Source organism: Cellvibrio sp. ATLC23 (assembly GCF_057196725.1).
In genome coordinates this window covers 1-57,671 of record NZ_JBXUOS010000015.1, presented here as the reverse complement: position 1 = coordinate 57,671, position 57,671 = coordinate 1, and the positions used below count along the sequence as shown (strand labels likewise).

The window sequence follows — 57,671 nt, the reverse complement described above, 5'->3', positions numbered from 1 at the left end:
GTGAGCTTCCGTAAGTGATCGACATTGGCTTCAATTTCCTGTGGTGGAGTGAGGTCATCCCACAGGCTGTCGATTTTATTGAGCAGGGCAATCACGGCGGTGCAGTTGTTATCGCGCAGCACTTGAATATGTTCGCGCCAGATATCCATATCGCTTGCGGTGACACCGGCATCGGCGCTGAGCAAAAACAAAATTGCCTGGGCATCGGGTAGAGTTTTGAGGGTAAGTTCGGGCTCATTACCGAGTGCGTTTAAACCGGGGGTATCAACAATACGTAAGCCTTGGCGCAAGAGTGGATGATCCAAACTAATCAGCGCATGGCGCCAGGCGGGGATAGTGACCATGCCATTTTCATCGCGCTCGCCTAACTCATCCTGTGCAAAACCGAGTTTGATTGCATCGGCTACTGTGACTTGTTTGCTGGCAGACACTTGATTGATCGCCGCGCGGGTCTGCTCGTGGTCTTGCGCATCAAAGTGAATCGCCACCCAGTTTTGCGGGATGCGTTTAAAACTCTGCAAACTGGTATTGGTGCGACGGGTTTCGATGGGCAGCAAACGCACGCAGTTGGCGGGCTGATGGCTATCCCAATAGATTTCGGTAGGGCACATAGTGGTGCGCCCGGGTTGCGATGGCAGCAAACGCCGACCACCGCCGGTGTACAACAGCGCATTGATTAATTCGGTTTTACCGCGCGAGAACTCACCCACACAGGCGATGGTAAAACTCTCGCCGCGCAATAGCTGGCGTGCACGCTGCAGGGTTTTACCCATATTCGCGCCGGACATATCATGCTGCTGACTCCAAAGTTCAAAGCGCTGCAAACGCTCATCTAACTGGCGCTTCCAACGAGTGTAATGGGTCATTTGGCGATGCAGGGCACGTACGTCCATAGCTGTGTTCTCAATATCGATTAGGGCGTTATTTGTACTGTTTAATAACTGACCGAAATAACCAGCATAAGGTTACATAATAATTTTTATGCAGACATTAAAGCGGAAAACTACGCCAGTGACTAGATCTTGAGCAGTGAGTGGTCACTTCAGATGGCTAAAAGGTGGGAGATTGCTACTTTGTGAAACATTTGGCGCCAGTGCATACCACCTGGTAGTGCCAATTTGCACACCGGGTGGTATCTATTTAGTGACCAGGGAGGGAAAGATCCTTGATCAGAACGCGACTTGCAAATTGAATCGCACACTGCGCGGTTCTACCGGATGGAAGTGCAAATCTTCGACGCCCTCGCTCGCTTCGCCAGGCAAGCGGGAGGAATAAAAATAATCTATATCGTGGTCGGTGCTATCGAACAGGTTGAGAATATCGAGCCCCACAGACCACTGCTGCCAGCGATAACCCAAACCGAGATTCACCACTTGGGTCGCCCCGGATGGTTGCTGGTCAAAACTGTCCAGCACTCGCGCGGCAAAATGGCGATAGCGCAGCGCGCCGTGAAAACCGGTTGCAGCGGGCGCATAGCTAATCCCGGCACTGGCAACAAACGGCAGGGAGCCATCTACATATTTTCCCTCCTCCAATTCATTGCCGATAAACCGCGAGCGAGTCCAAGCCAGTTCGGTATCGATACTCCAGCCCTGCGCAAACCAAAAATAACTCGCGACTTCAATCCCGGAACGCTCAGACGCGCGGCTCGCTTCGGTATTACCTGCATCCCCCACAAACAATAATTCTGAGTCCAATTGCAACACCCAGAGCGACGCCGAAATACTGTAGCGATTGTCATCAAATAATTTTGCGCCAACTTCAGCACCTTGCGAGCGGGATAACAGATCCACTGGCTCACTCAACTCACCGGTTACTGGATCTACCACAATGGTTGCACCGCGCGCATCATTTGAATGAAAACCTTGGCCGAAATTGACATAGGTTTCCAGCTGGTCGTTGATGCTGTAACTCAAGCCACCTTTAACATTGGTCATCCCATCCGAAGCATCACCCGAATTTCGCATAAAATCACTTTGCACATCGACAGTGAGATAATCATGGCGTACACCTAAATGCGCGCGCAATTTTTCGCTCAGTGTAATTTCACTTTGCGCAAACAGCGCGAGCGAGGTTTCATCAATAGCATCAACCCGTGTTGCCGACAAACGTTCACGCGCGCGGGTTTTGTATAAACCCACTGCATCAATTTTATCGTGACGAATTTGTATGCCCACTTTATTGGTGATTGCGTAGCCCGCTAGATTGGCTTGCCAATTACGTACGATTTCGCCACCCATTAATTGGCGATCATCCACTTGTTCAAACTCATCGCCATTGACGGGATCATCCAGAAAATAGGTAAAGTTGGAAAATAAATTTAAATTCGAATCGACTAGATAGCCGCTAATCGCCCACTGCTGATTTATCCATTGGCTCGATACACTGTAGCGGCTGGAATCACCACCTACATCCGTATCCAGCGAACCCAACGCATCAATCACACCTTGGCCTACTGCGCGCTGCGGAATTTGATCCGCGGAATTCCAGCGATTGCGATAGCCCATCGCAGTCAATGAAAAGTCGCCACCGCCAAACCGCGATGAATAACGCAGCAGCAAATTAGTTTTGTGTACGTCCTCGTCGATATCAGCCCAAGGGCCAGAGTAAGTTTGCGCCTCTGCGCCCAACACTAACTGCCCTACCGCGAAATCAATTTGAGAGGCCGTATAAAAACGCTGATAAGCGTTCTCGCCCGCAGTGATGCTCAGGGTATTTTTATCGAGTGTATTTTTTAACGAAAACTGCGCTGCGCCCGCACCGGAAAAATCCCCGACCTCGGCATAATATGGGCCTTTGCGATAGGCAATATCCTGAATCAATTCCGGAATAATAAAATTTAAATCAGTGTAACCCTGCCCGTGCCCGTGGCTGCGCATATTGACTGGCATGGCATCCACCGAGGTTGCAAAATCAGTGCCGTGATCCAGATTAAACCCGCGCAAAAAATATTGATTGGCTTTGCCGGAACCGCTGTGTTGTGTCACTACCATGCCCGGAACAAACTCCAGAATTTCACCAGTGCGGGATACCGGGCGATTTTCAATATCAGCGCTGCCGATCATACCTTCTGCTGCCGAAATACTGGAGCCCAATAGATCCATGCGACGGCCATATACACTGACCGTTTCCACCATGGCTATTTCGTTTTTGGGATACACAACAGTATTAGCATTTGTGTAAGGGACCAGCAATGGCACAATACTGAATAAAATTAAACTTGCACTGATACTGCGCATAATTTTTTCCTTAACTGAAAATTCGTTCAACAACCCATTGCATGGCGACTAAAGCAATCACAATCGATGTACCCGTTAGCGCATAGCGTGCGTACCAGATTTGTTTGCGCAACAAAATAAGCACCGGTAACAACAGTAAAACGATGGCCATTTGCCCTATCTCCACACCCAGATTAAATGCCAACACACTCAATATCTGTTGGTCGGCGGGCAAACCTAATTCGCCCAACACACCCGCAAAACCCATACCGTGCAATAAGCCAAAGGCGAAGGTAAGCCAGCCAAGGCGCACAACCACCGGGAAAACATTATTGAGCGTTACCAGCAATACCGACACCGCAATGCTAACTTCCACCCAGCGGCTGGAAAAATGTAAGAAACCTAATGCAGTAGCACTCAGGGTGATGGAATGGGCGAGCGTAAATGCAGTCACCATCCAAGTGGTATTGATAACAATGCGTTTTACATTCGCTTGCGCAAACCATTGATGGCCACGGCGAACCAACACGCAGGTCAACAAGAGAGAGAGTAAAAATAAAATATGATCCAGCCCGATCCAGATGTGCACCATGCCTTGGTAGACAAATTCCGTAAATGTTGTCCATGCATTACCTGCAGCTGTATCCCATTGAATCTTACGCTGGTTGTCGCTCAACACACGGCTGCTAGAGGCAGATTTACTGTGCAAATTAAGTAGCAATTTATGTTCAGCATCTTCTTTGAAAAATGCACTGTACGTCACTTCAATTTCACCACTCAATGCACACTGAGCCCGAATTGGAATCATCAAATAGGATTCATTAAAATGCGAATCAATTTTCCACTCTTTACTTAACACCTGTGTGCATTTACTGGCGCCGCGACTAAACAATAATTGACTGGAGAGATATTGATTCACCACACCTGCGCGAGCTTGCAATTCCTGCCAGCGTAATTTTCCATCGCCATCAACATCGACACCTATGGCTTGTTCCAAATCATAGAGACGCACTTGCCATCCTCCAGTTAGCAGACCTTTTTCATTTAGGTTCAGTGTGGCGTAAGCAGTGCTTAGTTGGTGTGCCGATGCAGATACTGCAGACAAAAGAGTAAAGACGTTGAATATTATTAAGACGAGCATACGCATAATTATGCTCCCGCCTTTTCGACAGCGGTTGTTACAGCAGCCGCCTGCTGCGCACGCAGCAATAATTGTCTATCGCTGGCTTCGCGCGCCTGCTGCCAATTGCGTTCTGCCCAATGCAAGGCTTTTTGAGTATCAGGCGCGACATCCAAATAATAGATAGTGAGGTCGGCCGCATGTGCTTGGTCATCGCGCAGTTCACGCAACTCTATACGCTCGCGCACTTGCGCTTGCCACTCGTCTCCACTTGCAAGATTTTTTTCCGCGATGGCAAGACGCACTAGTAGAGCATCATCTGCTACGGTAGTGGTATTAATCAACGACGATACTTCATCCATCACCTGCTGATAATTTTTTAACGCGAGGTGGGCATCTGCCCATTGCACCCACACGCTGAGCGAATTTTTGGTTTTTATTGGAGTTAAATAATTCAGTGCCGCTTGAGGATTCTCTAAGCGCAACGCCATATCAGCAAGTATTTGTGATATCCATACACCGCGCTCGTCCGACGGTAAACCTTGGCTGTTAACAATTTGTTGCAACTGCTCGTAACTTTCACTCAATTCTTTCGCACCGGCAGTACTGGCAGTACCGACACCACCATGAGCACCACGCGCTTCCAACGTACAAGCACTTAGCGTTAACAGATCAGCGTGACCCAATAAACGCATACAAATCGCTTGTGCGGCGATGGCGTCACCTTGAATTAACTGCAAGCGCACCGCGAGCAAATTTGCGGTGAGGTTATCCGGCTGCTGCGCGAGTATTTTTTGCAACACGTCTAGTGCAACACCAAATCTATGTTGATGTTGTTGCACTTGCGCCCAGGCGAGTAACAGTGAAGAATCCTGTGTATTTTTTTCAATGAAGGGTTTTAGCAAAGCTTCAACTACACCATATAGACGCGACTGACCTGGCTGCGCAGCCTGAATCAAATATTGATTTGCCAAACTCACTACGCTGGTAGGATCTTGCGGTTGCAAGCGCTGTTGTGTTTGCACAGAACTGGGGGAAGTCGGCGTAGCAATAGTCCACTGCGCAATAATCTGTTGCGGATCTGTGGGTGTATAAGCTTCTGCGAATACACAGTGACTGAGAATAGGCCCGACGCATGCGCCAGCCCACAGAAATACATTTTGTAATGGTTTTTTCATTTTTTTACACCCGCTGCAATATCAGCTATTCAAAAAGTTGTCGTTAACGATTTAAATCGTTTTTTAATTAATCGCAGCATTGCCAGCCGCTGATTTTTTATTTTTCGTGGGGAAAAAGCCCACCATCCGTTGCGGGCGTTAAGCGTAAACCGCGTGTGCTTATTGCATTAACAGATCATCAAATGCAGTTTCATCGGTGACATCCTGCGTCACTGTGCGACTGTTGAGCGATAGTGGTGTATCACTCTGCATTTGATTAAACGCTTTACGTGTATAAGCACTCATATCAACGGCTAATAAATCAATCGTGATATTGACCGTTGCAGCGGGAGACGTTGCCTTGCCATCGGAAACAATAAAGCTGAATTGATCCGTTCCAACCACATCAGTATTCGGTGTGTAGGTGTAAGATCCATCGGCTTGCACCATCAGCATGCCCTGTGTGGGCTGTGCAGATACGATGTAAGTCAACATGTCTTGATCAGCATCGCTGCCCATTAATTTTCCGGTTAGCGGTGTATCAGCTTGAGTCATGACACTCACGCTCATCGCTATGGGCGACGTGTTCAGTTTTGGCGGTGGCGTTTTCTTTTTGTCGCTACCGCCGCATGCACTAACCAATACCGCAATGCTTAAAGAAATTGCCAGAGTTTGAAGTTTCATACAGGCCTCCTTAATTTGAACCAGAAATCGGGTCAGCCAAATAAGGGAACATGTTTTTCATCATGCTGGCGTTAAGTGGTGCACCATCAGTGAAGGGAACATTGCCTACATTGGCATCTTCGGGCTTACACAAACCCAAATCTGTATCCACACCGCCGACGGAAATTGGATAACACAAACGGCCCATCACCACGCGCAATGCAATATCCACCACATCATCACCAGGGCGGCGACCATTGGGGAAACCGGCAAGGTCATTACCGGCAACACCAAATGCGCTTTGGTCCATTTGCGCAGTGGCAGCAATGCCAGTATTCAAACGCAACATTTCAGACGGAGTAACGGTCTTTAATTGATTTACGCCAGGGAAACCAGTGAGGAATGCGGTCACTAAATCCATACGTGGGAAATTAGTGGGTGCAAGCGTAGGAAGATTGGCGCCGAGTGTGGTGTTCACTGCATCTTTAAATAAAATATTTAATAATTCCGGCAGCGATGGGTGAGTTACATAATCGGCAAACTGACCATCGCTTTTTGGTTCCGCAGACGAGAAGCGATCTTTATCTTTTAAACCGATGACCAATTCATTCACTAACGGAGTACCCAAACGCGAAACCTGGGTGAGCGCGCCACCATTCACTTCGGTTTTATTAAACGAGGCTTGCGGATTTAAAATGCGCGCTTGTGGCAAGCTCGCCGTTGTCCAGCTACCGATCACACCATTACCGCTGCCAACCAAACAGGCTTTCGGAATTTCTAGCGCAATTGCGGTGACATTTTTATCGACCAGATTATCGTTCATTGCCGATTGCGTAATACCGCCGGGGAAACCACCGCCGTCACCAGCACCGGGCGCGCTATCGCCTTCAACGGGAACATAATTGACCAAGTCAAATGTTTTGCCGAGGTTCACTACGAAGGGGTCTTTACGTTGGCCAACAAATACGCGGCCATTGGTGTTACAACCGGGAATTGCAATTTCGTACACAAAACTATTGGCATAGCTTGCGTAACCAGCGGGTGAGGTGAAGGTTTTATTGCCGATATAATCGAGCGGCTTTTTAAACGTGGTGCCCATGCCCGACGCCATGGCAACATCCATACGGGTGCCAGTTTTGCGATCGCCACTACGCACTTTAATGTTGTAGCTCTCGCTAAAATTTACGGCGGACATATCGCTTGCGCTGATACCGCCCACATTTTTCAACGGCACTGCGACAGCGCGGCTATTACCTTCCGGGCCTACCGTCAATTTCACGCCTTCACCGCCAGCAAGTGCCTGACTAAAACGAAATTCAAACGTCAGATCTTCTACTGCATCACCGGTGTTATCCACATGAATGCTGTAAACCGCGTGAGGATCCATCGCGAAATAATTGGGGCCGCCGTAAGCATCTTGCAGCGGAATATAGTTGGCGATCAAAGTGACAAAATCAGCACGGCCTGGCTCATAACTATTGAACGCATAAAAGTCCGTTGAATCGAGAGCGGGTGAGCGGGTGATATTCGGTGCTTCGCGGTGACTGGATGCAAAACAGCCGGTAGCGAGCAAGCTCGCGCAGAGGGTACCGATTACAGCTGATAAGTATTTATGTTTCATCGTTGACTCCATGGGTTTAGGTGACTTACATCAACCAAACGGCTCAACTGGAGTTTTGGATTCAACTTTTTGTGATTATTTTGATATTTAGTAAATATATTTTTTATGGGGATAAAAAACCCCGCGTGATGCGGGGTTGAGGGAATTTAGAAACTACTCTTCAGTCGGTTTGGATTCTAGTGTCTTGATAGCGGGAGGTAAAAAATTAGTCTCCGTAATAACCGACTTTCCGGTTTTTCGCTCCAAAGATTTGCGCGCCTGTTTAGCAATACCGCCGCCCTGGGTTGCGGCAACTTTGTTTTCATCAATACCCGTTGCGTCTTCTGCTTCCGCAATTTGCCTCGTAGATAATTCCGCAAGTGCGGTAAAAATCAATTCCGCTTCGCTCATATGATCGCGCAGATTTTGGTATTCAAGGCCTTTTAACACCTTATGCTCTTTGATATTTACCTCGGCCCACTCGCGATGAATGATATTGGTCAAAATAGCAAATTCGTCGCCTTTATTAATGCCATGAGTTGCCCAGTAATCAGTTAGCTTGTTCCGCGTCTCTTGACCGGTCATACGTTGCTGAATCCATTTCTCGCTGCGCCCCTGCTGCTGCCAAGTTTCACGGGCACGATTCAGCGATAAGCTTGGATCGGACATTTCTTGCATCCGCTCATACCCTACTTTTGCCAACCATAGTTTGATGGGCTCAGCTTTGGGGCTGGGGATAGATTGCACTAAACGCAGTAAAGTTTGAGCGGTAGCAACATCCGTCAGGTACTTTTTACCATCTGCAGCGGGTAATTTCAGTCGGTGACAATTTGTCACCGACTGACTGCTCTCTTTGTTAAGCCGCTCTTTTAGCTTGTTCCAATATTTGCGCGCGGTTTGATAATCGGCCTGCTGGGTCAGCACCTGGACCACATCAATCACCGAAAACCACCAAGTTTCGGTTGCTTCGTCATAAACGCGACGAATTGGTTTTCCATCAAATTCAGTCGGTAAAATTTTCATCTATTAACATCCTGTAACCTGTTAGCTCATCTAAAAATTGCCCGGCAGATGGTATTTGGTCACTTGCCGGGCAATAGGGAAGTCTAACTTTTTTGTCCCTTTAAAAACACTTAGATCGCCACCAGTTCCGCCGTATACAACACCGTCGTCGGCTGGCCATTCGGCGATCCGCCCAGCGGTTCCAAACTCACCGCGAGCGCGGCGACTTGCAGCTGATCAAACAGCACTGAGCGCGGCAAACTCAGCTTGCCCTGTTTGGGTAACAAACCCAGTGAAATAGGCGGGCGACCATCGGCGGCGACCATCCACAATTCGTAGTCCTGATTATCCAGCGCTTTGAACTTATCGGTTGCGGTGACGAGCAATTGATCGTCGCGCAGTTCAATCAACCACAGTGCCTGAGCCTTTTCACTTTGCACTACGGCAATTTGCCCCGGCATTACTGGATCAACGGGCTGTAGATTCACCAGCAGCACCGCCATAAGGATTGCAGCGGCAGCGGATAAGCCTGCCAACCATTGCAACCCGCGCGGTTTGCGCTGCGGCAAACTCACGACATTGGTGCCGGCGGTGGGAGCGATAAATCCTAACCGCATCTGGATTCGCTCCCATACCTCTGGCGCTGGCTGTACCTCTGGCAGCGCACCGCCCAGCTCGTTTAAGCGACTCTCCCAATGCCAGAGCGTGCGCCGCAGGCTGTTATGTTGCATCAGTAAGCGCTGGAAACGCACCCGTGCTGAACCATGCAAACTGCCTAATACATACTCGGACGAAAGCGCGTGTTGTCGTTCATCAGTTAAATAGTTCATGCTTCGATACACCTCTTTAAACGTTCCAGACCACGACGAATCCAGGTTTTAATGGTGCCCAGTGGCGTCGCCATTTGATCGCAAACCTCCATATGGGTGAGGCCGCGAAAGTAAGCCAGTTCAATTGCCTGACGCTGACTTCCCTCAAGGCCATCCATGCAGTGGTCGATTTTTACTCTGTCGCGCTGCTCATATAGCTCCTGTTCCGGGGTTTGATCGTGGCTGGCTTCCTCTAGCTGGTCATCGCTGGTTTCGCGGCGGCTTTTGGTGGCGCGCAGCATATCCAACGCACGATAGCGCACTATGCTAATCATCCAGGTTAACACCGTGCCCTTTTCCTGCTGGTAATCGCCGGCGTTGTGCCAGATTCGCACAAAGGCTTCTTGCACAGCCTCTTCCGCCAAATCGCGCCGCCGCAACATCTGCAAACTCACGGCATATAACTTGGCAGAGGATTGTCGATACAAATCGGCAAACGCCAACTTATCGCCCTGCGCGGTGGCGCTGAGCAAGTAGATAAAATCATCATGTTCCATAGGTATGCTCGTTGTTATGGTTTCTTTTAAGCCCCTGTACTCCGACAGAATAGGGCGCGTACAACTGCTCTACGGTTCAAGATAGATTTTGGATTCATTATTTTGATAAATAGGCAGCCAAGGTTAACTGAGCCTAGACGCCAAGGAAGAACAAAGAAAGGCAACGATAGCTATCCCGCAAGGGGGAAATTGTAAGTGCGTAACACCTCAACCACTTCTACTTTATACGATTTATACCAGCGCGCCCTTCCCTGCTGTTGCGCTTGCAGATGGGCGGCATTTTGCTGCCAGTATTTGATGTGGTCGAGACTCGGCCAATAGGATATTGCTATTTCACGACTACCTTCGCTAGTGGCGACAAAATCAAGGCAGCCATACTGCGTCATCGCCAACTCGCGCAGCTGTTTAGCCGCCGCAAAATACTCCTCATCAAGCTGTGCAACTTCAGCGTGAAAAATGACTGCATACATACTGATTCCTTTTGAAAAAAACCTCAGCGGTTGTAATTTTTTCAACACTATACCATTTAAAAAATAATTAAATTCTTTTTAAAAACAACAACATAAATATTGGCATCTTGCTTGCAATCTTCAACTTACCACCGGATGTTCAGTGACTTTTATTAACAGCAACTGAGTTGTTGGAAATAAACAGTATGGTGAACGCAATCGATAGGGACATTCATCAACATGCCAATATTTTTAACCTGACTATTGAGGAATTTTTTATGAACAGTGACATAGTAGAAGGAAAATGGAAGCAGATGAAAGGCTCTATTCAAAAAAAATGGGGCGACATTACAGATGATGATTTTGATCGTATTAATGGTAGTCGCGAACGCTTTGTTGGCGTACTGCAAGAGAAGTACGGCAAGACCAAAGATGAAGCCAAAAAAGAAATTGATGCCTATTTGGACGCGCGCCACTAACACAACAATTTTACTTGGAGCTGTTACCGCTCACGGATGAGCACCACTCAATTAACTATGAGGGACAACCAATGAATCCAGCAACATCAAAAGCAAAACTTAAAAAACAAGGCTTGCCTAAAGGCTTCAGCACTGGCCGCGATGACCAAGATGATTTTTTATTTCATCATGAACACCTCAGTCGCCCAAAAGAAAAACAGGGTAAACGCCGCTTTAAAATTCAACGCGAAATCGATGACTACCTGTCATCGCTTCATTGAACATGCTGAGTTTTGTCTTTGGTAAGCTTCTGCGCACGCTAACCGGCGGCAGACTTACCAATAACCCAACACCAACTGCGGATATACACCCACAGCATTAGCCAAACGCGCAATCAACATATTGACGATTTGCAAACCGAGCAAAATAATGATCGGCGATATATCCAACACGCCGCCCAGTGGCGGGATAATTTTGCGGATTGGAGCAGTAAGTGGATTAATGATTTGATTGGCAAGCATTAGTAATGGGTGACTGCTAAATGGCGCAATAAAACTGCCAATAATGCTAATAATCATGCACCAGAAAAATATACTGGAAATGATAGTAAGCGCACCCACTATGCCCCACACAATGATCGGCAGCGGATTCAAAATTAACCCGGGCGCCCCCGCGATCATCGACAAAATTGTAGTGGCAAGCAGTTGCACCAAAATAATGAGCACGATTGATGCCGTATCAACCCCCAACACACTGGGAATAAATTTGCGCAGAGGTTTTAGCATTGGCATAGTGATTTTGACTATGGCTTGCGAAACAGGGTTGTAAAAATCGGCGCGCACTAGTTGCAGTAAAAAGCGCAAAATAACAATCACAAGAAACAACGACATCAGGCTATAAACAATTAAATGCAAAATGTTGGCGAACATGAATATCTCCGGTGATTTATTTCAATAACAAGTGCAATGCAAAATAGCTTACGCGATTTATTTGCCCAAGAGTTCAGACAGTTCCACGGCGCGATTGGAACAGGCACTCATGGCTTTTAACACAGTCCCACGCAGTTGATCTTGCTCAAACGACAAAATGGCCTGCTCAGTAGTTCCCTTGGGTGAGGTGACACGGCGGCGCAATTCGGCTACATCCAGTTCACTTTCTTTGGCGAGCATGGCGGCGCCCAACGCCGTTTGCAAGGTTAACTCAGCTGCGCATTCGCGCGTTAAACCCAGTTCAACACCCGCGTCGATCATCGCCTCCATCATAAGAAAAAAATACGCTGGTCCGGAACCGGAAACGGCGGTGACCGCGTTTAATAAATTCTCATCGTCCAGCCATTGCACTATACCAACCGCGCCGAGAATTGCGTTGGCCGCCGATTTTTGTGCATCGCTCACCAAACTATTGGCAAACAATCCGCTGGCACCGGCGCGCAATTGCGATGGTGTATTAGGCATACAGCGCACAATTGCCTGATCTTCACCCAACCAGCTGGCGATACTCGCGGTGGTGATACCTGCCGCAACCGAAATAATCAGCGGTTTATGGGTCAAGGATTCGCGCAAACCGAGCGCAACTTCTTTTAGCATCTGCGGCTTTACCCCCAGCACAATCACATCGGCATTCGCCGCGGTTGCAGCATTATCGGTGCTAATCGCAATACCAAATTCATTAGCTACTTTATTGAGCGTTTCCAAACGCGGACCTGCGGCGCTGATTTGTGCGGCGGTAAAACCTTCCGCCAGCAAACCGCCGATAATCGCCTTGGCCATATTGCCCGCGCCGATAAATGCAATCTTGGATGTCTTCACACTAAACCCTTAACGTTAAAAAATTATCGTTTTGCGCTGGAGCGCGCGCCAAATATATCGGTGCCAACCCGCACAAAGGTTGCGCCTTCAGCAATGGCAGCGTCCATATCGCCGGACATGCCCATCGACAAGCAATCGAGGCTGTAGCCCTGCGCATTCAACTCATCGCGGGCGCTGCGCAATTTGGCAAAAGCGGCGCGCTGCTGGGTTGGGTCGTTAGTCGCAGCGGGTATGGCCATCAAACCGCGCAGCTTTAGACGCGGCAACTGGCCTATCGCCGCCACTAATGCGGGCAATTGTGCAAGGCTAACACCTGACTTGGTGGTTTCATCGTCTATATTTACTTGCACACAGATATTCAGTGGCGGCAGCTCTGCGGGGCGCTGGTCATTCAGGCGCTGGGCGATTTTCAACCGGTCGACCGAATGTACCCAGGCAAAGTGCTCCGTTATTGGGCGCGTCTTGTTGGATTGAATGGGGCCGATAAAGTGCCATTCAATCCCCGCCAGTGCGTGCAGAGCGATTTGTTTGTCGAGTGCCTCCTGCAGGTAGTTTTCACCAAACGCGCGCTGCCCCCAAGCGTAAGCTTCGGCCAAGGCTTGTGCAGGCTGGGTTTTACTCACCGCGATCAACTGCACAGTTTGCGGATTTCGTCCGGCGGCATTAGCGGCTTGATGAATTCGTGCGGTGACTTTCGCGAGCTGGTCGTCTATCTTGTGCATATTCCGTTTTCTTAAAAATCTCTGTAATTGCCCACAAGGTCTGCGCTGCAGACGAATAACAAAAGGTTGCTCTGATGGATATCACCGAACTCCTGGCCTTTAGCGCCAAACAAGGCGCGTCTGACTTGCACCTCTCGGCGGGTCTGCCGCCGATGATTCGTGTCGATGGCGATGTGCGCCGTATCAACCTGCCGCCGATGGAGCACAAGCAGGTACACGGTTTGATTTACGACATTATGAATGACAAGCAGCGCAAGGACTACGAAGAATTCCTGGAAACTGACTTTTCCTTTGAAGTGCCCGGTGTGGCGCGCTTCCGGGTGAACGCCTTTAACCAAAACCGCGGCTCTGGCGCCGTATTTCGTACCATTCCCTCCAAAGTACTCACTATGGAAGAGCTGGGCATGGGCAATGTGTTCCGCGATATCTGCGCGGTACCGCGTGGCTTGGTGCTGGTGACCGGGCCGACCGGTTCAGGTAAATCCACTACCCTCGCGGCGATGATCGACTACATCAACGACAACAAATACGAACACGTACTGACCATTGAAGACCCGATCGAATTTGTACACGAATCAAAAAAATGTCTGGTCAACCAACGTGAAGTACACCGCGACACCCACGGCTTTAGTGAAGCGCTGCGCTCCGCACTGCGGGAAGACCCGGATATTATTCTGGTAGGTGAGATGCGCGATTTGGAAACTATTCGTTTGGCACTCACCGCCGCTGAAACCGGCCACTTGGTATTTGGCACCCTGCACACCACCTCTGCGGCCAAAACCATCGACCGTATCGTGGACGTATTCCCCGCGAACGAAAAATCCATGGTGCGTTCGATGCTGTCGGAATCGCTGCAAGCAGTAATTTCGCAAACACTGATGAAGAAAAATGGCGGTGGCCGGGTGGCAGCGCACGAAATTATGCGTGGCACAGCGGCGATTCGTAACCTGATCCGTGAAGACAAGGTGGCACAGATGTACTCGGCAATTCAAACTGGTGCATCGCTTGGCATGCAGACCATGGATCAGTGTTTGGCTGATTTGGTGTCACGCCGTATCATCAGCCGCGAGGCCGCTAAAGGCAAAGCCAAATTTCCCGAGAATTTTTAATCAAACATTCTGGGAAATATCTCATTTTGTTTCCTATTTGCAGCACAACGTTTCAATAATTTTTAAGGTGCATTGTTATGGATTTTGATCGGTTATTATCCTTGATGGTAGAAAAGGGCGCGTCGGATTTATTTATTACTGCCGGCGTACCGCCCTCGATCAAAGTCCACGGCAAGGTGGTGCCTGTCACTGCCACACCACTGGCACCAGAAAAAGCACGCGAGCTGGTGCTGAGTGTGATGAACGAAAAACAGCGCGCAGAATTTATCGATAAAAAAGAATTGAATTTTGCGGTGAGCGCACGCGGTATTGGCCGCTTCCGTGCCAGCGCCTTTTATCAACGCAATTTGGCCGGCATGGTATTGCGCCGGATTGAAACTAAAATCCCTGCGCCCGATGATTTAGGCCTGCCAGAAATTATTAAAGAGTTGGCAATGACCAAACGCGGCCTGATTATTTTTGTGGGTGCGACCGGTACCGGTAAATCGACTTCACTCGCCGCCATGATCGGCCATCGCAACCAAAACTCCAAGGGCCATATCATTTCAATTGAAGACCCGATTGAATTTATCCACCAACATCAGGGTTGCATTATCACCCAGCGCGAAGTGGGTATTGATACTGAATCTTTTGAAGTCGCGTTGAAAAATACTTTGCGCCAGGCACCCGATGTAATCCTAATCGGCGAGGTGCGCTCACGCGAAACCATGGACCACGCGATTGCATTTGCGGAAACTGGTCACCTATGTCTCTGTACACTCCATGCCAACAACGCTAACCAAGCGCTCGACCGGATCATTCACTTTTTCCCTGCTGATCGCCATCGCCAATTGTGGATGGATTTATCGCTCAACTTAAAAGCGATTGTGGCGCAACAATTAATTCCCACACCGGATGGCAATAGCCGCCGCGCTTGTTTGGAAATTATGATCAATACCCCGCTGGCGCAGGATTTAATTCGCAAAGGTGAAGTGTCAGACTTGAAAGAATTGATGAAGCGCTCGACTGAGCTGGGCATGCAGACCTTTGACCAAGCGCTTTATGCACTTTACGACAACGGTGAAATTACGTACGAAGATGCGTTGTTGCACGCCGACTCACCTAACGATTTGCGTCTGATGATCAAACTCGGCTCGGAAACCGATGCGAGTTATTTGTCCCACGCGGCTGATAGCTTGTCGATTCAAAGCGATGAGCAAAACAATCGCGGTAAGATGTTTTAATAATATATTCCGCTCCATAAAAAATGCCGGAAATCATCCGGCATTTTTTATGGCTTTATTCAAATATTATTGCGGTTGATTGCGCTCCATCCAACTCTCCAAAATTAATCGCGCAGCAATTGAATCGACCGGATTATTTTTGTAATCGTGCGAACCGCCGCGCTCCATCACTTCACTTTTTGCTTCAAAGCTACTCAGGCGTTCATCCACCATCTCTACTTTCACGCCAAAACGACCATGCAAACGGTTGGCGAATTTACGCGCGCGCGCGCTGAGTTCACTTTCACTGTCGTCCATATTTAGCGGCAAGCCAACCAAAACCAAATCAGGCTGCCAATCTTTTAATAATTTTTCAATTTGATTCCAATCCGGAATGCCATCTTTAGCTTTGAGTGCAACCTGTGAATTGGCCGAGCGAGTGATGGTTTGACCAGAAGCGACACCAATATTTTTGGTGCCGTAATCAAAGGCAAGCAGAGTTTTAATCATAGGGTTACAAACAGATTTAAGTCTCGCGGATCTAACACACTAAGCGTGGCCAGCGGTACTGGAAATTAAATTGACATCAATACCCAACGCCAGCGCTGCCGATGTCCAGCGCTCTTCAAACGGCGTATTGAAAATAATGTTTTTATCGGCAGGTACGGTCAACCAGCTATTGGCGGCGATTTCCGCCTCCAACTGACCTTCACCCCAACCCGCATAACCCAGCGCGATCAAGCACTGCTTGGGGCCGCGGCCTTCAGCAAGGGCGGCAATAATGTCGCGCGAAGCGGTGAGGCTAACGTCGGGAGAGATTTCCAGCGTAGATTGCCATTTGGCTTCATTGCTGTGCAGCACAAAGCCGCGCTCGGGCTGCACCGGCCCACCACTCATGACAATCTGGTCGCCCTGGTCAGAAAGGTCATCCAAATCCATCTGCGAGAAGATTTCTTTCAGCAGCATAGGTGTGGCGGTATTGATCACCACCCCCATGGCACCCTTGTCGCTGTGCTCACAAATGTAAGTCACTGTGTGGGCAAAGGATGAATCGTTTAAACCCGGCATGGCGATCAAAAAATGGTCGCGCAAACTGCCGGGGGTAAGCTCATCGTAATCATTAAAAGTGATTTTTTCGTTCATGGATTTAGTATGAGGCCTTACGAAGGTAAAACAAGCGAGTGGGCTAAATTAATTAGCCTATTATTCAGTTGGCGGACGTGGTAATAGTTGAGTTTTTGCCAGTAATCTCAAAATTCCAGGTGCGAATAATCTGCAGACGGTCGGCGTGCTTGCGAATTTCGGCCGGAAATGTCGCAAACGGGGCTGCCAAGCGCACAATTTGCCGCGCGGCATCATCGAGAATGCGCTGTCCCGAAGATTGCAGCACTTTGATTTCATAAATAGTGCCGTCGGGATTAATCACCACCGATAAACGCAAGTGACCGGTGATATGACGGCTTAACGCTTCCTTGGGATAGTTGCGGTTGCCGACCTGCTCAATTTTGGCGCCCCACTCATGCAAGTACTTGGCATCAAAGGATTCTTTAGTCGAGACTGAGGTAAGTGTACGCACCCGTGGCCGCTTGGCGTATTCCTGCCGCTGCTTATCCAACTTGGCTTGCAAACTGGCAATTTCGGACGAGATTAGCGGCTGATCTTCAGTTAACCCTTCCAGCACTTCACGCTCTTCTCGCTCATCTGGATTTAATTTTAACTGGGTGGTTTGGGTGCTTTTGGCGGTGGTTGAGAGCAGCTGTTGCTCTTTGATTTTCTTGGTGGATGCGGCTTGTTGCTGTGGCACCGGATTCACCTCACGCACTTGGGTATCGGCAAATTCAGCCTGTTTCTCGGCAGTAAGCTGCTTGGCCTCATCCAGTGTGCCGCTCGCCTCTTGATTGTGCTGCGCCAGAAAATCGGCATTCTCTGGCGCTTTCAGCGATTTATGAGTCGCCAAAGTAATTTCAATTGTTTGTGACTTATTACTGTGATCAGGCAGCTTAAAACTAAACCCCAATATCAGGAAAGCGTGCAGAGCGATCGCCAAAAATAAAGTAAAACTCAGCCGATCGCCGGTATCAACCGGCGGCACGGCTAGGGTTTCTTCTTCCAAGGCAACGGCCTGATTCATTCGCTCTACTCTGTTATTCAACGGGTCAGCCATTGGGGCTGATTAATGCGCCGCTAATTTACGCTCTATGGCATCAATTAGCCGTGACCCAATTCCCGTGTTGTAGGCCTTATCGATTTCTCGCGCACAGGTGGGGCTAGTGACGTTAATCTCGGTCAAATAATTACCGATCACATCCAAACCGACAAATAGCAGGCCCTTGGCTTTGAGCGTCGGCGCCAGCTGCTCGACTATCCAGTAGTCCTGATCGGTCAATGGCTGAGCCACACCACTTCCGCCCGCCGCCAGATTACCACGTGTTTCACCTTGGGCAGGAATGCGCGCCAAGCAGTAGGGAACTGGCTCGCCATCGACCACCAAAATACGTTTATCGCCCTCGCTGATCGCCGGGATATAACGCTGCGCCATAATGCTCTGGCTGCCAAATTCCGTCAGGGTTTCCAGAATTACACCGACATTGGGGTCATCCTGACGACAGCGGAAAATACGGCTGCCGCCCATGCCGTCGAGTGGTTTAAATATCACATCGCCATGGCTGCGGTGGAAATCGCGCAGGCGCAGCATGTCGCGGCTAACCAAGACCGGCGGGCAACACTGGGGAAATTGGGTGGCGAAAATTTTCTCGTTGCAATCGCGCAGGCTACGTGGATCGTTTACCACAAGTGCGCCCTGATTCTGCGCAGCTTCAAGAATATAGGTGCTGTAAATGTATTCGTTATCGAAGGGGGGGTCTTTGCGCATGATGATCACATCCAGATCACCGAGCTTTTTATCTTCGTGCAATCCCAACTCAAACCAACTATCGCCATTGTCGGCGACAAACAGGTTGCGGGTATTTGCCCGCGCCTCGCCCTGCAACAAATAAAGATCGCGCTGCTCCATGTAATGCAAATCCCAGCCGCGCTCCTGTGCTGCAAGCAACAGCGCCAGAGTCGTATCTTTATAAAATTTGATATCCGCGATAGGGTCCATTACCACGCCGAGAGAGATTGCCATAGCGATTGCCTAGATTAGATCAACAGAAAGTTATGCAGCAGAAGCGCAAATAAATTGCCGGACTCTGTGCGGCGGGCTAAAGTTAAGTCCTGAGGGCAATTAAAGCAAGGTTATTACCGACAGATTATTCCGCTCTAAAAAATTCAAAATCGGAATAGATTACTCATATATTCAACTAGTTATGGCATAACCTTAAAAACTGTGTTAAAAGTTCGTTTTCACTGGTGGCGTTATTTTGACGCCGATTTTAATAAGTGACTGCAACACAAGCTTCAAGCGTTACTCAAGTTTCACCAACCAACGTGTATATCTGGCAACTACGGCAATAACAAAAGGCAAGGTCAGAGTATGGAAGTAACTTACGAAAGCCTCAAAGTGATGGTTATCGACGATAGCAAAACCATCCGGCGCACGGCTGAAACACTGCTCAAAAAAGCGGGCTGCATGGTCATCACCGCCACCGATGGTTTTGATGCTCTGGCAAAAATTGCCGATACCCGCCCTGATATTATTTTTGTGGACATCATGATGCCGCGCCTCGACGGCTATCAAACTTGTGCCCTGATCAAAAATAACAGCGAATTCAAGACCACTCCGGTCATCATGCTATCCAGTAAAGATGGTCTGTTTGACAAAGCCAAAGGTCGCATTGTTGGCTCCGATCAGTACCTCACCAAACCGTTTAGCAAAAGCGAGTTACTCGGCGCTATCGAAGCGCACGTCAAGCATTTAAAAGCCTCTTGAATATAAACGTATCCCAGATACGCTTAGTGGGGGTTTTGACTGTTACTAACGCGCTACACGCTCCCGGTGTCACCTGAGTAATAGTCTGGATCGACATCCAAAGGACTGTTTAACACTCACCGCATCGCCTGCGGAACAATTATTCGTTTTTTTGGAGCATTTATGGCCAGAGTATTGATTATTGACGATTCGCCAACCGAGACTTACAAGCTCACTAGCATGCTGGAAAAGAATGGCCATGTGGTCATGACCGCCGACAACGGCGAAGCAGGTATTGTGATGGCGCAAAAAGAGCTGCCCGATGTTGTCCTGATGGATGTTGTTATGCCTGGCCTCAACGGCTTTCAGGCAACCCGTCAATTGTCAAAAACCCCTGAAACCGCTCACATTCCCGTTATTATCGTTACCACTAAAGACCAGCAAACCGATCGTGTTTGGGGCATGCGCCAAGGTGCAAAAGCTTATTTGTCTAAACCGATTACACAAGAAGTGTTGATGGCCGCGATGGCCGAAGTATTGCGCTAACCAAAGGATAAGTTCACAAGCTACAGGGATGATAGAGACAATAACAACAAGCATCATCACTGACCATTGATTAAATCGGCTTTATGTTGAGCCCTGAGTGTTGATGCGCGACAGTTACGGATAGATTTATGTCAGAACCCCAGGCCGCCTTTCAGGCCCTGCTCACATTGGCACAGCGCAGCCGCGCCGCTGCACGCGGTCTGCCCGCACAGGCGGATATACGCCCCCATTGGAGCGGTATCGGTTTTGCGCTGATGGGCAGCTATTTTGTAGTGCCTATTGGTGAAATTTCAGAAATGCTGGAAGTACCCAACCACACCCATTTGCCCGGTGTGCAACCTTGGGTAAAAGGCGTTGCCAACGTGCGCGGCCGGTTGTTACCACTATTTGATTTGGCGATGTTTTTTGGCGATCGACTAGGCGGTACACGCAAACACCGCCGGGTATTGATATTGGAAACCGAAACACTCTACTCCGGCCTTATCGTCGACCAGGTGTTTGGCATGCAACACTTTCCCATGGATGAATACAGTGAACAGCCCGGTGCTGTAGCAAGCTCTATTTTGCCATTTGTTACCGGTAGTTATCCTCAGGGAGGGGAGCGCTGGTCGCTGTTCCGTCCTGCCCTGCTGGCGGAAGATCCGCGTTTTACTAATGCGGCAAAAGCGTAGCTTATAGATAGACCACAACCATTACGCCCAAATGTTAGATTGAGAGTCAATTTGAAGTTTTTTACCTAGTGTGAAAAACGCAGTGGATAGAAAAAATAAAACCGAACGCTGGTTAGGAGTGCTTAGATGAAAACTGATTCAAAGATTGCCGCCTTCAAAGCAAAACCGACGACTATTATCGCTGCGGTCTTGCTGGTGGTTTCATTTGCCGCTGCAATGGTACTGTTGTTCCTGATCAACCAGGGCAAGAGCAACGACCAGCGCTATCTGCAACAGGCGGGCGACTTGCGTGCGCAAGCCTATCGATTGACCTCGCTCTCACGCGATGCCACCTCGGGCGATGAAAAAGCTTTCGGTGAACTGACCGGCGTGGTGCAGAGCATGGGCGGCACTTGGGATATGCTGCGCAACAGCGACGAGCGCACCCAAAAAACACTGAGCTCTGAGTTCGACAACTTTGGCGCTATCTGGAACCGGGTAAAAACCAACGCCCAGGCAATTGCGACCAACAAAGACCTGATTGTATCGCTCAACAACGTGGGTAATACCCTGAACGACAACCTGCCGACCCTGCAGACTGAACACAACAATATCGTAGATATCTTGCTCGAATCCGGCGCACCTGCAGACCAAGCGATTCAAGCCCAGCTACTATCCTGGCGCGCCGAGCGTATCGGTCGTAACGTAGATAAAATGCTGCGCGGTGACGCCGACTCAGGTGATGCTGCCGATCAGTTCAACCGCGACGCTAACTTCTACGCCCGCGTACTTACTGCAATGAAAGACGGCGACCCTGCCCTGCGTATTACCCGTGTATCTGACCCTCAAGCGCGCGCCAGTCTCGAGCAAATTACCACCCTGTTTGAAGGGGTGAACAAATCGATCCAAGAGATGGTTGAAGGTTCAACTACCCTGACCCGCGCCCGTCAGGCATCTGATGCACTGCTGAACGATACGCCACAACTGCTGCAAAGTCTGGCAGTTATTGCCGATAAGATTTCAAATCAGGCCGATAGCCGCCCGCTCATCAATAACACAACAGTTATTATTTTGGCCGCAATAACTCTCGGCTCGTTATTCTTCCTAGGTTTCAACCAGTACATGGGCGCCCGTAAACGCGCTGACGAAACCGCCGATACCAACGAACGCAACCAAACGGCGATTTTGCGTCTGCTCGATGAATTGGCCGACCTCGCGGACGGTGACTTGACCACTACTGCAACCGTAACCGAGGACTTCACCGGTGCGATTGCTGACTCTATTAACTTCACCATCGACCAGCTGCGGATTCTGGTAGCGCGAATCAACGAAACCGCGGTAAACGTATCGGCCGCTGCGCAAGAGACCCAGCAAACTGCATTGCATCTCGCTGAAGCATCTGAACACCAAGCGCAAGAAATTGCCGGTGCATCGGCGGCGGTAAATGAAATGGCCGTGACCATTGACCAGGTATCTGCCAACGCCGCCGAATCGGCAGCGGTAGCGGAACGCGCGGTATCTATCGCCGGCAACGGCGCTAAAGTGGTACAAAACACTATCCACGGGATGGATACCATCCGCGAGCAGATTCAAGACACCTCCAAACGTATTAAGCGCCTCGGTGAATCGTCACAAGAGATCGGTGATATCGTAAGTTTGATTAACGACATTGCCGACCAAACCAACATCCTCGCACTTAACGCAGCAATTCAGGCATCTATGGCCGGTGACGCAGGCCGCGGGTTCGCGGTGGTAGCGGACGAAGTTCAACGCCTTGCGGAACGTTCCGCTGCGGCAACCAAGCAGATTGAAGCGCTGGTAAAAACCATTCAGAACGATACCAACGAAGCGGTAATTTCGATGGAACAAACCACTTCTGAAGTGGTGCGCGGTGCACGCCTCGCACAGGATGCGGGTGTGGCACTGGAAGAAATTGAAAACGTATCGTCAAGCTTGGCGGAATTGATCCAGAACATTTCCAACGCGGCACGCCAACAAGCATCATCGGCGGGTCACATCTCTAACACGATGAATGTTATTCAGGAAATTACTACCCAAACCTCTGCCGGTACCTCCGCTACCGCTCAATCGATTGGTAACCTTGCCGAGATGGCACTCGACCTGCGTGAATCCGTAGCCGGTTTCAAACTGCCAGAAGAGGATATGTCGGAAGGTCGCGCCAATGCCGCGCGCCAAGCCATGGCCACCACTCCGGCGATGGAGTTCGACAGCAACGCTGAAGTGATCGATCTGGACGACGAACTGTTGCCTGACGACGACATTTTCGCCCAAACCTCAAAAGCCTGATAAACAAGTGATGCCAGCCCCGCTGGCATCACAGCCAGTAACTTACAGATATTGCCTATGGCCTGGTCACTGCGCACACTACCTACACTCTCCGAAGATCAGTTTCTCCAATGGGGCAAGCTGCTGGAAGAGCGCACCGGTATCCAGCTTGTTTTTCAGCAGAAAGCCTGGCTTGAATCGCAAATGAGTTCGCGTATGCGCGATCATGGCGATGAAAATTACGATAGCTATTTCCAATTTATTGCTCAGGAAACCATCGAAGCCAAGGTGGAATGGTCGCGCTTGATCGATCGTATTGCAGTAAAGGAAACCAGTTTTTTCCGCCATCGCGAATCGATTGAATATGTGCGCAATTACCTGCAGCAAAAAATCAATAATAAAGCCCTGAACAACAGTTTCGATATCTGGAGCATGGGCTGCGCAACCGGTGAAGAAGCCTACTCACTAGCAATGGTAGTCAACGATTGTTTTGAATTGGCGGCGATTAACCCTTATTACGGTATTACTGCCATGGATATCAGCTCGTCGGCCTTAGCTGCCGGTCGTAAAGGCCGCTATAGCAAACGCCGCGTGGAGCAGGTAAAACCCGATGAAGTTAAACGCTACCTGCAGGTCTGTACTGATGGTAGTTATGAGGTAGTGAATAAATTGCGCGACCGCGTATGTTTTACTCACACCAATATAGTTCACGCGCGCCAACTCCCCATGGTGCAAGTGGATGTGATTTTTTGCCAAAATTTGTTGGTGTATTTCCGCCGCTGGCTGCGCCGTGATGTTTTGAATGCGTTAGTCGACCGTTTGAAACCAGGCGGCCTACTGATTGTTGGCCTTGGTGAAGTAGTGGACTGGGAACACCCCGAAATGCAACGCACTGGCGATGACCAAGTGCAGGCTTACGTTCGTGAAGAACGATAAAAACGAGAACAACGAGAGGAACGTTCTGCATGGCAGATAATCGCAATTTTGCCGCGTTGGATTGGTTGATCCATGAGATCAGTGAGACGCTAAAAGAAGCGCGCCAAGCCCTCGAAAGCTATGTTGAAAATCCTAAAGACGCGGCGCGTATCCGCTTCTGCCTTACCCATATCCATCAGGTGCATGGCAGCCTGCAGATGGTGGAGTTCTATGGCGCGGCCATGCTGGCCAGCGAAATGGAACAACTGACTCAGGCGATGATCGCCGAGAAAGTCGCCAACAGCGGTGAAGCGCAAGAAGTACTGATGCGCGCAATTCTGCAATTCCCGCTGTATCTCGACCAAGTCAAAAATACGCGCAAAGATAATCCACTGGTGGTTCTACCACTGCTCAACGATTTGCGCGCGGTGCGCGGCGAAAGCCTGCTCACCGATACCAAACTCTTTGTACCCAACCTGACCCCAGCTAAAAAAGCCTCCGGCGCGCGCCTACCCGTTACCAACGACAATGTGCAATTTCAGGCGATGGTGCTCAAACTGCGCCAGATGTATCAATATGCGGCGTCGGGTTTTATCCGCAATGTGAATCCGGAAGAAAATCTCGCTTACTTGCACAAGGCTTTTTCCCGTCTGCAAAAACTCACCCACGGTACAGCGCGTTTTGCGCTCTGGGATATCTCGCTAGCACTGGTTGAAGCGATTGAAATCGACGCGATTGAAATCAGCGTCGCAGTAAAAAATCTGCTCCGCCAGCTCGATAAAGAAATCAAAGTACTCGCCGTACACGGCATCAAAGCACTCAATAGTTTTACCAATGACGAGCTGATTAAAAACCTGCTCTACTATGTTGCGCGCGCGGGCAAACACGCTCCCGGCTTTCCGCCCAACTCCCAGTTACAGCGTATCTACGAAACCTACCATCTTGAAGAGGCGCTGCTCGAAGGCAAAGAGACCAGCGAAGATAGCCAAAACATGCTCTCGGTACCCGATGCCGAAGCAATGCGCTCAGTAGTGGGTGCACTGAAAGAAGAGTTAAACCTGATCAAAGATAGCTTGGACACTTGTCTTGCAGGCGGTGATACCCAGTCCGCTCTCAGCAACGCCCTACCAATTGTCAAACGCGTTGCCGATACCATGGCGGTGCTCGGTTTGGGCGATCTGCGCAAAAGTATCCTCGAGCAAGGCGCAGTATTGGACTTGGTGGTCGAATCCCATAGCCAGCTGTCCGATGAGCAATTAATTGGTGTCGCCAGTCAATTGATTGCGATTGAGAACTCACTCGATAGTTTGACCGAAATGAGCAATCAGGACGGCGACAGCGGTGAAGATTCCGACATCACCCTCAGCCGCGCCAAAGAGTCGGTGCTGCGCGAATCGCGCAACGGACTTGAGCATGCTAAAGACGCGATTATTGAATACATAGCGTCGCAGTGGAATCGCCAACATCTGCAATCTGTACCAACTACTTTGCGCGAAATTCGCGGCGGATTAGACATAATGCCGCTGCCGCGCCCGGCGCGAATTCTCGGCGCCTGCGCACGCTTTATTGAAGAGCAATTGCTGCAGCAAGATGCAACCCCCCAATGGTCCACACTCGATACCCTCGCCGATGCAATTACCAGTGTTGAGTACTATTTAGAGCGCTTAAGTAGTGGCGGTCGCAAAGAGGAAAATGACCTGCTGCTCAGCGTGGCGGAAGAAAGTGTCGCCAGCCTTGGCTATGCAGTTGCCAAAATTACCAAACCCGCCGATACACGGGTGGACAACACCGGCATTAATGACGACACATCAACACCTGACGCAAATGATGACGCAACTGCTGCAGAACAGTTAAGCGCAGCCTACCAAGGCACTACAGACCCAGACCCAATTACAGACTCAATTACCGACGAATTTGCACAGTTATCGGCCAGCTACGCCTCAGCTCAGTTACCAGCTGAAGACGCTGCGCCTGAAGATCAAACCGAGTCAGCGCAAGCTACTGAACTTTCAGCCGCTGAAATCGATTTGGCTGACACTGCTGAAGTAGAACCCGTTGAAACAGATGCGGTAGCGATAGAGGCCGCAGACGCGCCAGAAGAAAGCAATTTAGTCGCCACCTCCGACGCGCCTGTTATTCAGCGTGACGATGACGACATTGATGATGAGATCATCGAAATCTTCATCGAAGAAGCAACAGAAGTTACCGAAACTATCGCCGAGTATTTCCCCCGCTGGGCGCAAAACTTTGAAGATAAAGAAGCACTGACCGAATTCCGTCGCGCGTTCCATACCCTCAAGGGTAGTGGCCGCATGGTTGGCGCCAACGAAATTGGCGAGCTAGCTTGGTCAATCGAAAACATGCTTAACCGCGTGATCGACCGCACCATAGTTGCTGGCGCTGTGCACGTGCAGATTATCGAAAAAGTGCGCTCCCTACTGCCGGATATGATCGCCGCTTTCCGCGACAATCTGCCCAACCCTCATGCAGAACTGGCTGAAACCTATCGCCAGCAGGCAGTATCGCTTGCACAAGGCGTCATCCCTGATGGGTTGTCAGATGAATCAGACGATAACCCGGCACCAATCGCTACGACAGAAGCGGACGACAGCGAAGAGAACCTGCTGCTAGCAGACGAAGACGATGAGCAAGATAGCGACCTTGGCCTTCAGCAGGAAGAAGCGGATATTGAAGAGCCTCATCTGGAAGACGAAGCCGCCTATAGCGAAGCCATAGCGGAGCTATCCGATGAACTTAACTTCACCAGCGAACAAGACGATGCTCACGATAGTGCTGATGAAGAGATAACACTGGAGATAGCCGAGCTACCTCTGGTTGAATTGGGTGAGCAAGATGAAGTCCTCGACTTCAGTGCCGAAGCGGAAACATCGCCCTTAATCACGCTAGAAGATCAGGTCGAAATTGTTGATGAAGATGAAGTCGCGCAACTAACGCAGGCCTATAACGAACAGCAAACCAGCACGTTTAACTTCAGCAGTTCAGCCGATGACGACATTGATATAGATGACCCGGACGCCCAGCTATGGGAGATTTTTGGGGCCGAAGCTCTCACCCATCTACAGGTAGTTGAAGACTATATTGTGCGTATGGAAGCAGAGGCGCCCATTTACGAGCCGCCCAGTGAAGGCATACAGCGCGCACTGCATACCCTAAAGGGCAGCGCGCATATGGCCGAAGTCACGCAAGTGGCGGAATTGGCGACGCCACTCGAACGCTTTGTCAAAGAGTTGCGCTCCTATCATGTCAATATCAACGACGATATCCTCCAACTGCTGCGCGATGCCGTCAGTTATACCCAAATTGCGTTACATCAAATCGAGGCGGGCGAGTCGGTTGATATTCCGCGTCTCCATCAGTTTATCGCGCGCGTCAACGAACTCCGTGACATCCATGTCACCCCGCTAGTCAGCCTGCAAGAGCTGGATGAAACGGGCAAACGCCCGGTAGACCCTGAATTGCTCGCCATTTTTATGGCCGAGGAAATGAATCTGCTGCTCGATGCAGACAAGATTATCGCGCAGTGGGCTGCCGATCCGTCCGACGCCATTCAGCTAATACCGGTAATGGATGAGCTGGGCAAACTGACTAAGGCCGCGGCCCACGCTTATCTGCCTGCCATGGCTGAATTGAGCGAAAAAATTCACAGCGTCTATGAGACCGTGATCGCCGAGCAACTGGCCTGCTCACCCGCAGTCTGCACCACGCTTAACAATGCCCATATCGCCTTGTTGGACATGGTGGACTCGATTGCCGCCGGTCAAAATCTGAATGGCATTCCCGACGCTGTTAACGATGAGCTGGATGAATTACTCAGCACCGAAGCGGTCACACTGAGCACCTTGATCAACGAAGAAATCTCTTCAATTGAAGACGATATTCCCCTGATCGAAGACCTGGCGCCAGCCGATGAAGATACAGCGAACGAAACCGCGATAAGCGATGAAGTCACCCTAATTGAAGCAGATGACGCATCATTCGCCGAAGAAATCCCTCTTGCCGAGCTGGATGAAGAGATTGAATTCGACGAACCGGCCCCCTACGACACGCTGGCTCAAGCTGATGATGAGACCATCGAGCTTATTGATGAGGAAGTAGATAACACAGCCTACACCCTGCTGCCCGAAATCAGTTTGGTTGAGGAAGACAGCCTCGAACTAGACAGCAGCGAAGACGAAATCGCTATAGAGCTAGAGGTAAATCCAGATCCAGTAGCAAGCGAACTCCCAGAAGCAATAGAAGAAGCCTACGAACTTGTGGCTGAGTTACCCGTTGCTGAGAGCATTAAACCCCCGGCTGAGGTTCAATTTGCGGCGCCACAACCGCAGGCTGACCAAGAGGCAGATGAAGACTTTGATCCTGAAATCGTTGAGATCTTCCTGGAAGAAGCGGCCGAATTGCTGGAAGAAATCGACACCTCACTCAATGAGTGGCAGGACGATTGGAATAACACCGATTGCGTCGAAGAACTGAAACGTTCACTGCACACATTCAAAGGCGGCGCGCGGTTAGCGGGCTTGAGCGACTTGGGCGACCTTTCGCATGACTTTGAAACCATCCTGATCGAAATGGATGACGATGCCGAGCTGGATCAGTCTTTCTTCAATCGTCTGCACGATTACCAAGACCGCATGCACGCTGGCGTTAGCCAGGCCCAAGCCCGTATGAATAACGGTGCAACAAGCCATGATGAGCTGCAAGCAACCGATATTCCGGTACTGGATAACTATGTCGCGGTTGACGATCAGTTAACAACTGAGGATAAGTACGTCAGCGTTGATGAGGTAGTTGAAGGTATTCAATTCAGCGAAGATCCTCCGGTATTACACGACGAGCAACCTGCTTACAGCACACCTACTGTTATTGTCGACAATACCCGCGATCTAGCTGACAACAGCGCTGATAATGATAGCTATACACGCAATGATGGCCCCAGTCAGAAACCTAATGTACTGACCTTCGCCCCCAAAGCCAAACCGGTTGCACCGGTTCCAGGCGCTATTCCCGGCACTGAATACGGCAGCGGCCTGCGCTCTGGCAACAGCGGCCCGGCGCAAGTACAGCATTTGGCGGCGCGCCGCACTGGCCCGCAAGAAGTGGTTAAGGTCTCGGCCGAATTACTCGAAGAACTGGTAAACCTTGCCGGTGAAACCTCCATCAGCCGTGGCCGTATGGAACAACAAGTCATCGACTTGAGCGGATCTATCGAGGAGATGGATTCCACCATCCAGCGTTTGCAAGAACAGTTGCGCCGCCTCGATATCGAAACCGAAGCACAGGTCTTGTTCCGTCAGGAACAAATGATGCAACACGAAGAATTCGACCCGCTGGAGATGGACCGCTACTCGCAGTTGCAGCAGCTGTCGCGCTCGCTGATCGAATCCGCATCGGACTTGATGGACTTGAAATACACCCTCGCGGATAAAACCCGCGACACCGAAACCCTGCTGCTGCAACAGTCGCGGATTAATACCGACCTGCAGGAAGGCCTCATGCGTTCGCGCATGGTGCCCTTCTCCCGCTTGGTACCGCGCCTGCGCCGGATCGTGCGCCAAGCCGCGACCGAACTGGGCAAAGAGGTAGATTTCGAGCTGGATAACGTCGAAGGCGAACTGGATCGTAGCGTCTTGGAGCGCATGGTTGCGCCCCTTGAACACATGCTGCGCAACGCGGTTGACCACGGGATCGAGACACCCGATGAGCGTATCGCCGCCGGTAAAAATCCCAATGGCCGCATCCTGCTAACCCTTGGCCGCGAAGGTGGCGATGTGATCCTACGCCTGATCGACGACGGGCGCGGTATCAACCTCAAGCGCGTGCGAGAAAAAGCGATTGAACGCGGCCTGATGTCGGCCGATGCCCAACTCGCCGATCAAGACATCATCCAATTTATTCTGCATGCCGGTTTCAGTACGGCAGAGAAAGTAACGCAAATTTCCGGCCGCGGTGTGGGCATGGACGTAGTGCATTCCGAGATCAAACAACTCGGCGGCGCCATGTTTATCGACTCCAACTGGGGCAATGGCACCGAGTTCACCATCCGCCTGCCGTTTACCGTATCGGTGAACCGCGCGCTCATGGTGCAAATTGGCGATGACCTTTACGCCATCCCGCTCAACTCCATTGAAGGTATTGTGCGCGTCAGCCCGTTTGAGCTGGAGCACTACTATCAAGATGACACCGCCCGCTTTGATTACGCCGGCGAAAACTATCTGGTGCGCTACCTCGGCAACCTGCTCGACTCCAGCGCCCAACCGAAACTCGATGGCCAAACCCTGCCTTTGCCGGTGGTGTTAGTACGCAGTACCGAACACACGGTCGCGCTGCAAGTGGATCGCCTGCTCGGTTCACGTGAGATCGTGGTGAAAACCCTTGGTGCCCAGTTCAGTGCGGTGCGCGGTGTATCCGGTGCCACAGTAATGGGCGACGGTAGTGTCGTGGTGATTCTGGATCTGCACGCCATGATCCGCGAACAACTGGCGCTCGGTCTGCAGAGCACCGTATTGCTGGAGCCTGCCAAAGCGGGCGCCGTACCAGAGGAAGATCTGTCGGAAAAGACCGTTATGGTAGTGGACGACTCGGTAACCGTACGCAAGGTAACCAGCCGCTTCCTGGAACGCGAAGGCTTCCGTGTCATCACCGCGAAAGACGGGGTAGAAGCACTGCAAGTGCTGCAAGACCATATCCCCGATGTGATGCTGCTGGATATCGAAATGCCGCGTATGGACGGCTTTGAAGTCGCCAAAAATATTCGCACCAGTTCGCGCCTGAAAGATCTGCCGATCATCATGATCACCTCGCGCACTGGCGAAAAACACCGTGAGCGCGCCTTTAGCCTCGGCGTGAACAAGTACATGGGCAAGCCCTATCAGGAAGATCTGCTGCTCAACAACATCAACGAATTGCTCGGCAAAACCGTGAAATAAGGCGCCGCTATGCTGCAGCTGGGAATACTGGTCGATAGTGCCCACAAGCAGCAGGCGCTAACCCAGTTGATTGCTCACTCGGGTCACAAGGTGGGCTGCCATCTACTGCTATCAGCGCGCGAAGCGGCAGCTCAACAATTACTTGAACAACCGCTGGATGCCTGGGTAGTCGATGTCGCCGAGGATTATTGCGACGACCAACAACTGCTGGAGCAGTTATTCGCGCAGAGCCGGGTGCCGATTATCCTCAGCGACAGCAGCGAATTTGCGCCGGGCAGCGACGAACACAGCGCCTGGTTGCGGCGCACGGGCCTACGTTTGCAACGGCTGCGCGGTGATATCAACCTGCAACAGGCCAATCCCGCCAGTGAACTCTGGGTACTGGCCGCGTCTACCGGCGGCCCGGCAGCAGTAAAACGGTTTCTGGCGCAACTGCCCGCCAATCTGGGCATCGCTTTTTTGTATGTACAACATATAGATACAAACCAGGCGGTAACACTGAACCGCATGATGACCAATGCCGGTAGCTATCCAGCGATGGTTGCAACACAAGGTGTGGTGCTAGAAGCCAATAGTCTGACCCTGGTAACCGCCCGCGACCCGGTTGAAATTTTGGCAAACGGCACCCTAGTAGTGAATTATGGCCAGTCATGGAAAGGCAGTTATGCCCCCTCGATTGACCAGTTAGCCGCCAATGCCGCGCGCATTTACCGCGAGCGCTGCGGCTTGATTATTTTTACCGGCATGGGTGATGATGGCGCGGCCAGTTGCCGCTTGATTAAACAAGTAGGCGGCAAGGCCTGGGCGCAATCGCCCGCGGATTGCACCAGCGATTCAATGCCCGTTTCCGCCCTCGCCACTGGTTGTGTCAGCCTCAATGGCACACCCGAATATTTGGCGCGCGCACTGGCACAGCTAAAGCGCTAACGAATCTGATCAGGGCATTCGTTAGCGACAATTAATAAGCACAACAAGAACCAACAGGATCAGATCTTCATGAGAGCTCCCCAGCGCATCGAGAAAAAGATACAAGAAGTCGCCAGCCTGCTCATTCCACTTCAGGGGCGCCTGTTACTCGCCCCCAACGTGACCGTGGCCGAAATTGTTCCTGTTTCCCAAGTGATTCCTGTCGCCGATGCACCTGCTTGGTATCTCGGCAACTGCAACTGGCGCGAACAGACCATTCCGCTCTTCTCCTTTGAAGTCATGAATGGCGAAGACAAACCCGGCGTCGCCAGCCGCTCGCGTTTTGCCGTACTCAACACCACTGGCGCACACGAATCCCTGCCCTTTATCGCCATTCTCACCCAAGGCCTGCCCCGTTTGGCGCGTGTTACGGAAGAGGAAATTTCTGAACGCGAAGACAGCGACAACAAACCCTTTGAACTCATGCACGTCTCTTGGGCTGGCGAAGAAGCGGTAATACCCAATGTAGAAGCCATGGAGCGCGCGTTTCTGGATTATCTGCACTTAGATAATTAATCGCCCACGCAATCCCCTCAGCTATGAACGACCTCATCATTGAAGACCTACAACTTGGCGACGGTAAAACCGTCGTCAAAGGCGCCCTCATCACCACCCACTACACCGGCTGGCTCGAAGACGGCACCGAATTCGACTCCTCCCACCGCCACAACAAACCCTTCCAATGCGTTATCGGCACCGGCCGTGTGATTAAAGGCTGGGATCAAGGCCTAATGGGCATGCAAGTCGGCGGCAAACGCAAACTCCAAGTCCCCGCACACTTAGCCTACGGCGAACGCCAAATCGGCGCGCTGATAAAACCCAATTCGAATTTGGTGTTTGAAATTGAATTGTTGGAAGTTATGACACGGGACGATTAGCCTCTCTCCGCCTATAACTCCCTGTAATGACGTGTATTGTTCAAATCCTTGGCTATAGTAGAAAATCACGCCATTGGATGGAGATAGGAAATACGTATGAATAACGACGGGATGATATTTTCAAGATCAGAACCGGCATTAGGTAGATCACAATGGGTTTAGCCTCCAATAAAATTTTGGATGATTTTTTTAGAAATGATGTCAAAGCCAAAAAAAATAATGAGACCTATTTTAATTTTTTCAATCGCTCTGCATGGCCAGAGATTGAGACCGTAAGAAATCTGATTGAAAGTTCAATATCTCGATATCCTCTGGCAGACGTAGATGATTTAGCGCGTAGATTTCGCTCGGGAGATGACACTCATTTTAAGTCAGCCTCATTTGAATTGTTTTTACATGAAGCTCTATTACGCACCGGATTCAAACTATTCCCTCATCCTATATTGCCAAATGGGATTCAATTTAAACCAGATTTTTTAGTAAACGCACCGGATGGCGAAGAATTTTATTTAGAGGCTGTGCTAGTGGCCGAACGTAATGAGTTGGATAAAGGGGGAGAAATAAGAAAAGGGGTTGTATTTGACACATTATCAGCATCCCCACATCATAATTTTATGATCGTTATTGATGATGAAGGCACTCCAAAAACTCAACCTAGCGGAAAAAAATTATTAAATGAAATCCATAACTGGCTGAATACGTTAGATCCAGATGAAATATCAACACAAATCCAAAAAGCAGGTTTAGATTCTATTGCACCTCTTAGCTGGAGCCATGAAGGTTGGGATCTGCAAATACGTCCACTTCCAATTAGTCCTGAGGGAAGAGGTAATAGCTCAAACCTAATAGGTATAAGTGGTATGGGAGGAGGTATGTTAGACGCATGGAGTCCAATTAGAGATGCAGTAAAATTCAAGGGTGGCAAATATGGCCAACTCGATAAACCATTGGTAATTGCGGTTAATTTTAATAGCTCTTTTCTTCATCGCATTGATGAAATGCAAGCTTTATTTGGTCAAGAACAAATGGTTTTCAATCCGAGATCCAAAAAATCTGAAATGAAGCGAGCGCCAAACGGTGTCTGGATTGGAAAAAGCGGACCACAGTGCAAACGTGTGAGTGCTGTTTGGATTTTCAACGATTTACATGCGACATCATTGGCTTCTAGACGTAACACTATCTATTTCAACCCTTGGGCAAATATTAGCACCCCTAACTCTCTAAAAATTTTTCCTCATGGGATTGTTAAAGATGAAAAAATGAATTGGATAGAAGGGCTATCATTTCGCGAGGTGTTTCAGCTGGACGAAGCTTGGCCTGAAAAAACATACGAATCAGGGATCAAATGAATAAATTTGTTTTGTGGCTTTATGTAATTGGTACGGTAATTATGATTAAAGGCGTCTTTCGTGGCGGACTGGTAGACGGATTTCCGGTAATCCTGATTGGTGTAGGCTGCATAGTTGCAGCCTACTATATTGGTAAGCACACTAAGCGTTTTTAATTGAACCAAGCTGCCCCTCTTCTAGCCTCGTCTTAATTCCCGCCGCACCCCATGCAGTCGCTATTTTAGCTTGGTCTTCCGCGCTCATGACTCCGAAATTTGCGACAGCTGATTTATCAAACGTTAATTCATCGATATGAATTTCTGTGCCGAATTCGGTAACGGTGCGCTTAACGCTATTTGTTGCTGGATCGTAAGTTACGCTGACCTCCATGCCTTCATATTCAAATTTCAACTCATTAGACATATCAACCACCGCGTTATTAAACGTTAATCAAGCTAGTCGCGCCGTAGACTTTGTACAGAAGGTTGGCGTTAGTAGGGTCAATTTAACTGGAACAGACACATCCTATTAGGCTTTTGCTGCGCCTGTCTGTGTGGTTGGATACGTAGTTAGTGATAAATCAGAATCAGGAATGCGTAGGGACAGCGCTATGGCTGCGAATTAAAAATTGTAAATGCAGCATCCAAACGCCCAGCAACATCAGTGTGATTTTTTGTAATGAGTATTTCCATTACACACTCAGCCGTACACAAACCTCCCTCCGGCTGATTGCGCCTTAGCTGATATTGGGATGCTTGCCGGGGTTTGATCTGCGCTCTGGGTAGGTTTTTTAAATAAGGGCTTTTATTAAATATTTTGCGTGCTTCCTGCCAGGTGGCGTCCAGCACAATGATATTTTCAAATGCAGCTATAGGTGCGGCTTCGGCATCCTCTACCGGATAGAGCAACACTGTATTCTCATGGTTGATTGCATCCAGCAATGACGGATCAGGTGAATTTCTCGACCAGACGATTCGCTCCACGATTTCCGGTGCAACGCTTTGCGCCAACACGCCGGTGTTGGTTAAGCGCTGCAGTTCGCGTTCATGAGTGAGTAAAAATATTTTCATTCGTTTTTTATTAAACCCCTTCCCCCCACAAATACTACACCATACAAATCATCATTCAGGATGAAATTAATGGCGCCTTTAGGTAGTAGTACAAGGCACTCATCTTCCCATTGAATGGGCAGGAAGACGGTTAGACTTGCGTCCAATTGCCTATTACAGCTCCGTCTAATTGCCTATCACAGTTCCGTCCAATTGCCTATTGGAGGCTAGAAGCTTGCTGTATCACAGTAGTTAAACTCAAAAATCCCCCCACAAATATTGCACCAAGCTAATTGCCGCGACTGGTGCAGTTTCTGTTCGCAAGACTCTCGGCCCTAAGGTTAACGCATTAAAATCTTGCTCAAGGGCGTGGGCGATTTCGCGGTCGCTGAGGCCGCCTTCGGGGCCGATAAGCAGGGTGACACTTTCGGGTTTTTGTTCGGCGGGCAGGCTTTTACTGTCGCGGTGATGCAGGACAAAACGCAGGTCGGATTTTACTTGCGGCAGCCAATCGGAAATTTGCACGGGTGCGCTGAGTACCGGCAACAGATTGCGCTGGCACTGCTCGCAGGCGCTGATCAGAATTTGCTGCCAGCGGTCGTGCATTTTTTCTTGTCGGTCACCACCTACTTTCACTTCAGTGCGCTCGGTAATCAGCGGGGTGATTTTGGTGACGCCCAATTCAGTGGCTTTTTGCAGTACCCATTCAAAGCGCTCGCCGCGGGATATGCCAATCGCTAACTCTAATTCCAGCGGCGATTCACGGTCGTCTACTGTGTGTTCTGAAATGCTGACGGTCACATGCTTTTTGGTGACTTCGTGAATGGTTGCGGCAAATTCACCACCAGCGCCGTTAAACAGAATTAGCTCGCGCCCCGGCTGCATGCGCAGCACTTTGCTTAAGTGGTGCGAGGCCGCTTCTTCCAATGCTATCTGCTCGCCGCTTAATAAATTTTGCTCGGTATAAATTCGTGGGATTCGCATAGTCGCTAGCTTCGCTAAAGATCAAATGAGTTTGGCTAAAAAATCTAATCGGATGAACAACAATCAGTGTTCCGTTTTGCTGTGTAATAGCTGGTCGTTTTTAGTCAGCGCGGAATCTAAACTCAGTCCAGATTGAATAAATAATCGGGCGGCACCTGTATGTTCGGTGAGGGCATCGGCGGCTAATAAAATTGCGCCCGCCGTCCAGGTGGTTTTTTCCTGAGGCCAAATTACCTCATCGCGGAAATTGTAACCCGTCCAATAACCGCCATCCTGATCCTTAAATTGAAATAACCAGCTAAATAGATTCACCGCTTTAGCGTGTTCGCCTGCAGCCAAGAGTGCGAGGGTTAATTCACAGGATTCCGCCACAGTGACCCAGGGTTCATCGCTCACGCAACGGCAGCCGATATTGGGTTCAACAAAGGTAATCCATTTAGCGTCGATGCGCTGTTGCGCATTTTTGCCTTGGGTAATGCCGGTGAGAATCGGGTAAAACCAATCCATAGAGAAACGGGTTTTTGGCTCCCAGGTGCGGTCAAAACATTCGGGGTGATGGCGCAATGTATTGCCCAATTGTTGATAGACCTCAAACCAATGCGCCGATTCTTCACCAAGTGTTTGTGCGATTAACACAGCACACTCAAGGCTTTTATAAATTGAGCTGGATGCGGTTACTAAAGCATCTTTTTTTGCGCTGCCATCTTCCGCCACTGCCCAATAGATTTCGCCGGTCGGTGCCTGATAGCGCAACACAAAGTCGATGGCTTTTTTTACCGCAGGGAAAAAATCGCGCAGAAAGTTTTGATCTTCAGTGACTAAATAATAATGCCAAATACCGGTGGCGATATAGGCGATAAAATTGGTTTCGCGATGGTCTTTATCGACCGGTTGGTCATCTAGATAATTCGCCCACCAACTGCCATCAGCAAGTTGTTCATCCACCAGCCATTGATACGCGCGGCGCGCGGCCGCCAGTTCACCGCCAATGGTTAAACCCATGGCCGCTTCAATATGATCCCATGGATCGGCTTTGCCGCCAGTAAACCAGGGAATGCAGCCGTTTGGTAATTGGGTTTGTAAAATGTAGTTAATAGTTGGGCGCAATAGACCCTCAGGGAAAAAGCCTTTGGTGAGTAATAGATTTTTCATTGTTGATCCACTCCTAACCGCACAACCCCCACCCGGCCTCCCCGGCTGCGCGCCCCGCTTAAAAGAGGAGGAGTTTGAATTCCCTCCCCTGACAAGGGGAGGGTTAGGGAGGGGTTAATTTTTTTAAAATACATCACTACACTTTTTCCCATAATCGGGTTGAGGATTTTTTCCAGGGTTTGCGTAAGCCACGGCCTTTCCATTAAATCCCACACCAATAAGCGGTGATAGAGTTTGATGAGCAGATTGGAATCCTGCGTTTTCCACCAGAGGCATTTCATCCACCAAAATGGTGAGTGCAGTGCATGTGCCCAGTGGCGCTTATAAAATTGAAACGATTGCAATTCGATTTCACGGCGCAAATATTGGCCGTTAAAAATACGAATATGGCCGCCCTCCACCTGATGGTATTCACGGCTTAACCACCAGCAGATTTTTTCTGGCCAGGCGCGCGGTACACTAATCGCTAACAGACCGCCCGGTTTTAAAATCCGCTCAATTTCCGCCAGCACTGCTTGGTAATCTGGAATATGTTCCAAGACTTCGCTGCAAATAATTTTATCGAAGCTGCTATCGACAAAGGGCAATCGAGTGGCATCGGCCTGCTGTAAATAAAATTGCTTAGGAGCTGATTTTTGCTCGAAGGGTAAAAAGCGTTCGCGGCTGGTGAGCAGATCGCGATGATTTAAATCGACACCAATTGCAGTAACTTCACCGTGCAAATAAACGTTGATTACATGGCGACCTTCACCGCAGCCAAGATCCAATACTCGATCACCGGTAGCGAGAGGAAAATCGCTGAAATTAATCGTAAGCATTGGGTAGCGGCTCACTGGCTAATTCAGCGGTTGAAACAGATTCGCTCGGTGCGAGTTGGGTCAGGGTTTGATAATAAAACTGCTCCATTTTCTTCGCCACACAATCCCAACTGAGTTGCTGCAGTATGTGCGCGCGACCCTGTGCGCCTAATCTAGCGCGAGCTTGTTCATCGTTTAATAATTCGCGCAGTGCAGTTTGTAAATCATCCATATTACCGGCGCGCACTAGCCGCGCTGCGTCACCCACCACTTCCGGTAGGGCACCGCCGTCGCTGCAAATTAAAGGCACACCGCAGGCCATGGCTTCGGCGGCGGGCAAACCAAAACCTTCATAGAGCGACGGCACTATAGCGATGCTCGCCTGCGCATATTCTTCAACTAATTGTTGATTGCTGATACCGTATTTAAATTGCACCGCGTCTTGCAGCTGTAACTGTTGTAATTCTTGTTCGGTTTCGCCGTTTTCTTTTAGCTTGCCAATCACGATTAGCTGTAACGCGGGAAACTCACTGCGTAAATTTGCCAGTGCGCGCAATAAAACACTCAGGCCTTTTAAAGGTTGATCGGATGAAGCGGTAGTAATTAAGCGCAAGGGAGTGCGAACAACAGTATCGAGCGGTTTAAAAATATTCGCATCAACTCCATTGGGAATGACCTGAATTTTTTCTGCCGGGCGATGAAAGGCCGCGACTATATCCCGCTGGGATTGTTGCGATACGGTGATCACATGGTTGAGTTGTTGCACCACTTTTTGTTGCATTGGCAAAAAACTGTACCAGCGTTTAATTAACCAGCGCTGGCCTTTTGTTGTTGCTGCGGCAAGCGCAAGATCGCGGTCATGGGTGATGGGGTGATGCACAGTAGCGATGACATTGACACCGCATTTTTGCAAACCCAATAAACCAGTACAAAGACTCTGATTGTCGTGAACAATATCGTAATGCGGTCTATTTTTTTTGAAGTAGCGCTGCAAGCGGCGACCAAAACTATAAGGCTCACCAAAGGCGCCGCTTAATTTACTCCACCACTCGTAAAAATCCGCGAGGGATAACAGGTGTTTTAATTTCAATGCGCGGGTGGGATTGGGGTGCGCGTATAAATCCAAACTGGGCAAGGTAATTAATCGCACCCGCGGATCAAGTTCAGGATAAGGCGGGCCGGAAATTACATCGACACTGTGACCCAACTCCACCAGCGCTTTACTCAGATAATGCAAATAAATCCCCTGCCCACCCACATGCGGATGACTGCGATAGCCGAGTAAGGCGATACGCAAAGGCGCTGAGCTCTGACAGTGATTAGCAGCAATTGACGCTGCTGCGGTATCGCTAGGGGATACGAGAGGCTGACGATAAGTAAGCGGTGAATAAGACATGAAGCGCAACTACCTTATTGAGTCTGCGCATTATAGGCGCAGAGGGGCAATTAGCTCCAAATAATCCCCGCGCTAATATCCCGGGTTATTCCTTCTGGCCGGTCATTTCTAACAATTGCTCTTTCATTAGGCTGTCAGGTGTAGCACTTGCAGGTGCAGCAGGCTTCATAGTTGCTGATGATTCCGCTGACGAAGGCATTGATTCATCGGGTTGCGCTGCGGTATCTGTAGCTGCAACGACATTGAAACGCAGTACACCAATTAGCTGATTCGCTTCGGTCATCACATGAATTTGCCAGCGGCCTAGCGAATGTTTGGGAAAATTGACCTTGTGCGACCAGGCGCGATAACCGGCTTGCCGCCCGCCATTAATCTCCAGCGCCACCTTATCAATCGGTTGACCGTTTAATGTCCAGACATGATAAATCCGCTCCCGCAATCCACGCGGAGCATGAATGGCAGTGTAGGCATATAAACCGGCTTGCAGTTGTTGTTCAGTGATATTTTTCAGCGAATTTTCGGGTGCGCGTCTTTCGCTATCAACATGCTGGGTAATGGCCACTTCCGTTAACCACAAAGTGGCTGGAGGCACCCACGGGCGTATCGCCAAAGCAAAAATTGTAACCACAGCGCCTAACACGATAATCGCCAACATACGCTGCCACCAGCGCCACGGAATTTCACTCGCCACACTGGGCAAGGTGATGGTTAAGGCAATCGCCAGCGACCAGATATAACTCTTCCATGTAGGCAACTGAAAAATAATCGGCAGCGCGGTGAGCAACACAGCAAATAAAGTAATCCCGTGAAAACTGAAATAGAGCCAGCGGCGGGGCGCGAGCCAGCGGAAATACAGGGGGTCAATAATCGAAATAAATGCACTTACCAGTAATAGACCAGTAAATACCACCTGCCCACTGTTCCAGGACGTAGTGATAAAAAAGAAGGGGATAATAAAAAACAGGCTTTCTTGATGCACTATTTGCGCGAAAAAATTCAGCACCGGTGGCGGTAATTGCACGCCAAACCAACGCGCGAAATAGTTGCGCAACACCTTCTCTAAGGTTAACCAGCACCAGCTGGCGAGCATCAGGATCGCAATAATCTGGGCGATTTCTTCTTTGCGTTCTACCAGAAAAAAACTGGCCAAGCCCGAACAAAACCCAAACAGCGGTATCGCCCAGGGGAAACGCTCGGTTATCGCCACAATACGTGGCACCCAGCCTTTCAGCGTATTAACCATAGCAATCATATGCGGGTATTTCCTACGCCATCCATTATTAGATGATGCAGGATACCCTTGTGGCAGAAGTGATTATGTTTGTTGGAGCGCATAGCGCCCTATATTTTTAGCGACATTGTTATGCCGTTAATGCTCACGCCCTGCATCACAATGCTTGTCAACCGCGGCGAGCGCCAATCCGCCAACAAACAGCAACACCAAAACTGATACCAACGATACAGTCGCGATAATGCCAGAAATGACCATAGTCCTATCTCCGTCTGATTTAGTACACCGGTTATCGGTGCTCTCAGAGATAGATTGCGCGCTTTACAGCGCTGGCGCTTGATCCGGGTCAAACAATATCGGTCGCGTTTAATTCAATAAATGTGCATTTGATCCAACGCAAAAAAAACCGGGCAGTGCCCGGTTTTTATCGCTCTCCATTTATTAATGTTCGCGTGTCGGTGCCAGACGCTTCTCAAGTAGCGAAAGCACAACGCCAGCTAGAATGAAAAGTGCAAAAGCACCCATTAACAAACCAGGCCCAATAACTGCTGATGTAGACATATTGTTTACTCCGTTTAGTTTTACTAATTAAGAATGCAGCAGATTACAAACCATCTGCTGTAAAAGTTTTCATCGCATAATCTACCCGCTGCTCGGCGGTGCGGTGCATGCGCGGTTTGAGCGATTCCACATGGCGCAGGCGCGGCAGCAGGCCGCGGCCATTGGCGACTTGAATGGCCAAACCTGGGCGGGCATTGAGTTCTAACAACTGGGCGCCGCGCACCTTGTCCAATACCAGATCGGTGCCGATGTAGCCCAATCCGGTCATTTCGTAGCATTTAGACGCAAGTAGCAGCCAGTTGCGCCAATCGGCGATCTGAATCTCATTGAGCGCGCGTTTGGTATCCGGGTGATGGGTGACTGGCTTGGAGTGCTGCACCGCTTTGAGTGCGCGGCCGGTGGCTATATCCAAACCCACACCTACAGCGCCCTGATGCAGGTTGGCTTTGCCGTCAGACTTATGGGTCGCGAGGCGCAGCATGGCCATCACCGGATAGCCTTTGAAGATGATAATGCGGATATCTGGCACACCTTCGTAGGAGTAGTCCTTGAAGTAGTCATCGAACTGGATCAGGTCTTCAACGATTACCACATCAGGTTTACCGCCCAACGAATAGAGCCCCGCGAGGGCGTTGGTCATATGGCGTTTGATATCGTCGATGGTGATTTCTGCACCCGAAGATTTGATGAACTTATCGCCCTTGCGCCCGATAATCACCAAAATTCCCTTGCCACCAGAGCCCTTGGCGGGTTTAACCGCAAAGGCATCCAGCTCCATCAACTTATTTTCGATATTCGCAATTTCATGTTGCACATGCACCACAAAGAATAGCTTTGGGGTGGCGACTTCATACTCTTCTGCCAGTAATTTGGTTTTGAGTTTGTTATCCACCAAGGGAAACAAACTGCGCGGATTGTAAGCGGCGATAAAATCGTGGTTACGGCAGTTCATCCCAAGAATGCCCATACTTTTCAAACGCCAGGGACTAACCCATGAGTTCCACCAGCGTTTAATACCGGTGGGGGCCGGAGTTGCTACAGCAGTAGAGGGCGCAGTCATTAATCGGCTCCCTTGCTGGTGTCGTTCAACTTGCCAACATTAGCGTTATCCACCATGGCGCGGAAACGACGTAACTCGGAAAGTTTGTAGCCGGTGTATTGCCCCATCAACATAATCAGCGCCAGCGCAACCAGGTTGAGCTCAGGGAAGTTAAAAGTCAGGTGCCCAACCAGCGAGAATTGCATCAGGGTGTAGGCGAGTATCGCCACCAGCAAGCTGCCGCCGCCCTGCACCATGACTTCTTTGGGGCCTTCTTCCTCCCAGAGGATAGACATACGCTCAATCGTCCAGGCAATGATAATCATCGGGAAGAAGGTGATGGTCATACCGGTGTTAAAGCCCATTTGGTAACCGACCAGGCTGAGCGCCGAGATGATAAAAATAACCAGCACGACCAGAGTTGCAATACGCGAAATCAGCAGCAGGTTGAGCCGCGAGAGATAGGTGCGCAACACCAAGCCCATAGCGACTACTGAGACAAAACTCACCACCCCCAATACCAATGACGTTTGCAAAAACGCCATGGCGATCAAAATGGGCATAAAGGTACCCGAAGTTTTGAGGCCAATAATGATGCGCATAAACACCACCACCAACGCACCGATTGGCAAGAGCAACAACAACTTGAACATGCTCTGCTCTTCAATCGGCAGATGCTGGATACTCAAAACACTAAATACACTCTCTTTATATTGGGCTTTGATTAGATCCAGTGCCGGTACAGTTTGGTGAATCATCGAAAACCTCACCCGGGAGCGGTTGCCGCCCGCCACATCCAGAATCGATTCGCCGCCGGTATGCCAGAGCAACAAGTTTTCCGGTACGCCCTGCTCCCCGGTATAGGGGTTAAACAACACCCATTGTTCGCCATTAAAGACCTGCACCAACCGGGTCAGACTTTGGTGACGTCGGGCATCTTCCAAATACAAACCCAGCGCCGGACGGGCGGGTATACCGGCTTGGTTGATGAGTTTTTCCAGCAAAATGGACTTTTCGGTTTGTGCCGAGAGGAGCAGCGCCGAATTTTGATCCAGGGTTTCCGAGTTAAACAGTTTGATCAACTCACGCGCCAAACTTTGCGGAGTACTGGATTTGGCATAAGCGGTATCTAACACCTGCTGCGCGGCGGTCTCCTGTGAGGGGCCGTCCCAATCGACATGAGCGGGTTTGGGTACCTCAAAAGGTGCAGGCGCAGAGCCAGTGGAATCCACTTCAATAAACTGGGTTTTGTAGTAAATCGTCTGGGCACCCAGCGCTTCTCGCTTGGACCACTCGCCGCGACGCACTCCATTTTCACTCACCACCGAATAGCCATAACCGGGCGCTGCAGCCTGCTCGATAAAACTGCGGTAACCGGGTGGATCATCGGGCAGACCCAAGCGCGCGGTGACAGGCTCACCGGTGGCATCAAAATCGATGCGCGCTTCGATCAGCCACACCGGTTTTTGCACACCGGGGGTAAAGGGAATTTCCATTTGGTGATGGCGCATCCAGGCAGTAGTCAACCCGACCACCACCAGTAAGCCGATGACGACGTAAAAGGGAGCGCGTGAAGTTTTTTTCATGAAGGTGTTCCTTGAGGGCAGGACATATAACGCCAGCATTCAAGGCTGGCGTTAATGTTGAACAATATTATTTTTTGCTGGAGGCGGCGCTGGAACTGGTGGCAGCTTCTTCAACCCGCTGCAGAGGCGCAAGATAATTCTCGCTGACGTCCACCAACATCACATCACGCAGCAAATTGCGGCCAATCAGAATGGGGAATTCGGAGGTGCTGCGATCCTTTAATACAAATTCACCGCGCTGCGAAAGTTTGCCAATCGTAAAGCGAATTTCCACTACCGGACGGCGATCGGGCGTTGCATTGGACGTCTGCACCGTTTGGAAGCGCAGGCGTTTGCGCTCCAGTACATGGGGTTCGTTGGTGTCTGGGTTGTAAATCGTAAAACGCACCCACTCTTCGCCATTGCGCTCAAACATTTGGATATTGCGCGCGTCGATAACCGAATTGGCCACACCAGTGCTAATCCGCGCCTGCATCACCATATTTAAACCGGCAATCAAGGCTTGCTCGCGCAGACCGACGATTTGTTTGTCGGTCATCGGCTGCGCATTAAATTGATTTTTTTTGCTTTTGGCTGAGGGGGCGGGTGGGCATTTCGCTTGGGTAATAACACGCTCGATCACTTGTGGCTTAGCTTCAATCGCCTGTTGCTGCGCGACTAACTGCTGCTGCACTTGTTGCAACTGCTGCAGAATATCGGCTTGTTGCTGGCTGAGCTGCTGACCTTGCTCTTGATGCTTGGCGATACAGGCATTGGCATCGCTCAATTCGGACTGGGTTTGCAGCAGGGCTTTTTGTTGCGTACAGGCGCTTAGTGATGCCAGCGCCATACTTGTCAAAACCAAAGTACGCAGAGCGCGGCTGGTCATTAAAACAGATTTCTTATTCATCACAACAACCGGAAATTTGGAAGAAAGGGTTATAAAAAAACAGTGGTCTAATTGTAGCCGCTGAAGTTTGTTAACACATCCTTGCACACAGATTTAACTGGCGTCCTGATTCAAACCATTATTTAAATTGATAGCGTTTGGGATATTCCGGCGGCAGGCGCCGAAAGCGCTTGTACTCCCACTGATACTGGGCGGGCGCGCGTCGCACACAGGCGGCAACACTCTCGTTCAAACCGGCAACTGCAGTTGCCTGATCTTCGCTGTAAATAGCCACATCGGCCTCTAACACTACCATTTTAAAACCGCCGCTGACCCGCTCGGCATAACAGGAACAGACCGCGCACCCGGTGCGCTGCGCCAAACCATGCACCAGCGTCATGGTTAAGGCTGGCTGCCCCATAAAAGGTGCGATTTCAATGCCCGCATCGCGCCCCGGAACCTGGTCGGGCAGTATGCCTACAATCGTGCCGCCCTGCAGCGCCTTGAACAGCATCATCACCCCTTTGCGATTGGTGGGCGCCATAGTGATGTTCAGTTTACTGCGCCCGGCCAGCACCAACTCATCCATCTTGGGGTTATCGAGCGGTTGATACATAGCGGTGAGATTGGCGATGCTCGCCAGATAGGGTGCAACTACTTCCCAATTGCCGTGATGCGGCGCCAGCACCAACACCCCTTTCCCCTCGGCCAATTTTGCGCGCAGGATTTCATCGCCTTCCAGCGCGACAATTTTGCCCTGCAACCAAGGCCAGGAGTTGCGCCAAATAGCTCCGGCTTCCATCGCCGTTTTGGCAGTTTCACGCAGGCTTTGACGGGCGAGACGGGTTTGATCAGCAACGGAAAGTTCAGGAAAACAGAGCGCGATATTTTCGCGCGTGACCTTGGCGGCGCGGCCATTGAGCAGCCACATCATTGAACCAATCAGGTAGCCCAATGCCCGCAACGCCCCCAATGGCAGGAGCGCCAGCAGTTTAAAAATAAGGGGAGCCAAGTGGTCTTTCATGAAACCTGCGCCAGTACAACAAAAAGTGCGCGCAGCTTACCGGAAATCGGTTACTAACTGAATGAGTGTGTTGCAATTCACATAAGGATTTGGTGCGGCTAGCCCCCTTGGGAATCGGGCGCGGAGCCAAGGAGCTAGGGGGGATTTAAGGGTTGAAGAGCGAATCCCCCCTAGCCCCCTTTTTCAAAGGGGTGAATCCACTTGATTTAATGCGCCTTTACCGCAGTAAAAATATCCACAAAAGTCAGCTCTTTTTCGATCTCAATTGGCGTATGTAAACGGCGGGCGATCTCCCGTGCCGACACAATACCGCGAATATGATGGGCATCTTTATCGACCACCAACAGATAGGTCTGATGAGACTTTTTCATGGTGGAGACCAAATCCGCTACCGTCGCCGATTTAAGCTGATCGTATTCAATCGCGCGAATACTGGCGCGGGCATGCATTAAATCGCGCACCAACAACTCATCGCGTTTGATGTGCAGCGCCATTTGTTTGAGCAGCATATTGTGATCCGCCAGATCATCCGTACCGATCACACCGATGAACTCTTTTTTGTCATCGACCACCAGCTTGGTAGTGACATCCTCCGCCAGCATCATCTCCAATGCTTCAGTCGCCTCGAGATGGCTATCGACCATATGCGGCTTGTGGCTGCGGAAATCGGTGAAAATCGCCAGTGCGGGGGTATTAGCCTGCACATCGCTAAACTCTTCTGGCTGTACCAAATGGTCATTCGCCGCTAACGCAAACACACTTAAATTTTTCATAACAAACCCCATGACAATAGTTGTGATCCAGGGGGGTGGCGACCGAATTATCGGCCACTTCACTCGCGCTGTGATTACAACATAGGCCTGTGCCGGCTGGATTAAAACCCACCCAAACCGGCTTTTACGCTGGATTTACTCAGTGTTTACGTGGGCTTTACTCGGCGCGTAAAACGGCCGTAACAACGCACTAATTCGGCGCTCGGCGCAGGCGGTTAGCGCCCCAACATGCGCAAAAGGGTGCGGTCTTTATCGAGCCAGTGATGCTTAAGTGCACCAGCAAGGTGAAGGGTAATTGCGACTACCAACACATATCCCAACCACTCATGGGTAAACTCACCCAGCTCTGCCAAGCCGGCATGGATAGGTTCGGTCTGACCGGTTGCCGGATTCTTGTTTCCCGCCACCATCACCCAGCCAAATACCTTGATGCCCCAGCCCCCCAGACCGGAATACATCATGCCCGAGATTGGCATCAACACTGTGCCGACAATCAATACCCAATGAGTAACCTGCGCCAACCGATGCTCCAACGCTGGATAACCACGCACTGGCACCGGCCAACCGTTTTTAACCCGCCACCAAACTCGCACCAGCACCACAAAAAAAATCAGCACACCAAAGGATTTATGCCAGTCGTACAGCGGGTAGTACTCGTTAATTGACATATAAAAACCTACACCCAACATGGCGATAATGCTGAGCGCTATCACCCAGTGCAGGGCGATGGTAAGGGGGCTGAATTTTTGTGGGGTATCCATAGGGTTTCCTCGAGGGTCTAGGCGAATTGTCGCTTATATCTTTTTTGTCGCGGTCGCTACTCTACTCGATTGCTCTGTTATATTGCCAACCCTGCCTTGGCGCAGTTTATAAACCACTAACACTAGATTATTTTCATGGAAAAAACGGAGTTTTAGAATGCTTAAAAAAATAGCTACAAGCATTGCACTGATTTGCCTGTTCAGTGCACCAGCCACACAAGCTTTGCCCATCGTCCAAGCAGATGCGTTTAGTGCAGGCGATAACAAGGCGGTGCTGGAAACATCTACCGGATTGGTGTGGATGGATTTTGGGGTGAATCAACACCAAACCTATAGTGAAATTGGTGCTTCGTTACACACGACGTATAGCGGTTGGCGTTTTGCCACAATTGCAGAAATAGATCACTTATGGACAAGTTTGTTTGAAGAACTGCCTGAGTGGAATCGGATTAGCCAAGATTTTGGGGCGTTAGGTACCACTGAGCATGACGATTATTTCAACAGCATCACAGACGTTTTTGGCGTCAGTACCTATGCTGGAGTTTCTCAGATCACAGATACATTTGGTAACGTGCTGGACTCTTGGCTCAATAAATTAATATTTGCTCCATTTGGTGATGGAGGTAGTGTGACTGGATTGATTCGACTTGCAATACCTTACGATGACATCCATCGAAATGAAGCTATTTACTTCACGAAGACCGGATATGACATCTCTTACGGCGCGGGCGCAATGCTGGTAAAGGATACAGGCGTGCCTGTTACTGAACCGACTAGCCTTATGCTGCTAATACTGGGGATGTTGACGCTGGTTGTGCGCGCAGCCGGTCTACGCCGCTGATTAAATAGCGCATCGTCTAATGGCGATGCGCTCCTCTTCTGTTTTGATCTTCACAAGATTAAGTCGCTACAACTGCCAATTCTGCGCCATCTCCCGCTATAATCCCCGCATTCTTCTATCATCAATTCCTACTGACCACATTTAACCGATTAGGTCTACCATGTCTGAAAAACGTTATGACGTAAGCACTTTTCAGGGTTTGATTCTCGCCCTACAAGCTTACTGAGCGCGATCACCTAGTGCAGAGCGATGGTGACGGGGCTGAATTTTGTGGGGTATCCATAAGGCTTCCTCGATAAGTGGGAGCAAATGACGCTTATATCTTTTTTGACGCCCCCGTTAATCTATTCGTTTGTTCTGATATATTGCAAACCCTGCCGAAAAGCAGCCCCTCAACTAACTGCAATAACAATTAATTTTTAAAACGGAGTTTTAGAATGCTTAAAAAAATATCCACAAGCATTGCACTGTTTACTTTATTTTTAGCGAGCACCACACAAGCCTTGCCCATCGTCCAAGCAGATGCGTTTAGTGCAGGCGATAACAAGGCGGTGCTGGAAACATCTACTGGATTGGTGTGGATGGATTTTGGTATCACCAATGGCAAAAGCTTGCTCGAAGTAGAAAGCGAACTCTCTACCACCTATGCAGGATGGCGCCTAGCCACTGAAAGCGAAGTGAAGCATTTGGCGAGTGATTTATTCACTAGCCTGCCAGGCTGGAACACAAATGAATATGGTTCAGGTTGGGGTGGAACCAGTAACTATGACGGTAATTTTCTTACGGATATATTCACTATTTGGGGCTATAGCGCTACCGATAACTATTGGTATTTTGATAGCACCGGTGCAATACAGGATCGCCCCGTAGTCTGGAGCCAAAGTCGTTTCAGACGCGATGACGGCCAAGTTGCCGAGCTCTATTTTGGGGAATCGTCAGATACCGGTGAAGGCACCCAAACTGGAACCGTTGTTCTTGCCGGTGAGTATATCTCTTGGTTCGACTATGACTCTTATCCCACACTGGGAACTCTGTTAGTCAAATCATCAGTTTCTGAGCCTGCCTCTGGGTTGTTGTTCATACTTGCCTTGATGGGATTATTCATACGCCAGCGCCGCTCAGTCTTCTAAAGTGTTGAAATAGCCAACACACCGTGCAATGCGGTGTGTTTTGGTAGATTGTTCCCGCGAATACCTGCCACTCACCCGCTTTCTCCCGTTATAATCCCCCGCATTTTTCTATCGTCAATTCCTACTGACCACCTTTAACCGATTAGGTCTACCATGTCTGAAAAACGTTATGACGTAAGCACTTTTCAGGGTTTGATTCTCGCCCTGCAAGATTATTGGGCGCGCCAAGGCTGCGTGATTCTGCAACCACTCGACCTCGAAGTCGGCGCCGGTACTTTTCACCCGGCCACTTTCCTGCGCGCCATTGGCCCGGAAACCTGGAATGCTGCGTATGTGCAGCCCTGCCGTCGCCCCAAAGACGGCCGCTACGGTGAAAACCCCAACCGCTTGCAACACTACTATCAATTTCAGGTAGCGCTCAAACCATCGCCCTCCAATATTCAAGAACTCTATTTGGGTTCGCTACGCGAGATGGGTATAGACACCCTGGTGCACGACGTCCGTTTCGTTGAAGACAACTGGGAATCGCCAACCTTGGGCGCTTGGGGTCTGGGTTGGGAAGTGTGGCTCAACGGTATGGAAGTAACGCAATTTACTTATTTCCAACAAGTCGGCGGTTTGGAATGTTTCCCGGTTACCGGTGAGATCACCTACGGTATCGAGCGTATCGCTATGTACCTGCAGGGTGTGGATTCGATATTCGACTTGGTCTGGACGATTAATCCCAACGGCGACAAGGTCACCTACGGCGATGTGTTCCACCAAAACGAAGTGGAGCAATCCACCTACAACTTTGAAGAAGCCGACACCAACTTCCTGTTTACCAGTTTCGATTTCTACGAAAGTGAGAGCCAGCGCTTAATGGAAAAAAACCTGCCGCTGCCTGCATACGAAATGGTGATGAAAGCCTCGCACGCGTTTAACTTGCTCGATGCGCGCCACGCAATTTCCGTTACCGAGCGCCAGCGTTTTATTTTGCGTGTACGCACTCTGTCCCGCGCTGTTGCCCAGGCCTATTACGATAGCCGCAAAAACCTCGGCTTCCCGCTTGCACCTGAAGCCCTGCGAAACGAACTTTTGATTTCAAGTGCCGCTGAAGGCTCTGTTGCTGCTGTTGCGGAGGAAAAATAATGTCTGCTGATTTTTTAGTTGAGTTGGGTACGGAAGAGTTACCACCCAAAGCGTTAAAAAACTTGATGGCCTCTTTTGCCGAGACCATCGAAAATAATCTGAAAGCGGCGGAATTATCCTTTACCGCAATCAAACCTTTTGCTGCACCGCGCCGTTTAGCAGTACTGGTAGAAAATCTCGCCAGCGAAACACCATCAAAAGAATTAGTTGTGTGGGGTCCGCCAGCGTCCATAGCGTTTGATAAAGATGGCCAGCCGACTAAAGCGGCACTCGCATTCGCCGAAAAAAATGGCATCGCCGCGAGTGAACTAAAAGCTGAAAACGATGGCAAAGCCGACAAGCTAGTCGCGCGTATTACCAGCGAAGGCAAAAAAACGGTCGCTTTGTTGGAAGCAATAGTGACTGACGCACTCGCTAAGTTGCCGATTGCCAAGCGCATGAAGTGGGGCGCAAAACGCGAAGAATTTGTGCGCCCAGTGCATTGGTTAGTGATGCTGTTTGGCAGCGATGTAATAGATGCAAATATTTTAGGTTTAAGCGCTGGCCGCACCACTCGTGGTCATCGTTTTCACTACAACAACGCGATTGACCTCGACAACGCGAGCGACTACGCCAGCGTACTAAAAGACACCGGTTATGTGGTGGCCGATTTCGCAGAGCGCAGCGCAACTATTAAAACGCAGGTAGAAGCCGAAGCGAAAAAAGTGGGCGGTGTGGCAGTGATTGATGCCGACTTACTCGACGAAGTTACCGCGCTGGTTGAATGGCCGGTGGCGCTGACCGGAAAATTTGAAGAGCGTTTCCTCGCTGTTCCTTCTGAGGCGCTGATCGCGTCGATGAAAGAACACCAAAAATATTTCCATGTGGTGGATGCCAACGGCAAGTTGAAAAACAACTTTATCACCGTGGCCAATATTCAAAGCAAAGATGCAGCGCAAATTATCGACGGCAACGAGCGGGTAATTCGCCCACGTTTGTCGGACGCCGCGTTCTTTTTTGAAACCGATAAAAAAACCACGCTTGCATCATTGCGCGAGCGTTTAAAAACTATCGTGTTCCAAGCGCAACTCGGCACCATCTTTGATAAAACCGAACGTGTTGCCGGTTTAGCAAAATTAATCGCTGATCAACTTTCTTCAAAAGAAGAAGTCGTAAAAGATATGTTATTAAGCAGGCAGACGCTTTCTGACAACGCTGTGCGCGCCGCTGAGTTGTGCAAATCGGATCTGGTCACCAACATGGTGGGCGAGTTTGACGATATGCAAGGTATCGCTGGTTATTACTATGCAATTAACGATGGCGAAAACGCCGAAGTGGCGGCGGCGATGAACGAGCAATATATGCCGCGTTTTGCCGGTGACCAATTACCGCAGACCATGACCGGCACTATTATCGCGCTCGCTGACCGCCTCGATACCATCACCGGTATTTTTGGCATCGGCCAACAGCCAACTGGCTCAAAAGATCCGTTTGCACTGCGCCGCGCCAGCATCGCGGTTCTGCGTTTGTTGGTGGAAAAAAATCTTGCCCTCGATTTGCGCGACTTATTAACTTTTGCAAAAAGCCAACACACCAATCTCACCGTTGGTGATGAATTAGTCGAGCAGGTTTTGGCTTATATGCTTGAACGTTTCCGCGCATTTTTTGAAGATGCAAATATCCCCGCTGAAGTTTTCCAATCGGTAACGGCAAAACAATTGTCACAACCTTTGGATATCAATCAGCGTGTACTTGCGGTAAACGAATTCAGCAAGTTGCCGCAAGCACAGGCATTAGCTGCGGCGAACAAACGTGTATCCAATATTCTCGCCAAACAAAATGCCGCGCCGAGCGCCGAGGTCAATACTGCATTGTTGCAAGAAGATGCAGAAAAAGCCTTGGCAGCTGCAGTGAGTGCAAAAGCAGCTGTAGTCGCACCGCTGTTTGCCGCACGCGAATACACCAAAGCACTTGCTGCACTCGCCGATTTGCAACATCCGGTCGATTCGTTTTTTGACGGTGTGATGGTGATGTGTGAAGACCCAGCGCTGCAACAAAATCGCTTGGCGTTATTGCAACAACTGCGCGGGTTGTTTTTGGAAGTAGCAGATATTTCTTATCTGGTGCCAGCGAAAAATTAAATCCAACCCCCACCCCTAGCCGGGCGCCCCAACCCTCCCCTTAATAAAAGGGAGGGAGCTTGAGGCACTTCTCCATGAAAACGGAGAGGGATCGGCTCCTCCCCCCTGGTAAGGGGGAGGCTGGGAGGGGGTAAATCTCCCTTGAGAGCAAAATGAAACTAATTATTCTTGACCGCGATGGTGTGATTAATCACGACCGCGATGACTATGTAAAAAGCGCCGACGAATGCATTCCGATTGCCGGTAGCATCGATGCGATTGTGCGCTTGAACAAAGCGGGCTTTACGGTGGTGATCGCCACTAACCAAGCGGGGCTAGCCAAAGGCAAATTTGAGTTGGAAGACCTGGAAGCCATGCACGAAAAAATTACCCGGCGTGTGGAAGAAAGCGGCGGTGAGCTCGGCGGTATTTTTTACTGCCCACATCACCCCGACGACAATTGCAAATGCCGCAAACCCAAACCCGGGTTGCTGGATGCTATTGAAGCCGAGTTTAATACCTCAGTAGAAAGCTGTTATTTTATTGGCGATAGCCTGCGTGATTTGCAAGCTGCCGTACAAAAAGGCTGTAAACCTTTGCTGGTAAAAACTGGCAATGGCGTGCGCACCCTGGCGCAATTAACAGTTCCCAGTTTTCAAACCACCCCACCCATTATCGATGCCGATCAAGTACAGGTATTTGATAACCTTGCTGCCGCCGCCGATTTTATTCTCGCCACCACTCACTGATAACTCCAGCTAACAGGAATTAACGTGCTCAAACTTCGCAGTCTTGTTTTCAGTATTGGTTACAACATTACCAGCGCCATCGCCGGTTTGGTTGCCGTGATTATCTGGCCTATTTTTCCCTACAGCTGGCGCTGGCGTGTAGTGACTTGCTGGAACCGTTTTGTGATGTTCTGGCTTTGGTTATGTTGCGGTATACGTTTTGAAATTACGGGCAACAAACACGCAGACAAATTTCCCTGTGTGATTATGGCCAAACACCAAAGCACTTGGGAAACCATGTTCCTGCAATATTATTTTGGCCCGGTCAGCACCATCCTTAAAAAAGAATTATTTCGCATCCCATTTTTCGGTTGGGGTTTGGCAAGTTTGCGCCCAATCGCAATAGATCGCAGCAGCCCTATGCAAGCGTTAAAAGAAATTAAAAAAATTGGCCTGCGCCGTTTGCAGCAGGGCAATAATTTGATGATCTTTCCCGAGGGCACCCGCACACCGGTTGGCCAAGTTGGCAATTATGCCCGCAGCGGTGCCGACATCGCCATCAGCGCCGGTGTTCCGGTTATCGCCGTCGCCCACAATGCCGGCGAATGTTGGCCGCACAGACAATTTCTCAAATACCCCGGCACCATTCGCGTAGTGATTAGCGAACCTTTTAACACCGAAGGTAAAGACCGCAAAGAATTAACCGAAGAAGTTAAAAACTGGATTGAAGGTGAAATTGCGAAAATGCCACCGGCGCGCAAAGATGCCGTCAAGTCATAACAACTAAGTTGTGGACAAACAATCAAGCAGCATCATCTAACAAGATTTGTTTCAATGCCGGGCCAAGCGCGCTGGTGATAACTTTAATCCGCATAGCATTGCGCAATTCTTGATGCGTCAACACCCACAGCGGTGTACGCAGTTCATCTATGCAATCACTTAATGGTTGAATTTCCGGGCAAGTTCGTTCAAGAAAAGCCGGTAGGAGCGCAATGCCCAAACCGGCTTTTACCATTGAAAGTGCGTGCCCAAAATTATCTACCCGCAAACACACATTTGTATCAGGCACATTCCGGTGCAGCCAGCGGTCAAATTTTAAATGCTGGGAATCACGTTCAAAACTAATCCAACGACGCTGTTCAATCAGTTCTGCTATTGGGCTGGGTGCAGGGGTAAACCCCACCCGTTTAAGGCCATAGATTTTAAAGGAGAGCTTGGCCAGCTGCCGGCCAACCAACCAGTCGGGCACTGTGTCGGTTATACGAATGGCAACATCCGCATCGCGCCGCGCCAGACTCAATAGATCACGGGAAGCGGCCAGCTCGATTTGTACATCGGGAAAAGCGCTGGCAAATTGCGCCAATAAAGGCGGTAGCAAATAATCAATCAATAAACCCACCGTGGTCACCCGCACATGCCCGGACGGGTGCATGTCTTGCCCCAGCACCCGCAACTCCGCCTCACGTGCAACAGGCGCAAATTCTTCAGCAGCTGTGACTATCTCTTCACCCGCCTGCGTCAGGGTGTATTGGCCACGCTCACGATCAAACAAACGAGTGCCCAAGCGCGTCTCAATTGCCGCCAACTTCCGCAATAAAGTCGCATGGGTCACCGCCAAGGCAACAGAGGCCTTGGCTAACTGCCCGTGTTGACTCACTACCCAAATAGTGTGGAAATCACTCCAACTTAGCCTTGTTCTACCACCCGCATCTTCCGGTCGTTTTTTCACCAGCCTCTCCTCTGAGCCTCACCATCTACACACATTAACATTTTTGTTAATTGAAATTATAAAAATTGCATTTTGATTATATTAATTGAAAACGTAGGATGCAATCCAACGACTCCTCAACTAACTGCGAACCAGTAAGACAAGGAGTTAATTTTGATCTGAATAGTGACTGCTGAAGAGAGGCAAATATGAACCTAGCAACTCAAAACAATAATGCGTTGATGAAAGTAGGCAAAGAGGCTCTCGACGAACTGATTCGACGCATAGAGGACATTGACAGCAACTATTGTCGCGTTTCCGAAAAAATGGGGCAGCTCTATATGCGCGCTGATGAATTCGAAATTGAAACCATTACTGCGTTACTGGATAAACCCATGCGCAATGCATCCTTTAACAAACTGACGTTTGATGCGCTTTTGGAAGAATTAAAAATGGTGCGTAACCGCTATATCTAGCAGCGCACGGCAAACCCAAGCAAGTCCGATTACACAATGTTTTATCACTTCTGGAGATTGTTTATGAAAAAGGTTTTTTCCGACAGGATCAAGTCATTGAGTGGCAAGTCACTCATTATTGGCGCCAGCTTATTTTTGGCTGCTGGCTGCACCTCATCCAAAATTGTGGTGCCTACAACAGCACTTACCACCGCAAAAGAGGCACTGTTAAATGCCCAACAATCGGACATCGTTCGTGTAGCGCCGCTTGAAATTCGCATCGCACAAGAGCGGTTGGAGAGTGCACACGAGGCTTATCGCAATAATGATTACGCGGCAGCTGACCGGCTCGCACAAGAATCACTCTTAAGTGTGCAATTAGCAGAAGCTAAAACAAAAAAAGACAAAACCATCACATCAAAAAATGATTTGCAAGACACAGTGACTGTTTTAAAGAAAGAGATAAGCAGGGAATAACCTGGATATAAATAGCACTACTCTTAAAATTTAAATCGGAGTTTTTATGAAGACACACATGAACTACCCTAAAAAAATGCTTTTTATTTCTTCATTGGCAAGCGTTCTTTTGCTGACAGCTTGTGCCAATGTCACCAAACAAAAAACTGCTATGGATGAAGTTAATGATGATTTTAATCAATTAAACACCAATACAGTGGCGCAACAATTAGTGCCGGTTGCTATTTATGATGCACAAAAAGCCGTGAGCAACGCCAACAAGGCAATAGAAACCAAAGCGCCAGTTGGTGTGCAAAATCACTTGCTTTTTGTGGCCGATAAAAAAATTAAACTCGCTTTGATCGCACTGGAAACCAAACAGGTAGAACAGGAGCAAGACGCACTGGTTAAAGAACGCGAAAAAGCCTTATTAGCAGCAAAGGTGATGGAACTGACCCAACTGAGAGGTGAAGCTCGCGCCGCCAAATTAGCCACGCTTGAACGCGACGAGGCATTGAAAAAAACCCAAGCCGAACTGTCCAACAAAGAAGCTCTACTTGCAGCCAGCAGTGCAAAAAACGCGGAAGCGGAAACAAAGTTGCAAAATCTGGAAGCGCGCATGGCGGGTTTGGAAACTCAACGTACTTCACGCGGTTTAGTGGCGACTCTTGGCGGCGTTTTCTTTGACAGCGGCAAGGCTACTCTGCATGCAGGTGTGGCGCGTAACTTGGACCCTGTTGTTGAAGCTCTACAAGCATATCCAGAATTAACTATTTCAATTGAAGGTCACACCGACAGCACGGGTAATGATGCTTTTAATCAGTCTTTATCGGCTAACCGCGCGCAGTCCGTAAAAAATATGCTGGTCAGTAAAGGGATTGATGCGGCACGTATCACTACCCAAGGGTTAGGGAGTGCTTATCCGGTTACAACTAATGAGACCGAAGCGGGACGCCAACGTAATCGCCGTGTTGAGGTAGTGTTTAACAATTAAAACAAAACTCAAAGCTATTTATTGTTAGGTCGATTGTCCGGGTGGCCAGCAGGCCATCCGACACAAAAAAAGGTTTATAAAAGGTTATTTTATGAAAAAAATCATCAAACCATGTTTGCTTTTTTCGGCGATGGCATTTCCTGTCGGTGTAATGGCTGCTGATGTTAACTATGATTATGAGCCAACGCCTTTTGAAGAAGTGTCTATCTCAGATTTTTATATTGGTGGTAGTTACGGTAATACCCTTGCGCGTCTTGATGATACAAAAGATAAGGGCTGGCAAGCTTTTACCGGTGTTACTCTATGGCGTACTCTGGGCGTAGAGTTGGGTCATGTTAAATTTGGTGAATTGAGCCATGCGGGTGAAGCGGCTGATTTGTCATCGACCTATGCACGCTTAACGCTTAACATTCCTTTAGGTAATCAATTTTATTTCGCAGCTAACGGTGGTTGGCAGGCGTGGGAAGCTGATGCCAATGAAAAGAATGCTGATGGAGATGATAAAACCTTTGGTGTTGGCCTGAATTATCGCTTTGAACACAACCTTATACTTCGTGTTGGCGCGCAACGTTATTTTATGAATGAAGAAAAAGTTGATTTTAACTCGGTTGGTGTAGCGGTGTATTTTTAAAAATTGATACGTTTTATTGAAAAAACCCGGTGCACATACA

55 protein-coding genes (1 of these 55 running past the window's edge) are annotated in these 57,671 nt (G+C 49.6%); 24 read left to right on the top strand and 31 right to left on the bottom strand.

Annotated elements, in window-relative coordinates:
- The 10 genes from AC2CG4_RS19175 to AC2CG4_RS19130 all read right to left on the bottom strand — a co-directional run.
- On the bottom strand, positions 1 to 893 hold the 5' end (the start) of the coding sequence (locus AC2CG4_RS19175; protein ID WP_484487795.1) for a dynamin-like GTPase family protein. It extends 1,123 nt beyond the left edge of the window; 893 of the gene's 2,016 nt are visible here — the first part of the coding sequence; it begins with the start codon at positions 891 to 893; its stop codon lies off the left edge, out of view.
- Positions 894 to 1,169: 276 nt separating this feature from the next.
- Positions 1,170 to 3,239, bottom strand: coding sequence for a TonB-dependent receptor (locus tag AC2CG4_RS19170; RefSeq protein ID WP_484487794.1), 2,070 nt, complete (start codon positions 3,237 to 3,239; stop codon positions 1,170 to 1,172).
- Between the two features lie 10 nt (positions 3,240 to 3,249).
- A complete protein-coding gene (locus AC2CG4_RS19165) occupies positions 3,250 to 4,365 on the bottom strand; it encodes a HupE/UreJ family protein (protein WP_484487793.1) in 1,116 nt (371 codons plus the stop codon).
- 2 nt (positions 4,366 to 4,367) lie between these two features.
- A complete protein-coding gene (locus tag AC2CG4_RS19160) occupies positions 4,368 to 5,516 on the bottom strand; it encodes a tetratricopeptide repeat protein (protein ID WP_484487792.1) in 1,149 nt (382 codons plus the stop codon).
- Positions 5,517 to 5,675: 159 nt separating this feature from the next.
- Positions 5,676 to 6,179, bottom strand: a complete 504-nt coding sequence (locus AC2CG4_RS19155) for an Ig-like domain-containing protein (RefSeq protein WP_484487791.1) — start codon at positions 6,177 to 6,179, stop codon at positions 5,676 to 5,678.
- A gap of 10 nt (positions 6,180 to 6,189) precedes the next feature.
- Positions 6,190 to 7,779: a DUF4331 domain-containing protein gene (locus AC2CG4_RS19150; RefSeq protein WP_484487790.1), complete on the bottom strand. Its 1,590-nt coding sequence runs from the start codon at positions 7,777 to 7,779 to the stop codon at positions 6,190 to 6,192.
- Positions 7,780 to 7,932: 153 nt separating this feature from the next.
- Positions 7,933 to 8,781, bottom strand: a complete 849-nt coding sequence (locus AC2CG4_RS19145; RefSeq protein ID WP_484487789.1) for a BRO-N domain-containing protein — start codon at positions 8,779 to 8,781, stop codon at positions 7,933 to 7,935.
- A gap of 110 nt (positions 8,782 to 8,891) precedes the next feature.
- Entirely contained in the window at positions 8,892 to 9,590 is a 699-nt protein-coding gene (locus AC2CG4_RS19140) for an anti-sigma factor (RefSeq protein WP_484487788.1), read from the bottom strand.
- Positions 9,587 to 10,126 (bottom strand): sigma-70 family RNA polymerase sigma factor, encoded by a 540-nt coding sequence (locus AC2CG4_RS19135; protein ID WP_484487787.1) that lies wholly within the window; start codon positions 10,124 to 10,126, stop codon positions 9,587 to 9,589. The genes AC2CG4_RS19140 and AC2CG4_RS19135 overlap by 4 nt, the downstream gene beginning before the upstream one ends.
- Positions 10,127 to 10,296: 170 nt before the next feature.
- Positions 10,297 to 10,596 (bottom strand): antibiotic biosynthesis monooxygenase family protein, encoded by a 300-nt coding sequence (locus AC2CG4_RS19130; RefSeq protein ID WP_484487786.1) that lies wholly within the window; start codon positions 10,594 to 10,596, stop codon positions 10,297 to 10,299.
- Positions 10,597 to 10,781: 185 nt separating this feature from the next.
- Here AC2CG4_RS19130 and AC2CG4_RS19125 point away from each other — a divergent pair, with 185 nt between their 5' ends.
- Together AC2CG4_RS19125 and AC2CG4_RS19120 are read left to right on the top strand one after the other, a co-directional pair.
- A complete protein-coding gene (locus tag AC2CG4_RS19125) occupies positions 10,782 to 11,054 on the top strand; it encodes a CsbD family protein (protein WP_484487785.1) in 273 nt (90 codons plus the stop codon).
- Positions 11,055 to 11,125: 71 nt separating this feature from the next.
- Positions 11,126 to 11,314: a hypothetical protein gene (locus AC2CG4_RS19120; RefSeq protein WP_484487784.1), complete on the top strand. Its 189-nt coding sequence runs from the start codon at positions 11,126 to 11,128 to the stop codon at positions 11,312 to 11,314.
- A 54-nt stretch (positions 11,315 to 11,368) separates the two neighbouring features.
- Here the strand turns inward: AC2CG4_RS19120 and AC2CG4_RS19115 are convergent, their stop codons facing one another.
- The 3 genes from AC2CG4_RS19115 to AC2CG4_RS19105 are packed head-to-tail and all read right to left on the bottom strand — an operon-like array spanning position 11,369 to position 13,563.
- On the bottom strand, positions 11,369 to 11,962 hold the full coding sequence (locus tag AC2CG4_RS19115; RefSeq protein ID WP_484487783.1) for a YggT family protein: 594 nt from the start codon (positions 11,960 to 11,962) through the stop codon (positions 11,369 to 11,371).
- A 57-nt stretch (positions 11,963 to 12,019) separates the two neighbouring features.
- Entirely contained in the window at positions 12,020 to 12,841 is an 822-nt protein-coding gene (proC, locus tag AC2CG4_RS19110) for a pyrroline-5-carboxylate reductase (protein ID WP_484487782.1), read from the bottom strand.
- Positions 12,842 to 12,864: 23 nt separating this feature from the next.
- Positions 12,865 to 13,563: a YggS family pyridoxal phosphate-dependent enzyme gene (locus AC2CG4_RS19105; RefSeq protein ID WP_484487781.1), complete on the bottom strand. Its 699-nt coding sequence runs from the start codon at positions 13,561 to 13,563 to the stop codon at positions 12,865 to 12,867.
- A 74-nt stretch (positions 13,564 to 13,637) separates the two neighbouring features.
- On the opposite strand from AC2CG4_RS19105, the gene AC2CG4_RS19100 reads away from it, so the two are divergent.
- Entirely contained in the window at positions 13,638 to 14,672 is a 1,035-nt protein-coding gene (locus AC2CG4_RS19100; RefSeq protein WP_484487780.1) for a type IV pilus twitching motility protein PilT, read from the top strand.
- 77 nt (positions 14,673 to 14,749) lie between these two features.
- Positions 14,750 to 15,895, top strand: a complete 1,146-nt coding sequence (locus AC2CG4_RS19095) for a PilT/PilU family type 4a pilus ATPase (RefSeq protein ID WP_484487779.1) — start codon at positions 14,750 to 14,752, stop codon at positions 15,893 to 15,895.
- A gap of 66 nt (positions 15,896 to 15,961) precedes the next feature.
- Here AC2CG4_RS19095 and ruvX read toward each other — a convergent pair whose 3' ends face one another.
- From ruvX to gshB, 4 genes are all read right to left on the bottom strand, one after another.
- Positions 15,962 to 16,384: a Holliday junction resolvase RuvX gene (gene ruvX, locus AC2CG4_RS19090; protein WP_484487778.1), complete on the bottom strand. Its 423-nt coding sequence runs from the start codon at positions 16,382 to 16,384 to the stop codon at positions 15,962 to 15,964.
- A 39-nt stretch (positions 16,385 to 16,423) separates the two neighbouring features.
- Positions 16,424 to 17,017 carry a YqgE/AlgH family protein gene (locus tag AC2CG4_RS19085; protein ID WP_062058192.1) on the bottom strand — a complete coding sequence of 198 codons (594 nt, stop codon included), beginning with the start codon at positions 17,015 to 17,017 and terminating at the stop codon, positions 16,424 to 16,426.
- A gap of 64 nt (positions 17,018 to 17,081) precedes the next feature.
- A complete protein-coding gene (locus AC2CG4_RS19080; RefSeq protein ID WP_062058189.1) occupies positions 17,082 to 18,005 on the bottom strand; it encodes an energy transducer TonB in 924 nt (307 codons plus the stop codon).
- 42 nt (positions 18,006 to 18,047) lie between these two features.
- Complete coding sequence (gshB, locus tag AC2CG4_RS19075) at positions 18,048 to 19,001, bottom strand: glutathione synthase (protein WP_484487777.1); 954 nt, start codon at positions 18,999 to 19,001, stop codon at positions 18,048 to 18,050.
- Positions 19,002 to 19,349: 348 nt separating this feature from the next.
- On the opposite strand from gshB, the gene pilG reads away from it, so the two are divergent.
- From pilG to AC2CG4_RS19025, 10 genes are all read left to right on the top strand, one after another.
- A complete protein-coding gene (gene pilG, locus AC2CG4_RS19070) occupies positions 19,350 to 19,745 on the top strand; it encodes a twitching motility response regulator PilG (protein ID WP_007639219.1) in 396 nt (131 codons plus the stop codon).
- 162 nt (positions 19,746 to 19,907) lie between these two features.
- Positions 19,908 to 20,270: a response regulator gene (locus AC2CG4_RS19065; protein ID WP_310068988.1), complete on the top strand. Its 363-nt coding sequence runs from the start codon at positions 19,908 to 19,910 to the stop codon at positions 20,268 to 20,270.
- 128 nt (positions 20,271 to 20,398) lie between these two features.
- On the top strand, positions 20,399 to 20,941 hold the full coding sequence (locus tag AC2CG4_RS19060; protein ID WP_484487776.1) for a chemotaxis protein CheW: 543 nt from the start codon (positions 20,399 to 20,401) through the stop codon (positions 20,939 to 20,941).
- 126 nt (positions 20,942 to 21,067) lie between these two features.
- Positions 21,068 to 23,227 (top strand): methyl-accepting chemotaxis protein, encoded by a 2,160-nt coding sequence (locus AC2CG4_RS19055; RefSeq protein ID WP_484487775.1) that lies wholly within the window; start codon positions 21,068 to 21,070, stop codon positions 23,225 to 23,227.
- 57 nt (positions 23,228 to 23,284) lie between these two features.
- Positions 23,285 to 24,142, top strand: coding sequence for a CheR family methyltransferase (locus AC2CG4_RS19050; protein WP_484487774.1), 858 nt, complete (start codon positions 23,285 to 23,287; stop codon positions 24,140 to 24,142).
- A 29-nt stretch (positions 24,143 to 24,171) separates the two neighbouring features.
- A complete protein-coding gene (locus AC2CG4_RS19045) occupies positions 24,172 to 31,065 on the top strand; it encodes a hybrid sensor histidine kinase/response regulator (RefSeq protein WP_484487773.1) in 6,894 nt (2,297 codons plus the stop codon).
- Between the two features lie 9 nt (positions 31,066 to 31,074).
- Positions 31,075 to 31,992 (top strand): chemotaxis protein CheB, encoded by a 918-nt coding sequence (locus tag AC2CG4_RS19040; protein ID WP_484487772.1) that lies wholly within the window; start codon positions 31,075 to 31,077, stop codon positions 31,990 to 31,992.
- A gap of 69 nt (positions 31,993 to 32,061) precedes the next feature.
- The gene (locus AC2CG4_RS19035; protein WP_062058162.1) at positions 32,062 to 32,547 is read left to right on the top strand and encodes a chemotaxis protein CheW; all 486 of its coding nucleotides are present in this window, start codon (positions 32,062 to 32,064) and stop codon (positions 32,545 to 32,547) included.
- Between the two features lie 23 nt (positions 32,548 to 32,570).
- Positions 32,571 to 32,909, top strand: coding sequence for an FKBP-type peptidyl-prolyl cis-trans isomerase (locus tag AC2CG4_RS19030; protein WP_484487771.1), 339 nt, complete (start codon positions 32,571 to 32,573; stop codon positions 32,907 to 32,909).
- 152 nt (positions 32,910 to 33,061) lie between these two features.
- A complete protein-coding gene (locus tag AC2CG4_RS19025) occupies positions 33,062 to 34,258 on the top strand; it encodes a hypothetical protein (RefSeq protein WP_484487770.1) in 1,197 nt (398 codons plus the stop codon).
- A 141-nt stretch (positions 34,259 to 34,399) separates the two neighbouring features.
- Here the strand turns inward: AC2CG4_RS19025 and AC2CG4_RS19020 are convergent, their stop codons facing one another.
- From AC2CG4_RS19020 to AC2CG4_RS18960, 13 genes are all read right to left on the bottom strand, one after another.
- Positions 34,400 to 34,660 carry a hypothetical protein gene (locus AC2CG4_RS19020; RefSeq protein ID WP_484487769.1) on the bottom strand — a complete coding sequence of 87 codons (261 nt, stop codon included), beginning with the start codon at positions 34,658 to 34,660 and terminating at the stop codon, positions 34,400 to 34,402.
- A 185-nt stretch (positions 34,661 to 34,845) separates the two neighbouring features.
- Positions 34,846 to 35,340, bottom strand: coding sequence for a tRNA-uridine aminocarboxypropyltransferase (locus tag AC2CG4_RS19015; protein ID WP_484487843.1), 495 nt, complete (start codon positions 35,338 to 35,340; stop codon positions 34,846 to 34,848).
- 204 nt (positions 35,341 to 35,544) lie between these two features.
- On the bottom strand, positions 35,545 to 36,270 hold the full coding sequence (locus AC2CG4_RS19010; RefSeq protein ID WP_484487768.1) for a 16S rRNA (uracil(1498)-N(3))-methyltransferase: 726 nt from the start codon (positions 36,268 to 36,270) through the stop codon (positions 35,545 to 35,547).
- Positions 36,271 to 36,333: 63 nt separating this feature from the next.
- Positions 36,334 to 37,422 carry a prenyltransferase/squalene oxidase repeat-containing protein gene (locus tag AC2CG4_RS19005; RefSeq protein ID WP_484487767.1) on the bottom strand — a complete coding sequence of 363 codons (1,089 nt, stop codon included), beginning with the start codon at positions 37,420 to 37,422 and terminating at the stop codon, positions 36,334 to 36,336.
- Positions 37,419 to 38,240, bottom strand: coding sequence for a class I SAM-dependent methyltransferase (locus tag AC2CG4_RS19000; protein WP_484487766.1), 822 nt, complete (start codon positions 38,238 to 38,240; stop codon positions 37,419 to 37,421). Before AC2CG4_RS19000 ends, AC2CG4_RS19005 begins: the two co-directional genes overlap by 4 nt.
- A complete protein-coding gene (locus tag AC2CG4_RS18995) occupies positions 38,227 to 39,615 on the bottom strand; it encodes a glycosyltransferase family 4 protein (RefSeq protein ID WP_484487765.1) in 1,389 nt (462 codons plus the stop codon). The genes AC2CG4_RS19000 and AC2CG4_RS18995 overlap by 14 nt, the downstream gene beginning before the upstream one ends.
- A gap of 85 nt (positions 39,616 to 39,700) precedes the next feature.
- Complete coding sequence (locus AC2CG4_RS18990) at positions 39,701 to 40,867, bottom strand: DUF5924 family protein (protein WP_484487764.1); 1,167 nt, start codon at positions 40,865 to 40,867, stop codon at positions 39,701 to 39,703.
- 583 nt (positions 40,868 to 41,450) lie between these two features.
- Positions 41,451 to 42,467 carry an alpha-L-glutamate ligase-like protein gene (locus AC2CG4_RS18985; RefSeq protein ID WP_484487763.1) on the bottom strand — a complete coding sequence of 339 codons (1,017 nt, stop codon included), beginning with the start codon at positions 42,465 to 42,467 and terminating at the stop codon, positions 41,451 to 41,453.
- Complete coding sequence (locus tag AC2CG4_RS18980) at positions 42,467 to 44,032, bottom strand: inactive transglutaminase family protein (RefSeq protein ID WP_484487762.1); 1,566 nt, start codon at positions 44,030 to 44,032, stop codon at positions 42,467 to 42,469. Before AC2CG4_RS18980 ends, AC2CG4_RS18985 begins: the two co-directional genes overlap by 1 nt.
- Positions 44,033 to 44,099: 67 nt before the next feature.
- Entirely contained in the window at positions 44,100 to 44,921 is an 822-nt protein-coding gene (locus tag AC2CG4_RS18975; RefSeq protein WP_484487761.1) for an ATP-dependent zinc protease family protein, read from the bottom strand.
- Between the two features lie 118 nt (positions 44,922 to 45,039).
- Positions 45,040 to 45,924, bottom strand: a complete 885-nt coding sequence (locus tag AC2CG4_RS18970) for a lysophospholipid acyltransferase family protein (protein ID WP_484487760.1) — start codon at positions 45,922 to 45,924, stop codon at positions 45,040 to 45,042.
- A 206-nt stretch (positions 45,925 to 46,130) separates the two neighbouring features.
- Positions 46,131 to 46,697, bottom strand: coding sequence for a CBS domain-containing protein (locus tag AC2CG4_RS18965; protein WP_484487759.1), 567 nt, complete (start codon positions 46,695 to 46,697; stop codon positions 46,131 to 46,133).
- Between the two features lie 215 nt (positions 46,698 to 46,912).
- Complete coding sequence (locus AC2CG4_RS18960) at positions 46,913 to 47,458, bottom strand: cytochrome b (protein ID WP_484487758.1); 546 nt, start codon at positions 47,456 to 47,458, stop codon at positions 46,913 to 46,915.
- Between the two features lie 157 nt (positions 47,459 to 47,615).
- On the opposite strand from AC2CG4_RS18960, the gene AC2CG4_RS18955 reads away from it, so the two are divergent.
- The 6 genes from AC2CG4_RS18955 (at position 47,616) to AC2CG4_RS18930 (ending at position 54,167) form a co-directional block, all read left to right on the top strand.
- Entirely contained in the window at positions 47,616 to 48,299 is a 684-nt protein-coding gene (locus AC2CG4_RS18955) for a hypothetical protein (protein WP_484487757.1), read from the top strand.
- 437 nt (positions 48,300 to 48,736) lie between these two features.
- Positions 48,737 to 49,429 (top strand): PEP-CTERM sorting domain-containing protein, encoded by a 693-nt coding sequence (locus AC2CG4_RS18950; protein WP_484487756.1) that lies wholly within the window; start codon positions 48,737 to 48,739, stop codon positions 49,427 to 49,429.
- A 153-nt stretch (positions 49,430 to 49,582) separates the two neighbouring features.
- Positions 49,583 to 50,560 (top strand): glycine--tRNA ligase subunit alpha, encoded by a 978-nt coding sequence (gene glyQ, locus AC2CG4_RS18945; protein ID WP_484487755.1) that lies wholly within the window; start codon positions 49,583 to 49,585, stop codon positions 50,558 to 50,560.
- A complete protein-coding gene (gene glyS / locus AC2CG4_RS18940; protein WP_484487754.1) occupies positions 50,560 to 52,680 on the top strand; it encodes a glycine--tRNA ligase subunit beta in 2,121 nt (706 codons plus the stop codon). Before glyQ ends, glyS begins: the two co-directional genes overlap by 1 nt.
- Before the next feature lie 152 nt (positions 52,681 to 52,832).
- Positions 52,833 to 53,408, top strand: coding sequence for a D-glycero-beta-D-manno-heptose 1,7-bisphosphate 7-phosphatase (gene gmhB / locus AC2CG4_RS18935; RefSeq protein ID WP_484487753.1), 576 nt, complete (start codon positions 52,833 to 52,835; stop codon positions 53,406 to 53,408).
- Positions 53,409 to 53,432: 24 nt separating this feature from the next.
- The gene (locus AC2CG4_RS18930; protein WP_484487752.1) at positions 53,433 to 54,167 is read left to right on the top strand and encodes a lysophospholipid acyltransferase family protein; all 735 of its coding nucleotides are present in this window, start codon (positions 53,433 to 53,435) and stop codon (positions 54,165 to 54,167) included.
- Between the two features lie 22 nt (positions 54,168 to 54,189).
- Here the strand turns inward: AC2CG4_RS18930 and AC2CG4_RS18925 are convergent, their stop codons facing one another.
- Positions 54,190 to 55,116 (bottom strand): LysR family transcriptional regulator, encoded by a 927-nt coding sequence (locus tag AC2CG4_RS18925; RefSeq protein ID WP_484487751.1) that lies wholly within the window; start codon positions 55,114 to 55,116, stop codon positions 54,190 to 54,192.
- 188 nt (positions 55,117 to 55,304) lie between these two features.
- On the opposite strand from AC2CG4_RS18925, the gene AC2CG4_RS18920 reads away from it, so the two are divergent.
- From AC2CG4_RS18920 to AC2CG4_RS18905, 4 genes are all read left to right on the top strand, one after another.
- Positions 55,305 to 55,571: a hypothetical protein gene (locus AC2CG4_RS18920; RefSeq protein WP_484487750.1), complete on the top strand. Its 267-nt coding sequence runs from the start codon at positions 55,305 to 55,307 to the stop codon at positions 55,569 to 55,571.
- A 63-nt stretch (positions 55,572 to 55,634) separates the two neighbouring features.
- Positions 55,635 to 56,027, top strand: a complete 393-nt coding sequence (locus AC2CG4_RS18915; protein ID WP_484487749.1) for a DUF4398 domain-containing protein — start codon at positions 55,635 to 55,637, stop codon at positions 56,025 to 56,027.
- Positions 56,028 to 56,073: 46 nt separating this feature from the next.
- Entirely contained in the window at positions 56,074 to 57,000 is a 927-nt protein-coding gene (locus AC2CG4_RS18910) for an OmpA family protein (protein WP_484487748.1), read from the top strand.
- 91 nt (positions 57,001 to 57,091) lie between these two features.
- Positions 57,092 to 57,631 (top strand): outer membrane beta-barrel protein, encoded by a 540-nt coding sequence (locus AC2CG4_RS18905; RefSeq protein ID WP_484487747.1) that lies wholly within the window; start codon positions 57,092 to 57,094, stop codon positions 57,629 to 57,631.
- The last annotated feature ends 40 nt before the right edge of the window (positions 57,632 to 57,671 follow it).

Bases quoted from the DNA above. Each gene is read 5' to 3' on its own strand.
- AC2CG4_RS19170 (WP_484487794.1), bottom strand. From the start codon at position 3,239: ATGCGCAGTATCAGTGCAAGTTTAATTTTATTCAGTATTGTGCCATTG.
- AC2CG4_RS19165 (WP_484487793.1), bottom strand. From the start codon at position 4,365: ATGCGTATGCTCGTCTTAATAATATTCAACGTCTTTACTCTTTTGTCT.
- AC2CG4_RS19160 (WP_484487792.1), bottom strand. From the start codon at position 5,516: ATGAAAAAACCATTACAAAATGTATTTCTGTGGGCTGGCGCATGCGTC.
- AC2CG4_RS19155 (WP_484487791.1), bottom strand. From the start codon at position 6,179: ATGAAACTTCAAACTCTGGCAATTTCTTTAAGCATTGCGGTATTGGTT.
- AC2CG4_RS19150 (WP_484487790.1), bottom strand. From the start codon at position 7,779: ATGAAACATAAATACTTATCAGCTGTAATCGGTACCCTCTGCGCGAGC.
- AC2CG4_RS19145 (WP_484487789.1), bottom strand. From the start codon at position 8,781: ATGAAAATTTTACCGACTGAATTTGATGGAAAACCAATTCGTCGCGTT.
- AC2CG4_RS19140 (WP_484487788.1), bottom strand. From the start codon at position 9,590: ATGAACTATTTAACTGATGAACGACAACACGCGCTTTCGTCCGAGTAT.
- AC2CG4_RS19135 (WP_484487787.1), bottom strand. From the start codon at position 10,126: ATGGAACATGATGATTTTATCTACTTGCTCAGCGCCACCGCGCAGGGC.
- AC2CG4_RS19130 (WP_484487786.1), bottom strand. From the start codon at position 10,596: ATGTATGCAGTCATTTTTCACGCTGAAGTTGCACAGCTTGATGAGGAG.
- AC2CG4_RS19125 (WP_484487785.1), top strand. From the start codon at position 10,782: ATGGTGAACGCAATCGATAGGGACATTCATCAACATGCCAATATTTTT.
- AC2CG4_RS19120 (WP_484487784.1), top strand. From the start codon at position 11,126: ATGAATCCAGCAACATCAAAAGCAAAACTTAAAAAACAAGGCTTGCCT.
- AC2CG4_RS19115 (WP_484487783.1), bottom strand. From the start codon at position 11,962: ATGTTCGCCAACATTTTGCATTTAATTGTTTATAGCCTGATGTCGTTG.
- AC2CG4_RS19105 (WP_484487781.1), bottom strand. From the start codon at position 13,563: ATGCACAAGATAGACGACCAGCTCGCGAAAGTCACCGCACGAATTCAT.
- AC2CG4_RS19100 (WP_484487780.1), top strand. From the start codon at position 13,638: ATGGATATCACCGAACTCCTGGCCTTTAGCGCCAAACAAGGCGCGTCT.
- AC2CG4_RS19095 (WP_484487779.1), top strand. From the start codon at position 14,750: ATGGATTTTGATCGGTTATTATCCTTGATGGTAGAAAAGGGCGCGTCG.
- ruvX (WP_484487778.1), bottom strand. From the start codon at position 16,384: ATGATTAAAACTCTGCTTGCCTTTGATTACGGCACCAAAAATATTGGT.
- AC2CG4_RS19085 (WP_062058192.1), bottom strand. From the start codon at position 17,017: ATGAACGAAAAAATCACTTTTAATGATTACGATGAGCTTACCCCCGGC.
- AC2CG4_RS19080 (WP_062058189.1), bottom strand. From the start codon at position 18,005: ATGAATCAGGCCGTTGCCTTGGAAGAAGAAACCCTAGCCGTGCCGCCG.
- gshB (WP_484487777.1), bottom strand. From the start codon at position 19,001: ATGGCAATCTCTCTCGGCGTGGTAATGGACCCTATCGCGGATATCAAA.
- pilG (WP_007639219.1), top strand. From the start codon at position 19,350: ATGGAAGTAACTTACGAAAGCCTCAAAGTGATGGTTATCGACGATAGC.
- AC2CG4_RS19065 (WP_310068988.1), top strand. From the start codon at position 19,908: ATGGCCAGAGTATTGATTATTGACGATTCGCCAACCGAGACTTACAAG.
- AC2CG4_RS19060 (WP_484487776.1), top strand. From the start codon at position 20,399: ATGTCAGAACCCCAGGCCGCCTTTCAGGCCCTGCTCACATTGGCACAG.
- AC2CG4_RS19055 (WP_484487775.1), top strand. From the start codon at position 21,068: ATGAAAACTGATTCAAAGATTGCCGCCTTCAAAGCAAAACCGACGACT.
- AC2CG4_RS19050 (WP_484487774.1), top strand. From the start codon at position 23,285: ATGGCCTGGTCACTGCGCACACTACCTACACTCTCCGAAGATCAGTTT.
- AC2CG4_RS19045 (WP_484487773.1), top strand. From the start codon at position 24,172: ATGGCAGATAATCGCAATTTTGCCGCGTTGGATTGGTTGATCCATGAG.
- AC2CG4_RS19040 (WP_484487772.1), top strand. From the start codon at position 31,075: ATGCTGCAGCTGGGAATACTGGTCGATAGTGCCCACAAGCAGCAGGCG.
- AC2CG4_RS19035 (WP_062058162.1), top strand. From the start codon at position 32,062: ATGAGAGCTCCCCAGCGCATCGAGAAAAAGATACAAGAAGTCGCCAGC.
- AC2CG4_RS19030 (WP_484487771.1), top strand. From the start codon at position 32,571: ATGAACGACCTCATCATTGAAGACCTACAACTTGGCGACGGTAAAACC.
- AC2CG4_RS19025 (WP_484487770.1), top strand. From the start codon at position 33,062: ATGGGTTTAGCCTCCAATAAAATTTTGGATGATTTTTTTAGAAATGAT.
- AC2CG4_RS19020 (WP_484487769.1), bottom strand. From the start codon at position 34,660: ATGTCTAATGAGTTGAAATTTGAATATGAAGGCATGGAGGTCAGCGTA.
- AC2CG4_RS19010 (WP_484487768.1), bottom strand. From the start codon at position 36,270: ATGCGAATCCCACGAATTTATACCGAGCAAAATTTATTAAGCGGCGAG.
- AC2CG4_RS19005 (WP_484487767.1), bottom strand. From the start codon at position 37,422: ATGAAAAATCTATTACTCACCAAAGGCTTTTTCCCTGAGGGTCTATTG.
- AC2CG4_RS19000 (WP_484487766.1), bottom strand. From the start codon at position 38,240: ATGCTTACGATTAATTTCAGCGATTTTCCTCTCGCTACCGGTGATCGA.
- AC2CG4_RS18995 (WP_484487765.1), bottom strand. From the start codon at position 39,615: ATGTCTTATTCACCGCTTACTTATCGTCAGCCTCTCGTATCCCCTAGC.
- AC2CG4_RS18990 (WP_484487764.1), bottom strand. From the start codon at position 40,867: ATGATTGCTATGGTTAATACGCTGAAAGGCTGGGTGCCACGTATTGTG.
- AC2CG4_RS18985 (WP_484487763.1), bottom strand. From the start codon at position 42,467: ATGACTGCGCCCTCTACTGCTGTAGCAACTCCGGCCCCCACCGGTATT.
- AC2CG4_RS18980 (WP_484487762.1), bottom strand. From the start codon at position 44,032: ATGAAAAAAACTTCACGCGCTCCCTTTTACGTCGTCATCGGCTTACTG.
- AC2CG4_RS18975 (WP_484487761.1), bottom strand. From the start codon at position 44,921: ATGAATAAGAAATCTGTTTTAATGACCAGCCGCGCTCTGCGTACTTTG.
- AC2CG4_RS18970 (WP_484487760.1), bottom strand. From the start codon at position 45,924: ATGAAAGACCACTTGGCTCCCCTTATTTTTAAACTGCTGGCGCTCCTG.
- AC2CG4_RS18965 (WP_484487759.1), bottom strand. From the start codon at position 46,697: ATGAAAAATTTAAGTGTGTTTGCGTTAGCGGCGAATGACCATTTGGTA.
- AC2CG4_RS18960 (WP_484487758.1), bottom strand. From the start codon at position 47,458: ATGGATACCCCACAAAAATTCAGCCCCCTTACCATCGCCCTGCACTGG.
- AC2CG4_RS18955 (WP_484487757.1), top strand. From the start codon at position 47,616: ATGCTTAAAAAAATAGCTACAAGCATTGCACTGATTTGCCTGTTCAGT.
- AC2CG4_RS18950 (WP_484487756.1), top strand. From the start codon at position 48,737: ATGCTTAAAAAAATATCCACAAGCATTGCACTGTTTACTTTATTTTTA.
- glyQ (WP_484487755.1), top strand. From the start codon at position 49,583: ATGTCTGAAAAACGTTATGACGTAAGCACTTTTCAGGGTTTGATTCTC.
- glyS (WP_484487754.1), top strand. From the start codon at position 50,560: ATGTCTGCTGATTTTTTAGTTGAGTTGGGTACGGAAGAGTTACCACCC.
- gmhB (WP_484487753.1), top strand. From the start codon at position 52,833: ATGAAACTAATTATTCTTGACCGCGATGGTGTGATTAATCACGACCGC.
- AC2CG4_RS18920 (WP_484487750.1), top strand. From the start codon at position 55,305: ATGAACCTAGCAACTCAAAACAATAATGCGTTGATGAAAGTAGGCAAA.
- AC2CG4_RS18915 (WP_484487749.1), top strand. From the start codon at position 55,635: ATGAAAAAGGTTTTTTCCGACAGGATCAAGTCATTGAGTGGCAAGTCA.
- AC2CG4_RS18910 (WP_484487748.1), top strand. From the start codon at position 56,074: ATGAAGACACACATGAACTACCCTAAAAAAATGCTTTTTATTTCTTCA.
- AC2CG4_RS18905 (WP_484487747.1), top strand. From the start codon at position 57,092: ATGAAAAAAATCATCAAACCATGTTTGCTTTTTTCGGCGATGGCATTT.